This is a genomic window from Pseudomonas sp. O39, assembly GCF_045447295.1.
Taxonomy (GTDB): Bacteria; Pseudomonadota; Gammaproteobacteria; order Pseudomonadales; family Pseudomonadaceae; genus Aquipseudomonas; species Aquipseudomonas antarctica_A.
The window spans coordinates 1-57,671 of record NZ_JBJGXV010000023.1 but is presented as its reverse complement, the minus strand read 5'-3'; the positions used below and the strand labels follow the sequence as shown (position 1 = coordinate 57,671).

Below are 57,671 nucleotides of genomic sequence, written 5' to 3'. Positions count from 1 at the left end.
GAGTGGCTAATTGACGGCGATAACCTTGAACAACAGTTTTTAGACACCATTACTAGGTTATCCGCGGGTCAGCATACGCAGACCCTCGATGAACTCATCAAAAGAGCGAGGCAGCCGGGATTGTCGGCTGAAGAGCAAATTCAGATAGCAAAACAGATGCGTGACCTCTTAAAACAGAATGTTTCCGCATCAAACCCGACCTCAGCTGGCGTGTGAGGTCATAGCTCGGGTATAATCCTCGGCTTGTTTTTTGCCCGCCAAGACCTTCAGTGGATAGGGTGTTATGTCCGGAAAAGCGCAACAGCAGTCTCGTATCAAAGAGTTGATCGTTCTCGGTCGTGAGCAGGGTTACCTGACTTACGCGGAGGTCAACGACCACCTGCCTGAGGATATTTCAGATCCAGAGCAGGTGGAAGACATCATCCGCATGATTAACGACATGGGGATCAACGTATTCGAAGCTGCGCCAGATAAGGATTCCCTTATGCTGGCGGACGCCGATACCGACGAGGCTGCCGCTGAAGAAGCGGCTGCCGCGCTGGCCGCTGTGGAGACCGATATCGGTCGTACCACCGACCCTGTGCGCATGTATATGCGTGAAATGGGTACCGTCGAGCTGTTGACACGTGAAGGCGAAATTGAAATCGCCAAGCGTATCGAAGAGGGTATCCGTGAAGTGATGGGCGCAATTGCGCACTTCCCAGGCACGGTTGACCACATTCTCTCCGAGTACACCCGCGTCACCACCGAAGGTGGTCGCCTGTCCGACGTTCTGAGCGGTTATATCGACCCGGACGACGGTATTGCGCCGCCTGCCGCCGAAGTACCGCCGCCCGTCGACCCGAAGGCCCCTAAAGCCGACGACGACACCGAAGAAGACGATGCTGAAGCCAGCAGCGACGACGAAGATGAAGTCGAAAGCGGCCCGGACCCGATCATCGCTGCCCAGCGTTTCGGTGCGGTTTCCGATCAAATGGAAATCACCCGCAAGGCCCTGAAAAAGCACGGTCGTGGCAACAAGCTGGCAATTGCCGAGCTGGTGGCCCTGGCTGAGCTGTTCATGCCAATCAAGCTGGTGCCGAAGCAATTCGAAGGCCTGGTTGAGCGTGTTCGCAGTGCCCTTGAGCGTCTGCGTGCCCAAGAGCGCGCAATCATGCAGCTCTGTGTACGTGATGCACGCATGCCGCGTGCCGACTTCCTGCGCCAGTTCCCGGGCAACGAAGTTGATGAAAGCTGGACCGATGCACTGGCCAAAGGCAAGGCGAAATACGCTGAAGCCATTGGTCGCCTGCAGCCGGACATCATCCGTTGCCAGCAGAAATTGACCGCGCTTCAAACCGAAACCGGTTTGACGATTGCTGAGATCAAGGACATCAACCGTCGCATGTCGATCGGCGAGGCCAAGGCCCGCCGCGCGAAGAAAGAGATGGTTGAAGCGAACTTGCGTCTGGTGATCTCCATCGCCAAGAAGTACACCAACCGTGGCCTGCAATTCCTTGATCTGATCCAGGAAGGCAACATCGGCTTGATGAAGGCTGTGGACAAGTTCGAATACCGTCGCGGCTACAAGTTCTCGACTTATGCCACCTGGTGGATCCGTCAGGCGATCACTCGCTCGATCGCCGACCAGGCCCGCACCATCCGTATTCCGGTGCACATGATCGAGACCATCAACAAGCTCAACCGTATTTCCCGGCAGATGTTGCAGGAAATGGGTCGCGAACCGACGCCGGAAGAGCTGGGCGAACGCATGGAAATGCCTGAGGATAAAATCCGTAAGGTATTGAAGATCGCTAAAGAGCCGATCTCCATGGAAACGCCGATTGGTGATGACGAAGACTCCCACCTGGGTGACTTCATCGAAGACTCGACCATGCAGTCGCCAATCGATGTGGCTACCGTTGAGAGCCTTAAAGAAGCGACTCGCGACGTACTGTCTGGCCTCACTGCCCGTGAAGCCAAGGTACTGCGCATGCGTTTCGGCATCGACATGAATACCGACCACACCCTTGAGGAAGTCGGTAAGCAGTTTGACGTGACCCGTGAGCGGATCCGTCAGATCGAAGCCAAGGCGCTGCGCAAGTTGCGCCACCCGACGCGAAGCGAGCATCTACGCTCCTTCCTCGACGAGTGATACCAGAACCCCCGGCCCAGGCCGGGGGTTTTGCTTTCTACAGACTACTTTCTATAGATTTACTGCCCCGCAATACCCCTCTCCCGCAATGCCCGTCTACACTCGAACCATTCCCCGTGCCATAACGAGACCGTTATGCCCAGACTGCCGACCGTGATACTGCTGTCGCTGCTGACCTGGACCGCAACGGCTGGCGCGTTGACTCTTACTGATGAAGAGCGTGGCTGGCTGTCGGACCATCAGGAGCTGCGCCTGGGGGTGGATGCTTCCTGGCCACCCTTCGAATACCGTGACGAAAATGGCCGTTACCAAGGCCTGGCTGCTGACTATGTTCGCTTGATCCAGGACCGCCTGGGCGTGCGGATCAAACTGGTCGAGCCCGTAAACTGGACCGCCGTGCTTGAGCAGGCAAAAAATAACCAGCTCGACCTGCTGCCCGGCATCATGTCCACGCCGGAGCGCCAGAACTACCTGGCCTTCACACGCCCCTATCTGGATTTTCCCATCGTCATCCTCGCCCATGAGGGCGGCGCGCAACCGCGCAACCTCAAGGACCTGTATGGCCTGAAGATCGCGGTCGTGGAGAACTACGCGCCTCACGAATTGCTGCGCACCCACCATCCCGACCTCAACCTGGTGGCGATGCCCAATGTCAGCTCGGCCCTGCAAGCACTGGCCACTGACGAAGTGGATGCCGTGATTGGCGACCTGGCATCCAGCGTCTGGAGCCTGCGCCAGCTCAAACTGGATGGTTTGTACGTCAGCGGCGAGACGCCCTACCGCTATCAGTTGGCGATGGGTGTGCCGCGCGATCAGAAAATGCTGGTAGGCATTCTGGACAAAGTCCTCGCCGACCTCAGCTCAGACGAAACCGACGCGATCCAGCAGCACTGGGTCGGCAGCGTTACCGATCACCGCACCTTTTGGGTCGACTTGCTGAAATATGGCCTACCGGCGGTGCTGTTGTTGAGTACCGTGCTGGCCATCGTGATTCGGATCAATCGTCGACTCAGCTCGGAGATTGCCCGGCGGGTCGCCCTTGAGCAGGAACTGCGCAGCAGCGAGTATCACTATCGCGGCCTGGTAGAGAGCCTGTCGGCCATCGCCTGGGAAGCCAGCATCAGCGATTTCACCTACAGCTACGTATCACCCCATGCCGAAGAACTGCTGGGCTACCCCCGCGCCCATTGGCTGATTCCAGGCTTTTGGCGCAACATCATCCACCCCGCCGACCTGACGCGCGCTGAAGCCTATTGCTACCGGGAAACGCGCGCAAACCGCGACCACAGCATCGATTATCGGGTGATGACCGCCGACGGCCGCTGCTTGTGGGTGCGCGACATTGTCAGCCTCATCGAGCACGGGCACGAGCCGGTGCTACGCGGCTTGATGATCGATATCAGCGAAGCCAAGCGCACCGAAGAAGCCTTGCAGCTGTCCGAGCAAAAATTTGCCTCGGTGTTCCAGCAATGCCCGGACATCCTGGTGATTGCGCGGATGTCCGATGGCTGCCTGCTTGAAGTGAACAAAGCGTTCGAGGATCAGATTGGCCTTAGCGCCGAAGAAGTGGTCGGTAAAACCGCCACCGAACTGAATATCTGGGGCATCCAGGGCGTCGGCCCCGACCTGCTGCAACGGGTCCAAAGCAGCAGCGTGCGCAACCTGGAAATGCCTTTTCTGCGCAGCAATGGCCAAGCGTTTACCGGGCTGATCTCCGCGGAGCCGTTCCAGCTCGACACCACCGAGGCCCTGGTCGTGGTGGTGCGTGATATCACCCAGCTCAAGGAAACCCAACAACAGCTGCAAACCTCCGAAGAGAAATTCGCCAAAGCCTTCCACGCCTCACCGGATGGCTTGCTGCTGAGCCGCCAAAGCGATGGGTTACTGATTGAAGTGAACGAGGGTTTCAGCCGACTGACCGGGTTTACCAGCGCAACCTCACTTGACCAGTCAACCCTGGACCTGGGCATTTGGGTCGACCTCAACGAACGCAAACAACTGCTGGAACTGATGCAGCGCGACGGTTTTGTCCGCGATTTCGTCTGCCATATACGGCGCAGTGATGGGCAAATTCGCCTTTGCGAAGTGTCCAGCCGCCCGCTGCCCATTGCTGATGAAGATTGCATGCTGACCATCGCGCGGGACATCACCGAACGCCAATTCATGCAGGAAAAACTGCAACAGGCCGCCACCGTGTTCGAGAGCACGGCCGAAGGTGTATTGATCACCGACACCCGGCAGAACATCAGCGCCGTCAACCGCGCCTTCAGCGAAATCACAGGCTACAGCGAAGCCGAAGCCCTCGGCAGTACGCCGCGCCTGCTCGCCTCCGGCCTGCATGACAGCGCATTCTATGCGGCAATGTGGCACCAGTTGACCGCTTTGGGTCACTGGCAGGGCGAGATTTCCAACCGCCGCAAGAACGGCGAGCTGTACCCCAGTTGGCTGACCATCAGTGCCGTGCGTAACCGCGAGCAAGTGGTCACACACTTCGTCGCTGTGTTTGCCGACATCTCCAGCCTCAAGCATGCCCAGGCCCGCCTCGACTACCAGGCCCATCATGATCCGCTGACCGGACTGCCCAATCGCACCCTGTTTGAAAGCCGTTTGCAGGCGGCACTTAACGGCCAGCAGGAAAGCGGTCACCAGGGCGCCGTGTTGTTCCTCGACCTGGACCGCTTCAAACACATCAACGACAGCCTCGGCCACCCCGTTGGCGACCTGTTGCTCAAAGACATCGCGGTGCGCCTCAAGGAGCAACTGCGCGACGTCGATACCGTGGCGCGCCTGGGCGGCGACGAATTCATCATCCTGCTGCCCGGCCTGCAACAAGCCAGCGACGCCGAGCACCTGGCCAACAAGCTGCTCGCCTGCTTCACTCCACCGTTCCAGGCCGGCGAGCACGAGTTCTTTATCAGCGCCAGCATCGGCACCAGCCTGTACCCGCAGGACGGCACTGACGTCGCCACCCTGGTCAAAAACGCCGACGCCGCGATGTACCGCTCCAAGGCCAAGGGCCGCAACCGCGTTGAAAGCTACACCCGCGACCTCACCACTCAAGCCAAAGAGCGCGTGGCTCTGGAGCATGAACTGCGCCGCGCCATCGAGCGTGAAGAGCTGTTTTTGTACTACCAACCGAAGCTGAGCCTGGACACTCAGGAACTGATCGGCGCCGAAGCACTGATCCGCTGGCACCACCCGACCTTCGGCGACGTGCCACCCGAACACTTCATCGCCCTCGCCGAAGAGAACGGCACGATCCTGCAGATTGGCGATTGGGTACTGGAACAAGCCTGCCGGCAACTGCACGCCTGGCAAACCGCCTATGAGGGTTTCGGCCCACTGTCGGTCAACCTTGCTGGCGCGCAACTGCGTCATCCCGGCCTGTTAGCGCGCATCGAACAACTCTTGCGCGACTACCGCCTGGAGCCCGGCTGCCTGCAACTGGAAATCACCGAAAACTTCATCATGAGCCAGGCCGAAGAAGCGCTGGAGGTGCTGCACCAGCTCAAACAACTGGGCGTGCAACTGGCAATCGATGACTTCGGCACCGGCTATTCATCCCTCAGCTACCTCAAGCGCCTGCCGCTGGATTTCCTCAAGATCGACCAGTCTTTCGTACGCGGCCTGCCCGACGACCCCCACGACGCCGCCATCGTGCGCGCCATCATCGCCCTGGGCCACAGCATGCAATTCACCATCATCGCCGAAGGCGTGGAAAACCCCGCGCAACAGGCCTTCCTCGCGGCCGAAGGCTGTGAACAGATGCAAGGCTACATCGTCAGCCTACCGCTGCCGCCCGAGCTTTTTGCCGAAGCTTTTCTTCATATGAGGGTTTCAGACTTTTCGGATGGCACAGCGGGGAAACCGTCGTTATAATCCGCGACCTACTGAGGGCCTATAGCTCAGTTGGTTAGAGCAGGGGACTCATAATCCCTTGGTCGTAGGTTCGAGTCCTACTGGGCCCACCAAACAAGAAAGCCGCGCATTGCGCGGCTCTCGTGTATCTGGCGTAGAGGTTTTTGTCAGCTGTTCGCCTACCACCTCCACACCCACGCAAACCTGTAACATGGCGCCCCATTGCCGCCCGCACTGGAGCTCCCCTTGCCCGCCCTGGATGAAATCGATCGCCAACTGATCGCCGCCTTGCAGATTAACGCCCGCGAAAGCGTGGCCATGCTTGCACGGCAGTTGGGTATTGCGCGCACCACGGTGACGTCGCGCCTGGCACGCCTGGAGAAAACCCAGGTGATTACCGGGTATGGCGTGCGCCTCGGGCAGCGTGTGATCGATGGTGGTTTGCAGGCTTATGTCGGGATCACCGTACAAGCGCGTTCGGGCAAGGAAGTGTTGCGCCGGCTGAGCGCCATGGCACAGGTGCAGCAGCTGTGTGCGGTGAGTGGCGAATTCGATTACGTGGCCTGGCTGCGCACCGACTCGCCGGAGCAGCTGGATCAGTTGCTGGACCAGATTGGCAGCGTCGATGGCGTGGAGAAAACCACCACTTCGATCATCCTCAGTAACAAATTGGATCGTGGCCAACCAATCTGACTTACAACTTCGTCAGTTTGACTAAAAACAATCCAATCCGACGACACTTTGCGTCTTATTAACGAACGCAACGCTCCCTAAACTGGCTGCCATCTTTTCCTATACTCAACGGGCCGAATCCCGTCGAGTCGCCAGTAAGGTCAGCCATGAGCATTCCGTCCAGCACCATCAGCAAAACCAATCGCCACCCCGCCGACGGTAAAAAACCCATCACCATTTTTGGCCCGGACTTTCCGTTTGCCTTTGATGACTGGATTGAGCACCCGGCCGGTCTGGGTAGCATCCCGGCGGCCAACCATGGCGCCGAAGTGGCGATTGTCGGTGCCGGGATCGCGGGCCTCGTGGCCGCCTACGAGCTGATGAAGCTGGGCCTCAAGCCCGTGGTGTATGAAGCCTCGAAAATGGGCGGTCGCCTGCGGTCCCAGGCATTTGAAGGGGCCGAAGGCATCATCGCCGAGTTGGGTGGCATGCGTTTTCCGGTGTCGTCCACCGCGTTCTACCACTATGTAGACAAGCTGGGCCTGGAAACCAAACCCTTCCCCAACCCGCTGACGCCGGCCTCCGGCAGCACCGTGATCGACCTCGAAGGCCAGACTCACTACGCGCAAAAAATCTCCGACTTGCCGGTACTGTTCCAGGAAGTTGCGGATGCCTGGGCGGATGCGCTGGAAGCCGGTTCGCAGTTCGGTGATATCCAGCAGGCCATCCGCGACCGCGACGTGCCACGCCTCAAAGCGCTGTGGAATAAGCTGGTGCCGCTGTGGGACGACCGCACCTTCTATGACTTCGTCGCCACCTCCAAGGCCTTCGCCAAGCTGTCGTTCCATCACCGCGAAGTGTTCGGCCAGGTCGGTTTCGGCACCGGCGGCTGGGACTCGGACTTCCCCAACTCGATGCTCGAGATCTTCCGCGTGGTGATGACCAACTGCGACGACCATCAACACCTGGTGGTCGGCGGTGTGGCGCAAGTGCCCATGGGCATCTGGCGCCATGTGCCGGAGCGTTGTGCGCACTGGCCGGCCGGCACCAGCCTCAGTTCGTTGCATCGCGGCGCGCCACGGGCGGGTGTGAAACGCATTGCCCACGCCGCTGATGGCCGTTTCGCAGTCACCGACAACTACGGCGACACCCGCGAATACGCCGCCGTACTGACCACCTGCCAAAGCTGGCTGCTGACCACCCAGATCGAATGCGACGAAACCCTGTTCTCGCAAAAAATGTGGATGGCCCTGGACCGCACGCGCTACATGCAGTCGTCGAAAACCTTCGTGATGGTCGACCGCCCGTTCTGGAAAGACAAAGACCCGGAAACCGGCCGCGACCTGATGAGCATGACCCTCACCGATCGCCTGACCCGTGGCACTTACCTGTTCGACAACGGCGACGGCAAGCCTGGGGTTATCTGCCTGTCGTACTCGTGGATGAGCGACGCGCTGAAAATGCTGCCGCAGCCCATCGACAAGCGCGTGAAGCTGGCCCTCGACGCGCTGAAGAAGATTTACCCGAAAGTCGACATCAAGGCGCGCATCATCGGCGACCCGATCACCGTATCGTGGGAAGCCGACCCGCATTTCCTCGGGGCGTTCAAAGGTGCATTGCCCGGCCACTATCGCTATAACCAGCGGATGTATGCGCACTTCATGCAAAAGGACATGCCCGCCGAACAACGCGGGATTTTTATCGCCGGTGACGACGTGTCCTGGACGCCCGCCTGGGTGGAAGGCGCGGTGCAGACTTCGCTGAACGCGGTGTGGGGCATCATGACTCACTTCGGTGGCAGCACTCACTCGGAGAACCCGGGGCCGGGTGACGTATTTGATGAAATCGGACCGATCGCCCTGGCCGATTAAGGAGTTGAACATGCGCGTCGCCCTGTACCAATGCCCACCGCTGCCGTTGGATGTCGACGGTAACCTCAAGCGCCTGCACCAACTCGCGCATGAAGCGTCGGGTGCCGATGTGCTGGTGCTGCCGGAGATGTTCCTCAGCGGCTACAACATCGGTGCCGAAGCGGTTGGCGCGCTGGCCGAAGCCCAGGACGGGCCGTCAGCACAGACGATTGCCGACCTGGCGAAAAGCGCCGGGCTGGCGATCCTCTATGGCTACCCGGAGCGGGCCGAGGACGGGCAGATCTACAACGCCGTGCAGTTGATCGACGCCCACGGTCAGCGCCTGTGCAACTACCGCAAGACCCACCTGTTTGGCGACCTGGATCACTCGATGTTCAGCGCCGGGGAGGATGATTTCCCGCTGGTGGAATTGAACGGTTGGACGCTCGGTTTTCTGATCTGCTATGACCTGGAATTCCCGGAAAACACCCGTCGCCTGGCCCTCGCCGGGGCCGAACTGATCCTGGTGCCCACCGCCAACATGGTGCCGTTCGACTTCGTCGCCGACGTAACCGTGCGAGCGCGGGCCTTTGAAAACCAGTGTTATGTGGCCTATGCCAACTATTGCGGGCACGAGGACGAGATTCAATACTGCGGGCAAAGCAGCATTGCCGCGCCGAATGGTCAGCGAATCGCCCAGGCTGGCCTGGATGAAGCCTTGATCGTCGGGCATCTGGATCGCCAAGCGATCACTGACGCACGTACTGCCAACCACTACCTCCAGGATCGACGCCCCGAGCTATACGGCGCGCTGCACAAGCCCTGACCCAGCCGGTTTGTTGGCGGTTTGTTAACATGGGCACATCCTACGTTTCGGAAGTGCCCATGCCTGCGCCGGCCCACCCCCATCACCTGCACCTGACCCTGGCCAACGGCCTGCACGTTTCCTTGCGCCATGCGCCGCGTTTGAAGCGTTGCGCCGCGGTGTTACGCGTGGCCGCTGGCAGCCATGACGTGCCATTGGCCTGGCCGGGGCTGGCGCATTTTCTTGAGCATTTGTTGTTTCTCGGCACCCAACGGTTTCCGACAAACGAAGGGTTGATGGCCTACGTGCAGCGTCATGGCGGGCAGGTCAACGCCAGCACCCGCGAGCGCACCACGGACTTCTTCTTTGAGTTGCCGGTGGCGCCCTTTGCGGATGGCTTGGAGCGGCTGGCCGAGATGCTGGCCCATCCGCGCCTGGCGCTTGAAGACCAACTGCGTGAACGCGAAGTGCTGCAAGCGGAGTTTGTTGCCTGGTCTCAGGACGCCCAGGCGCAACAGCAAGTCGCGCTGCTGGAAGGTTTGGCAGCCGATCATCCTCTGCGAGGCTTTCATGCGGGCAATCGCGATAGCCTGCCGGTGGAGCGTGAGGCATTTCAACAGGCACTGCGAGAATTCCACTCCGGGTTCTATCGGACCGGGCAGATGACCTTGAGCCTCGCCGGCCCGCAGCCGCTGGAGGAACTGCACGCGTTGGCCCAACAGTTCAGCGAAACATTGGTTTCAGGGCCAGCGCGCCCACAGGCACCGCCGCCAGCGCTGATGCGAGGCCAGGCACGGCGTTTTCAACACACCGCCAACCACCACCTGCACCACGTCATTACCTGTGACGCCCCCCGTGAAGCACTGGATTTTCTCTGCACGTGGCTCAACGCCTCGGCACCGGGTGGGCTGCTGGCGGAACTGAAAGCACAAAAACTGGCCAGCGCTGTGCAGGCTTCCGTGCTCTATCACTTCGCCGGCCAGGCAGTGCTGGATATCGACTTTACCCTCGGCAATCAAGACAGTTCGGCTACCCGAATCGAAGCGCTGCTGCACGACTGGCTGAGCTTTTTCATACACAGCGACTGGTCTTCGTTACGCGAAGAATTCGCCCTGCGTGCGGCTCGCCAACAACAGGTCCAGGGCGCCCTTGCATTGGCTCGGCACGACAGCGCAGGCCTGTCGGACAACGACTGCGTAGCCCTGAAGGCGATGCTTGATGCTCTGCACCTGCCGCCCTCTGAACACACCTGGCAATTGCCACCCCACAACCCGTTCCTGCGCCCGCCCGTCAAAGAAGAACGCGCCGGGCTGATTCGCGGCCAGACCAGCGCACACCGTGGTTTGCGCACCTTTGCCCAGGACCGCTCCCGAGGCCGCCGAGAAGTGTCGGCGCTGGCATTCAGCCAGGCCTTGGCAGATGACACCGATGAAGGCGCGCTCTACCTGCAGTTGCGGTTTGATTGCGCCGTACCCGTCGGGCTGGAAAGCACATTGCAGCCGTTGCGTGAGCATGCCCATCAGGCTGGAATCGAGTTGTCTTTCGAAACCACTGGTAATGACTGGCAGGTGAAAATGGTCGGCCTTCACGAGCCCATGCCGGCAGTGGTTGAAGAACTGGCGCGTCGCCTTGGCTCAGCGGATGAACACCTGCCGCCACCCGCCCCAGCGCCGCTGATCGCTATTCGCGCATTGCTCAAGGCGTTGCCTGCTTGCTGCACCGGTGATCATTCGCGAGCATGCGAGACGCCCGCCCCATGGACTAACGCCCGGTGGCAAGGGCTGGGTTTCGGTTTACCCGCCGCGTGTGAAGCTGCGATCAAAATCGCGGCAGCGCGGTTGCCCGGGCAGCCGGCAAGCCTTGAGTACACGTCACCCACCCTCGACGGCCAGAAGCGATGGCACGAGGTAAACACCGACGCCAGCGAGGCCGCGTTGTTGCTGTTTTGCCCAACGCCGACGCGTGCCCTGGCAGACGAAGCGGCATGGCGACTGCTTGGGCATCTGCTGCAGGCTCCGTTTTACCAGCGCCTGCGCGTCGAACTGCAAATCGGCTACGCGGTATTCAGCGGTATCCGACAGGTCAACGGGCAAACCGGGCTGCTGTTTGGCGTGCAATCCCCCGGCGTTTCCCTGAGCGGGATCGTTGATCACCTGAAAACCTTCCTGGAACAGGTGTCGGCATTGGTCGACAGCCGCGGCGACTTTGACAACCAACGCTTGGCGCAGCAATTCACTGCCGATGAGTTGCCTGTCGCCCAAGCCGCCGAGCTGCTTTGGCATGCCCACCTGGCGGGCCACACGTCGGATTATCTGGGGCAACTTCAACACCTGATCCAAACCCTGACGCGCGAGGATTTGCAGCACGCCGTCCAGCAACTCAACGACGCTACAGGAGGCTGGCGCTGTGTGGCCAACGGGCCGCGTGTCACGGACGCCTGGCAACCGGCAGGCTGATCATTGCCAACCCTGCAACAGGCTTTTTCCGCCAAGACAGCGCTAACTTGAAAAGAATTGCGTAACATTAATGGGCAATATCTGAACATCTCCGATTGGAGGTGGACTATATGTATTACTCAGTAGTGAACGTCCCATCCCTTGGTAGGAGTATGAATATGACTTGGTCCAAACCTGCTTACACTGATCTGCGTATCGGTTTTGAAGTCACCATGTACTTCGCCAGCCGCTGATTGGCTGGGTAAGACAACGCCTCGGCTCGCCCGGGGCGTTTTTGTTTTGAGTTTTGCTTGATGGAGCGACCATGTTTGTCCAGATTCTAGGTTCCGCCGCCGGCGGTGGCTTCCCGCAGTGGAACTGCAACTGCGTGAACTGCGCAGGCTTTCGCGATGGCAGCCTGCGGGCCCAGGCGCGTACTCAGTCGTCCATCGCGATCTCTGACGATGGCGTTAACTGGGTGCTGTGCAATGCGTCGCCGGATATCCGCGCGCAACTGCAAGGCTTTGCACCGATGCAACCCGGCCGCGCCCTGCGCGATACCGGCATCAGCGCAATCATCTTGATGGACAGCCAGATCGACCACACCACCGGCCTGTTGAGCCTGCGCGAAGGCTGCCCGCACCAGGTGTGGTGCACCGACATGGTCCATGAAGACCTGAGCACCGGCTTCCCGCTGTTCACCATGCTCACGCACTGGAACGGCGGCCTGGCCTGGAACCGCATCGAACTGGACGCCAGCTTCACCATCCCGGCGTGCCCTAACCTGCGTTTCACCCCGCTGCCACTGCGCAGCGCCGCACCACCCTACTCGCCGCACCGCTTCGACCCGCACCCCGGCGATAACATCGGCCTGATCGTTGAAGACCTGCGCACCGGCGGCAAACTGTTCTACGCCCCGGGCCTGGGCAAGGTCGACGCGCCATTGCTGGAGATCATGGCGGGCAGCGATTGCCTGCTGGTGGACGGCACGATGTGGGATGACGATGAAATGCAGCGCCGTGGCGTTGGCACCCGCACCGGTCGCGAGATGGGCCACCTGGCGCAAAACGGCCCCGGCGGCATGCTGGAAGTGCTGGAGCAGTTGCCCAAGCAACGCAAAGTGCTGATTCACATCAACAACACTAACCCGATCCTCGATGAAGACTCCCCCGAAAGGGCCGAGCTGGTACGGCGTAATGTTGAAGTGGCTTACGACGGCATGAGCCTCGAATTGTAGGAGCAACCGAAATGACTGACACACCACTGACGCCCGCCGAGTTCGAGCACGCCTTACGGGCCAAGGGCGCCTTCTACCATATCCATCACCCGTACCACGTGGCGATGTATGAAGGCCGCGCCACCCGCGAGCAGATCCAGGGCTGGGTCGCCAACCGTTTTTACTATCAGGTGAACATCCCCTTGAAGGATGCCGCCATCCTGGCCAACTGCCCGGACCGCGAAATCCGCCGCGAGTGGATCCAGCGCCTGCTCGACCACGACGGCGCCCCTGGTGAAGATGGCGGCATCGAAGCCTGGCTGCGTTTGGGTCAGGCGGTCGGCCTCGACCCGGACCAGCTGCGCTCCCAGGAGCTGGTACTGCCCGGCGTGCGGTTTGCCGTGGACGCTTACGTTAACTTCGCCCGCCGCGCCAGCTGGCAAGAAGCCGCCAGCAGCTCACTGACCGAACTGTTCGCGCCGCAGATCCACCAGTCGCGCCTCGACAGCTGGCCGCAGCACTACCCGTGGATCGACCCTGCCGGTTATGAGTATTTCCGCACCCGCCTGGGCCAGGCCCGGCGCGACGTGGAGCACGGTTTGGCGATCACGCTGCAGCACTACACCACCCGCGAAGGCCAGGAGCGCATGCTGGAAATTCTCCAGTTCAAACTGGACATACTGTGGAGCATGCTGGATGCCATGAGCATGGCCTATGAACTGAACCGCCCGCCCTATCACAGCGTGACCGAGCAGCGGGTCTGGCATAAAGGGATCACCCTATGAGCTTTGATCGCAGCAAAACACCGACCTGGCGCCAGGGCTACCGCTACCAGTACGAGCCAGCGCAAAAAGGCCACGTGTTGCTCTACCCCGAAGGCATGATCAAGCTCAACGACAGCGCCGCGTTGATCGGTGGTTTGATCGACGGCGAGCGCGACGTAGCAGCGATCATCGCCGAGCTGGACAAACAATTCCCTGGCGTGCCTGAGCTCGGTAAAGACATCGAGGATTTCATGGAGGTCGCCCGTGCTGAGCACTGGATCACCCTTGCCTGAAAAACCACCGATTGGCCTGCCGCTGTGGCTGCTCGCCGAGCTGACTTACCGCTGCCCGCTGCAGTGCCCGTATTGCTCCAATCCACTGGATTTTGCCGAGCAAGGCAAGGAGCTGAGCACTGAGCAATGGATCAAGGTATTTCGCGAAGCCCGGGAGATGGGCGCTGCGCAATTGGGCTTCTCCGGCGGTGAACCGCTGGTGCGCCAGGACCTTGCCGAGCTGATCGCCGAGGCGCGTAAGCTGGGCTTCTACACCAACCTGATCACCTCCGGCATTGGCCTCACTGAGCAGAAGATCAGTGACTTCAAGAAAGCCGGCCTGGACCATATCCAGATCAGCTTCCAGGCCAGCGATGAACAGGTGAACAACTTGCTGGCAGGCTCGAAAAAAGCCTTCGCGCAAAAACTCGAAATGGCCCGCGCAGTGAAAGCGCATGGCTATCCGATGGTGCTGAACTTCGTCACCCATCGGCACAATATCGATAAAATCGACCGCATCATCGAGCTGTGCATCGCACTGGAAGCAGACTTCGTCGAGCTCGCCACCTGCCAGTTCTATGGCTGGGCGCAACTCAATCGTGTGGGGTTGCTGCCGACTAGAGAACAGCTGGTGCGCGCCGAACGTATCACCAACGAGTACCGCGCCAAGCTGGAGGCCGAAGGCCACCCGTGCAAGCTGATTTTCGTCACACCGGATTATTACGAGGAACGCCCGAAAGCCTGCATGAATGGCTGGGGCAGCATTTTCCTGACGGTAACGCCGGACGGCACTGCCCTGCCCTGCCACGGTGCCCGACAGATGCCGGTGCAATTTCCCAATGTGCGTGACCACAGCATGCAGCACATCTGGTACGACTCGTTTGGCTTCAACCGCTTTCGCGGCTACGACTGGATGCCCGAGCCTTGCCGTTCATGCGATGAAAAAGAAAAGGACTTTGGCGGCTGCCGTTGCCAGGCGTTCATGCTCACGGGCGACGCGAGCAATGCCGACCCGGTGTGCAGCAAGTCCGAGCAGCACGGCATCATCCTGCAAGCGCGGGAAGAGGCCGAACATGCCACCCAGACCATTGAGCAACTGGCCTTTCGCAATGAGCGCAACTCACGGCTCATCGCAAAAGGCTGACGGCTTTAGCGTTTGGCGATGATGTACACGGCGTGAATGATGCCCGGGAAATAACCGCACAGGGTCAGCAGGATGTTCAGCCAGAATGCGCCGGCGAAACCCACTTGCAGGAACACACCCAGTGGCGGCAGCAGAATGGCGATGATGATACGAATGATGTCCATGGGTCAGCTCCAAAAAGTCGGCTCGTGTGAGCCGTGTAGCTAATCGACCTTGGCCGTTCGTGAGGGTTCAGTGGAATCTGGCACTGGGCCATCCTGAAGTGAGCAGGCAAAAAAACGCCCCCAGCCAAAAGAATCAGGCTGGAGGCGCCGCGTATGCCGCGAGACGGTTCTGGAAAATGGGGTTAAACGGCGATGCCCTTGCGGCATTGCAGTTGCGCGGTGCGCACGCGCGCGAAGGCGCGGGCCAGGCGCAGGAGCATTTCGTCGATGTTGCTTTTGCTGACCGTGAGGGCCGGAGTAAAGCGCAGGCAGTCAGGTTGCGGGGCATTAAGGATCAGGCCTTCGTGCAAAGCGGCTTTTACCACGGCATCAGCGCAATCATCCGATAACGTCAGGCCCCACATCAGGCCATGGCCGCGTAATTGGCCGTGGTCGTATCGATAGGCCAACCGGGCGAGGCCTTCGCCGAGGTAAAGGCCGGATTCACGGACGTGTTGGAGAAAGCCGTTCGCCAATACCGTATCGAGTACCGCCACCCCGGCCGCGGCCATCAACGCATTGCCGTGATGGGTGCCTGCCAACTCGCCCGCTTCGAAGCAACACGCCTTGCCACGCGCCAGCAGTGCTGCCAACGGCACGCCGCCGCCCAGGCCTTTGCCCAGGGTCACGATGTCGGCGCGCACGCCGTACTGTTGTTCGGCAAGCAAGGTGCCGCAACGCCCAATACCGGTTTGCACCTCGTCGAGGATCAGCAGGATTCCCAGCTCGCGGCACAGGCGTTCAACACCCTTGAGGTAGTGTTCGGTGGCAGGGATTACACCGGCTTCGCTCTGGATCGGCTCCAGCATGATGGCGACAGTCTGCGCATCCACCGCCGCATGCAGGGCGGGCAAGTCGTTAAAGGGCACATGGCTGAAGCCCGGCAACAGCGGTTCAAAACGGCTTGCGCCAGCGCCGGCCGAGGCCGCCATCGCCGCAAAACTGCGGCCATGGCAACCCGTGCTGGCGCTGATGATGCGATAAGCGCCGCCGCGATGCAGTTGCCCCCATTTGCGCGCCAGCTTGATCGCGGCTTCGCAGGCTTCCGCACCACTGTTGAGCAGGTAACCCTGATCGCTGCCGGTGTGCTGGCACAGCCGGTCGACGAGGTTCAATTGGGCGCGGTTGTGCAGGCCGCTACCTGGGTTGATCAGCGCTTGAGACTGATCGGCCAGGGCGTTGATCAATACCTGTGGGCTGTGGCCGAGGCTGTTGGCGGCGCTGCCCTGGCTGAAATCCAGATAGGCTCGGTCTTCGCTGTCCCAGAGCCAGGAGCCCTGGCCGCGCACGAAGACCTGCGCAGGCCTGGCCACCGTCGGCATCAGGGATTCACTGGGCAATTCATGCGGCGCGTCCAGGATCAAATCGTCCAGGCTCGGCGCAGGGCGACGAAACAGATTCACAGCTCACCCTCCATGGCAACCCGACCTTGGTCGGCGTCCCGTGCAGACACTGCCTGAAGGTTTTTTGCCTTGCCTATGTAAACGCTATCAAGATAAACGTTATTCATTGCCCGATCCGGCCCTGTAAGCCCTGCGAATAGGCGCTAGACTAGGCGTCTCAGGGGCCAGCGGCCATTTCGATTTTCCAGCTTTTTCGATAAGTAAGTCTTATGGATTTCAAGCAACTGCGTTATTTCGTCGCGGTGTATGAGGAAGGCCACGTGGGCCGTGCCGCGGAGCGACTTTCGATCTCTCAGCCGGCGCTGTCGCAACAGATTCGCCAACTGGAGCAGAACCTGGATGTGAGCCTGTTCGAGCGCAGCAGCAAGCGCCTGTTACCCACGCTGGCTGCGCATACGTTGTACAACCACGCGTTGCCTTTGATTGATGGCATGCAGCAGGCCGTCGAAGCCCTGCGCAACTTCAAGGGCCAGGCGATGCGCACCTTGGCCATTGGCGTACTGCAAACCGTGCACACCAGCCTGGTCCCGCAAATGCTGGAGCGCGTGCGCAAGGCCCAGCCGCATTTGGTGGTACAGATTTACGAATTGACCGGGCTGGAGATCGAACGCCGGTTGCTTAACGGCTCGCTGGACATCGGCATCAGCTACTTGCCGCCGCGCCAGCCAGGGCTGCATGGCGTGCTGTTGTATGAAGATGAGTTGAAGGTGGTCATCCCCGAAGACCATCCTCTGCGGGCATTCAAAAAAGTCTCGCTGAAACAGGCGGCCGAGTTGCCGATGTTGCTGCTGGGGGAAGAGTTTCAGGTGCGACAGATCTGGCAAGGCCAGCTGTCCAACCTCGGGCGGCGACCGCAGGTGCAAGCGGAATTGAATACCATGGTGGGGATTCTCGACAGCCTGCCCCATACCAAACTTGCCACCGTATTGCCGGGGCGCTCCCAGGATGAACACAACAGCAAAGCACTGCTGTGGAAACCCTTGAGTGAACCGAGGGTGCCGCTCAAAGTGGGGTTGGTGTGCCGCGACGTACAGCGCCAGCAAGCGACCGTGGCGTTGTTGCGCACGTTGCTGGAGGACGTGATGAATGCCCCTCAGGCGTCGGCCTGACTTTTTCGCGGGCAAAAGAAAACCCCGCCGAAGCGGGGCTTTGCAGACTGTTTCCCTGACATCCATTTCACTCCGCCGTCCTGGCAGAATCCTACGTGTCCGTGTTGTTGCTTTGCGCTTCCTGCGCGACGTCCATGTGAAGTAGATTATCCGTGGATCCAATTTGGCGATAGAGGACGAATAGCAGCACGTCATGTAAGAGAATGCTTACACGCCCTCCAAGCCCTTAAAACAGTGCTTCATCCAGCAAAAACAGTGATTCACTGCCGGCTTTTACCGACGCACTCAGCGAATGAATACGTGGCAGCAGGCGGGCGAAGTAGAAGCGTGCGGTGCCCAGCTTGCTGGCGTAGAAGTCTTCTTCAGACTCCTTGCCCCACGCCGCCTTGGCCATGCGCGCCCACATGTAGGCGTAAGCCATGTAGCCAAAGGCGTGCAAGTACTCCACCGAAGCCGCGCCGATTTCATTCGGGTTGGCCTTGGCGCGGTCCAGCACCCAGGCAGTCAATTCATCCAGGTTATCCACTGCCGCGCTGAGCGGACGGGTGAATTCGCCCAACTCGGGGCCAGCCGTGGTGATGAACTGACGGATTTCGTCGGCGAACAGGGTATAAAACGCACCGCCACTGCCGACAATCTTGCGGCCCATCAAGTCCAGCGCCTGGATGCCGTTGGTGCCTTCGTAGATCTGGGTGATGCGTACGTCCCGCACCAGTTGCTCCTGGCCCCACTCGCGAATGTAGCCGTGGCCACCAAACACTTGCTGGCCGAGCACGGTCGTTTCCAGGCCCAAGTCGCTGAGGAAGGCCTTGGCGACTGGCGTCAGCAACGCCACCAGGTTGTCGGCGCGCTCGCGGGCGGCGGCATCTTCGCTGAACTTGGCGATGTCCAACTGTGTGGCCACATAGGTGGAGAACGCACGACCGCCTTCGTTCGAAGCCTTCATGGTCAGCAGCATACGGCGCACGTCCGGGTGCACGATGATCGGATCAGCCACCTTATCCTTGGCCTTGGCGCCGGTCGGCGAACGGCTTTGCAGGCGGTCGCGCGCATATTCAATCGCGTTCTGGTAGGAACGTTCGCCGGACGCCAAGCCTTGGATACCCACCCCCAAACGCTCGTAGTTCATCATGGTGAACATCGCCGCCAACCCACGGTTGGGCTCACCCACCAGGTAACCCACCGCTTCGTCGAAGTTCATCACGCAGGTGGCGGACGCCTGAATACCCATTTTGTGTTCGATGGAGCCGCAGGTTACCGGGTTCCGCGCGCCCAGGCTGCCGTCGGCATTGACCATGAACTTCGGCACCAGGAACAGCGAGATACCCTTGGGGCCCGCCGGCGCATCCGGCAGCTTGGCCAACACCAGGTGGATAATATTTTCGGTAAGGTCGTGTTCGCCGCCGGTGATAAAGATCTTGGTGCCGCTGATCTTGTAGGAACCGTCCGTCTGAGGCTCAGCTTTGGTGCGGATCATCCCCAGGTCAGTCCCGGCATGCGCTTCCGTCAGGCACATGGAACCGGCCCACTCACCCGAGTACATCTTCGGCAGGTAGGTCGCCTTGAGCGCTTCGCTGGCGTGAGTGTTGATCGACACGCAGGCACCGGACGTCAGCATCGGGTACAGGCCAAACGCCAGGCTCGACGAGTTGATCATCTCTTCAACCTGGGCCGAGACGGCTTTGGGCATGCCCATACCGCCAAACACCGGATCACCGCCTACACCCACCCAGCCGCCTTCGGCGTAGGTTTTGTAAGCCGCAGGGAAACCCTCCGGCGTGCTGACCACGGTGTCGGCCCAGCGGCAGCCTTGCTCATCGCCGTTGCGGCTTAGCGGAGCGATGGATTTAGCGGTGACCTTGCCAGCTTCCTCAAGGATCGCCTCAACGGTTTCGGCATCCACGGTGTCTGCCAATGCCGGCAATTGGGCCCAAGTATTAGCGACCTCAAACACTTCGTTGAGGACGAAGCGCATATCACGCAGCGGCGCTTTGTAATCAGCCATGGCAAACCTCGTGAGAACATGAAAAGTGATTCGATAGGATCGGTTTTACAGACTCCGAGTGTACCCGAACAACTTTTCAGACACATAGGGTCCACTTGTGACTGATTGGTATTTTTTAGTCACGACAAGCCAAACGCCTCCGCCGGCAGACTCATCAAGCACTCACTGCCCGCCTCCACAGCAGCTCGGTGCGTTGCCGTGCGCGGCAGCAAGCGCTTGAAGTAGAAGTCGCACTTCGCCAGCTTGGCTTTGGCAAACTCGGTGTCGTCGAGTGCCTGGGCGGTGATCGCCATACGCAACCACAGGTAACCGAGGATGATGTAACCGCTGTACATCAAGTAATCCATCGCCGCCGCGCCCACTTCATCCGGATTTTTCATCGCCGCCATCCCCACCTTGACGGTCAACTCACCCCACTGCTGATTTAGTTGATTGAGCTGCTCCACATGGGCCTTGAGCTGCGGATGCTCGGCATTCGCCGCACAGAACTTATGCACGATCTTGGTAAACCCGCGCAGCAACTTGCCCTGGCTACCCAGCACCTTGCGCCCCAGCAGGTCGAGGGCCTGGATGCCGTTGGTGCCTTCATAGATCGACGCAATCCGGCAATCGCGCACCAACTGCTCCATGCCCCATTCGCGAATGTAGCCATGGCCGCCGAATACCTGCATGCCGTGGTTGGTCACTTCCAGCCCGGTTTCGGTCATAAAGGCTTTGCAGATCGGCGTGAGGAACGCCAGCAGGTCTTCAGCTTCCTGACGTTGCGTGGCGTCACTGCTCAGGTGCGCGGTGTCGAGAAGTTGCGCGGTGAAATACGTCAGCGCGCGGTTGCCCTCATTGAAGGCTTTCATGGTCAGCAACATGCGGCGCACATCGGCGTGCACGATGATCGGGTCGGCGGCTTTGTCCGGGGCTTTGGCGCCGGTCAGTGAACGCATTTGCAGGCGATCGTTGGCGTACTTGATCGCGCCCTGGAAGCTTGTCTCGCCATTACACAGGCCCTGCATGCCAGTGCCCAGGCGTGCGTGGTTCATCATGGTGAACATGCAGTTGAGGCCTTTGTTCGCCTCGCCGATCAGAAAGCCTTTGGCACCGTCGAAGTTCAGCACACACGTCGCCGAAGCCTTGATGCCCATCTTGTGCTCGATTGAGCCGCAGTGCACCGCGTTGCGCTCCCCCGAATCCGCGTGGAACTTGGGCACGATAAACAAGGAGATGCCCTTGGTGCCTGCCGGCGCATCCGGCAATTTGGCCAGTACCAGGTGGATGATGTTGGCGCTCAGGTCATGCTCACCGGCCGAGATGAAGATCTTGCTGCCGGTGACGGCGTAACTGCCGTCCGCCTGGGGCACGGCGCGGGTCTTGATCAGCCCCAGGTCGGTGCCGCAGTGGGCTTCGGTCAGGCACATGGTGCCGGTCCATTCACCGGCGGTGAGTTTGTTCAGGAAGGTGGCTTTCTGTTCCTCGGTGCCGTGGGCGTGGATCGCCGACATCGCACCGTGCGTGAGCCCCGGGTACATGCCCCAGGAGGTGTTGCTGGAGCCGATCATTTCGCTCAGCACCAGGCCCAACGAATGCGGCAAGCCCTGGCCGCCGTAGGCCGGGTCCGCCGCCACGCCGTGCCAGCCGCCTTCCACGTACTGGGCGAAGGCTTGCTTGAAGCCCTTGGGCGTGGTGACCACGCCATTATCGAAATGGCAGCCCTCTTCATCACCACTGCGATTGAGCGGGGCGAGCACGTTCTCGCAGAACTTGGCGCCTTCCTCGAGGATCGCACTGACCATGTCCGGGCTGGCGTCGGTAGCGCCCAAGGCAGCGTAATGGCCGTGGAAATCAAACACGTTGTCGATCAGAAAGCGCATGTCGCGCAGGGGAGCTTTGTACTCAGGCATGGCGATGTCTCCGGCAGCAGATGGTTTCAACCTACTGCCGGCCACGACCGCAAACAATCACTGTAGAACCGCTGAATACACCACCATCACTCAACCGGCAGCGTTTTCCATGCGCACCGCGCCACGACGGGTTTGCCCGGCCGCGACCACACAGTTGCGCCCGGCGCCCTTGGCGGCGTACAGCGCCTGGTCGGCGGACTTGAGCACTTCCTCAGGGCTGCGCTGTTCAGCCTGGCGTTCGGCCACACCGATGCTGACCGTCACCGACACACTCGACGCACCGCTGCCTGCACGGCGCTGGCGGCCCTGCAGGTCGTCATGGGGACGGTCCGGGTTGCGCAGCTTGATGTCGTAGTTGGCGATGATCTCGCGGATCTCCTCCAGGTGCGGCATGCATTCATCCAGGGTCTTGCCTGCAAAGACCACGGCAAACTCTTCACCGCCATACCGATAGGCCCGCCCGCCACCATTGACCTTGGACAGCTTGCTGGCCACCAGGCGCAAGACCTGGTCGCCGACGTCATGACCGTGAGTGTCGTTGAACCGTTTGAAGTGATCGACGTCACTCATCGCCAACACATAATTGCGCCCCAGCCGCTGCATACGCTCGTTGAGCGCCCGGCGGCCCGGCAAGCCGGTGAGCTCATCACGAAAGGCCATTTGATAGGCCTCATGCGCCACACCGGCCGCGATCATCAGCATCACCTGGCTGCACATGATGTTCAGGGTAAACGGCAGGATGAAGGTTTGCGGCAACATCCAGAACAACCCCAGCAAACCGACCAACTGCGCGGCGTGCAAAGGCCGCGGCTGGTACCAGTACTGCGCCGCCAGGGTGACAAAACCAATCAGGAACATGGGGTACGACAATTGGATCAGGCTCATCCAACTGCCGTGCAACGCCGGCCAACGAATCTCCGCCAGCCAGTTCAGCAGGGGCTGGGGGAAACTTTGCTCAAGCGCCAGTGCCACGCTGCCGATGGCAAGCAGCACAGCGCAGCGGGCAACGAAGTCGCGGAACAGGTGGGTTTTCTCCTGCCACACCGCGTAGATGCTGAACAGCAGCGGCAGCAACAGGCAACACAGATGAAAGACCACCGCCGCGTCTTCACGGACACGGCCGTTGTCGCGGTAGTAATCGGTCTGGGCGTCCAACAGGAAGTAAACGACATACACCGTGATCATCAGGAACAGCTCACGCTGGCGCCGATACACCGCGCAGTACGAACCGCCGAGCAACAGCACAAGGGTAGGCAACACGTTGAACAGCGAGGTGAAGAAGACGTTGAGATCTTTGACGTACGCAGCCGAGAGCCCGGCCAGTAACAGCAGTAATGAAGGAAGGAAATGACTGAAACGTACAGCGGACACGCGCAACAAGGGTAAAGCTCCGACCCGCTCAAAAAAAGATGGCACAGTGCCTTCACTGCACACAGTTAAGCACATTCACTGTGACCTGCATCACATTGCCATCACTGTAACGGCAGCCAACTGCAATCCCTGAGTGCGGCGCTGTGTTTTTTATCAGCCAATAAAAAACCGCCGCTCCCAAGGGAGCGGCGGCTTTCAAAAGATCCGGAAAGGCTTAGTAAGCCAGGCCGAAGTCTTCTTCTTTCATGTCCATCAGGTTGCTGGCGCCCGACAGCATGGTTGCAACGTGGGTGCGGGTACGCGGCAGAATGCGCTGGAAGTAGAAGCGCGCCGTCTGCAGCTTGGCGGTGTAGAACGCCTCTTCAGTGGTGCCGGCAGCCAGTTTCTCGGCAGCCAGGCGCGCCATGTCGGCCCAGAAGTAAGCCAGGCACGCGTAGCCGGAGTACATCAGGTAATCCACCGAAGCGGCGCCGACTTCTTCACGGTCTTTCATCGCGGCCATGCCGACCTTCATGGTCAACTCGCCCCACTCCTTGTTCAGTGCAGCCAGCGGTGTAACGAACTCTTTGACGGCTTCAACGCCTTCGTTGGCCTGGCAGAACTTGTGCACGATCTTGGTGAAGCCCTTGAGCGCTTCGCCTTGAGTCATCAGCACTTTACGGCCGAGCAGGTCCAGCGCCTGAATGCCGGTGGTGCCTTCGTACAGCATCGAAATGCGGCTGTCGCGAACGTTCTGCTCCATGCCCCACTCGGCGATAAAGCCGTGGCCGCCGTAGATCTGAACGCCGTGGTTGGCGGATTCAAAACCGACTTCGGTCATGAATGCCTTGGCGATCGGCGTCATGAATGCCAGCAGGCCGTCGGCCTGTTTCTTGGCTTCGTCGTCGGTGCCGTACTTGACGATGTCCACTTGCTTGGCGGTGAAGTACACCATCGCACGGTTGCCTTCGGCGAAGGCTTTCATGGTCAGCAGCATACGGCGCACGTCAGGGTGCACGATGATCGGGTCAGCGGCTTTGTCCGGCGCTTTCGGGCCAGTCAGGGAGCGCATTTGCAGACGATCGCGAGCGTATTTCAGGCCGCCCTGGAAGCCGATTTCAGCGTGGGCCAGGCCTTGCAGCGCAGTGCCCAGGCGAGCGGTGTTCATAAAGGTGAACATGCAGTTCAGGCCTTTGTTCGCCGGGCCGATCAGGAAACCGGTGGCCGCGTCAAAGTTCATCACGCACGTGGCGTTACCGTGGATGCCCATTTTGTGCTCCAGGGAGCCACAGGTCACCGCGTTGCGCGCACCGATCGAGCCATCTGCGTTCGGCAGGAATTTAGGCACGATAAACAGCGAGATGCCTTTGGTGCCGGCCGGTGCGTCCGGCAGGCGAGCCAGCACGATGTGGACGATGTTGTCGGCCATGTCGTGCTCACCGGCCGAGATGAAGATCTTGGTGCCGGAGACTTTGTAGGAACCGTCCGCCTGAGGCTCGGCCTTGGTGCGCAGCATGCCCAGGTCGGTACCGCAGTGGGGTTCGGTCAGGCACATGGTGCCGGTCCACTCACCCGAGACCAGTTTGGTCAGGTAAGCGTCCTGCTGTTCCGGGGTGCCGTGCTCGGAGATGGTGTTCATTGCACCGTGGGACAGGCCTGGGTACATGCCCCACGACCAGTTGGCTTCACCGACCATTTCGCTGACGGCCAGGCCCAGGGATTCCGGCAAGCCTTGGCCGCCGTGCTCCACGTCGTGGGCCAGGCTTGGCCAGCCGCCTTCGACGAATTGCTTGTAGGCTTCTTTGAAACCAGCAGGGGTCTTAACGCCTGACTCGCTCCAGGTGCACCCTTCGATGTCACCAACGCGGTTCAACGGTGCCAGCACTTGCTCACAAAACTTGGCGCCTTCCTCGAGAATGGCGTCAACCATGTCCGGGGTAGCGTCCTGGCAAGCCGGCAGGCTCTGATAGTGCGCTTCATAGCCGAGCAGTTCGTCACGAACGAAGCGAATATCACGCAAGGGGGCCTTGTAGTCAGGCATAGCGATAAACCTCTGCTGATGTATCTGGGATGAACAACCGCGTGGATTTGTTATGGCGGTCAAACAGGTGTTTGAAACATACGTTTACGACCTGGGGTTGTCAAGCATCGTCCAGGCGCCATTTGTCATGACCCGGATCAACGGCGCGCACAGCAAGGCCTGCGGCGGTACGCCACATCAAAAAGGACTGTAGAAATTCCAGAGAGCTAAACAGGACAACGGTGGGAGCTGGCTTGCCTGCGATACAGGCGCCGCGCTGTATCAGGCAAACCGAGTAGCTGCCATTGCAGGCAAGCCGGCTCCCACAGAAAGCGAGAGCCCGCGTATGAGGGCGTTAAGCGTAGGTGTCGATCAAGGTGCCGAGCATTTCATTCGAAGCCTTGGCAACTTTGGCGCCCAGCTCCACTTGAAACTTGCCCTGGGCCATTTCGACCATATTGCTCGCCGAGTTGGACGGCTGGGCGCGATCGTTGGCTTGCAAACGGTCGCTTTGGGCGTCGGAGGGCTGGGTCGTCGCGGCGCTGGCAATATTGCCGGCGGCCTGGTCGACGCGGTTCTGCCCGGCCTGAATAGTGCTCAGCCCCGAATAAAACGCGCTGCTTCCAGAGATTTCCATGGCGTAAGCCTGCCTTTAGAGAATCGTGAACCTGAATTGAAGCAGACATCCTGGCAAAACGCCCGTCAAAAACACTAATGGCATAATGCCTTAGCGATAGCCAAAATCAGTCAAGCAGGTCCAATTCCAGGTACTCAGCCACGGCTTCGGCGCTGGCCTGCTTGAGTTTCGGCACGCGGCCCAGGCATGGCGCGGGCAACCGTTCAGCCAGGGTAGCGAGGTTCTCTTCCAGACGAGAGGTCTTGGGGTCGATGATATTCGCCACCCAGCCAGCCAACGGCAAACCGTCCCGCGCGATGGCTTCAGCGGTCAGCAAGGCATGGCTGATACAGCCCAGGCGCACGCCCACCACCAGGATCACCGGTAACTTGAGCGCCATGGCCAGGTCCGACAGGTTGTCCTGATCGGCCAGCGGCACGCGCCAGCCGCCCGCACCTTCAATCAGGGTGAAATCTGCCTGCCGCGCCAGTATTTGCTGCATCGGTTTCAAGAGCGATTGCACCGTCAAGGCAACGCCCGCTTCGCGCGCCGCCAGGTGAGGCGCGATAGCCGGCTCGAACGCCACCGGGTTGACTTCGGCATAGCTCAGCGGCAACGAACACTCAGCCAGCAGCGCCAAAGCGTCGGCATTGCGCAGACCTTTGGGCGTCACCTGACAGCCAGAGGCCACCGGTTTTCCGGCAGCGGTACTTTTTCCCGCGAGCCGTGCGGCATGCAGCAGGCCGGCGGCGATGGTGGTCTTGCCGACATCAGTGTCGGTGCCCGTGATGAAGTAAGCGGCGCTCATAGAGGTTTCTCCAGTACGGCATACACCACTTGATACGTGGCGGGCAGGCCCTGGGCCTGACGGAACTGCTCGTAAGCGTCCACCAGTGCAACAATCCGCGCGCGCCCCGTCAAGCCTCCCGGACGACCCGGGTTGAGGTTATGCGCGCCCAACGCTTTGAGTTCGTGGGTGAGGCTGCGCACATCCGGGTAGTGCAATACATGGGGCCGGCGCTCCAGGCTCACCACCCGCAAGCCGCTGGCGGCGCACAACTGTTGATAAGCCTCGAAGGTGCGGAAGCGGTTGACGTGCACCCACCCATCCGCCGCACGCCAGCTTTCGCGCAACTCATCCAGGGTGCCCACGCACAGGCTCGCGAATGCCAGCACGCCACCAGGGTGCAGCACGCGGCGGGCCTCGCTGAGCACAGCGTCGAAATTCGCACACCATTGCACCGCCAGGCTGGAGAAGATCAACCCGCAACTGTCCGCCTGCAAAGGCAGGCGTTCGGCGTCCCCGGCGATGAAATGCTCGGCACCGCCCAATGGCCGCGCGTGGTTGAGCATGCCCTCGGCAATATCCAGCGCGACACCCTGGCTGCCAGGCAATCGTTCGCCCAACACGCGGCTGAAAAACCCTGTGCCACAGCCCAGGTCCAGCCAGCGTTGCGGCGCGCTGCCCGCCGGCAAGCGAGCCAGCAGTTCAGTCCCCACCGCGCGCTGCAACTCGGCCACGCTGTCATAGCTGGCCGCCGCACGGGAAAACGACGCCGCCACCTGGCGCTTGTCCGGCAAGGCACCCGGCAGTGAGGGGTGGGATAAATCAGTCATCAACGCACTCATGCAAAAAAGCCTGGATGGCCCCCGCTACACCGTGAGGGTCCTCCAGAAGAAAAGCGTGACCGGCCTGTTCAATCAGGCCGATTTCAACATCAGGCAGCAGGGCCAGCAGATCGCTGGCGGCTTCGGCGGGCACCAGGCCATCCAGGCCGCCAAACAGGTGCAGTTGCGGGCCGCGATAGGCCTGCAAGGCCGCACGGGTATCCAGTTGGGCGAGCAGTTCCAGGCCCGGCATCAGCACATTGGAAGGCGTATTCGGTGCCCCGCTGACCAACAAGCGCGATAGCCCGCGGGGGTCTTCGGCACCCTTGGCGCACAGCAGGCCGAAGCGTTTGAGGGTGACCTGGGAATCGGCGTGGCAACCGGCGAGGAACGCATCGAAGGTTTCGGCGGGCATCGCGTTGGACCAGCTTTCATGAGCGACAAAACTCGGGTTGCTCGCCAACGTCAGCAGGCCGCAGCAACGCTCGCCACGCCGCGCCGCCAACTCGGAGGCGAGCATGCCGCCCAGGGACCAGCCGCCCAGCCAGGCGTTGTCCGGCAGCGTGGCGTCGAGTTCGTCGAGCCATTCATCCAGATCACTCGAAGCCAGCGTCGGCAATGGCTCAATGTGCACGTGCAGGTGTTCGTCGAGGCCGCGCAAGGCGACGGCCAAAGGCTCCAGCGGTGAAACGCCGAGGCCCCAGCCAGGCAGCAATATCAGCCGATCACGCATGGTCGGGCTCCGTGATGCTTAACAAACGGAAACACTCTTCCAATCCGCTTAACAATAGCTGCACCTGCGCCTCGCTGTGGGCCGCCGTCAATGTCACGCGCAGTCGGGCACTGCCGGCTGGCACGGTAGGCGGGCGAATAGCAGTCACCATCAGGCCGCGCTCGCGCAACATCTGTGACAGACGCATGGCCTTGGCGCTGTCGCCGATCATGATCGGCTGGATCGGCGTAAAGCTGTCCATCAATGCCAGGCCGATCTGCTCGGCGCCCCGGCGGAACTGGCGGATCAGGTTATTGAGGTGCTCGCGTCGCCACTGTTCGGTGCGCAGCAGCTCGAGGCTCTTCAAGGTTGCACAGGCCAATGCCGGCGGTTGGCTGGTGGTGTAGATATACGGCCGGGCGAACTGGATCAGGCTCTCGATCAGTTCTTCGCTGCCCGCCACAAACGCCCCGGCGGTGCCAAACGCTTTGCCCAGGGTGCCGACCAGTACCGGCACGTCCTCCTGGCTCAGGCCGAAATGCTCGACGATCCCGCCACCCTTTGCGCCCAACGGGCCAAAACCATGGGCATCGTCCACCATCAACCAGGCGCCTTTGGCCTTGGTTTCACGGGCCAACGCTGGCAGGTCAGCCAGGTCGCCGTCCATGCTGAATACCCCATCGGTGACCACCAGCGTATTGCCGGTCGCCTTCTCCAGCCGTTTGGCCAGGCTGTCGGCGTCGTTATGCAGATAGCGGTTGAATCGCGCCCCGGACAACAACCCTGCATCCAGCAGCGACGCGTGGTTGAGCCGGTCCTCGAGCACCGTATCGCCCTGCCCCACCAACGCGGTGACCGCACCGAGGTTGGCCATATAGCCAGTGGTAAACAGCAGTGCACGCGGGCGACCGGTCAGGTCGGCGAGGGCTTCTTCCAGTTCGTGGTGCGGCGTGGCATGGCCCACCACCAAGTGCGAAGCGCCACCGCCCACGCCCCAACGGGACGCACCGGCGCGCCAGGCTTCGATCACTTGCGGGTGATTGGCCAGGCCCAGGTAATCGTTATTGCAGAACGCCAACAGCGGTTGGCCGTCCACCACCACTTGCGGGCCTTGGGGGCTGTCCAGCAAGGGACGTTGACGGTACAGGTGTTCGGCACGGCGGGCAGCGAGACGCGCGGCGAGATCAAAAGACATGCAGGCCTCGGTAGATCAGGTGGAACTCGGTCAAAAATGTGGGAGCGGGCTTGCTCGCGAAGGCGGTGTATCAGTCACTGCATCTATCAACTGACCGATCGCCTTCGCGAGCAAGCCCGCTCCCACATTTGGAGTGCATTTCAATCAAACAACAGCGTTATAAAACTGCTCGCTGCTCTTTTGCTCAACCAACGCCTGCTCAATCGCCGCCTGATGCACTTCATCCGCGTGCTCTTCACGCGCTTCCGGCAGGATGCCCAGGCGCGCGAACAGTTGCATGTCCTTGTCTGCCTGCGGGTTGGCGGTGGTCAGCAACTTGTCGCCGTAGAAGATCGAATTGGCACCGGCGAAAAACGCCAGGGCCTGCATCTGCTCGTTCATCGCCTCACGACCGGCCGACAGGCGTACATGGGATTGCGGCATCAGGATGCGCGCCACCGCCAGCATGCGGATGAAGTCGAACGGGTCGATGTCTTCGGCGTTTTCCAGCGGCGTACCGGCCACCTTCACCAGCATATTGATCGGCACCGACTCCGGATGCTCCGGCAGGTTGGCCAACTGGATCAGCAGGTTGGCGCGGTCGTCGAGGGACTCGCCCATGCCGAGGATGCCGCCCGAGCAGATTTTCATCCCGGAATCGCGCACATAAGCCAGGGTTTGCAGGCGCTCGCCGTAGGTGCGGGTGGTGATGATGCTGCCGTAGAACTCGGGCGAGGTGTCGAGGTTGTGGTTGTAGTAGTCGAGGCCGGCCTGGGCCAGGGCTTCAGTCTGGTCCTGGTCGAGACGACCGAGGGTCATGCAGGTTTCCAGGCCCATGGCCTTCACGCCTTTGACCATTTCAAGCACGTACGGCATGTCTTTGGCCGACGGGTGTTTCCAGGCGGCGCCCATGCAGAAGCGGGTCGAACCGATGGCCTTGGCGCGAGCGGCCTCTTCGAGGACCTTCTGCACCTCCATCAGCTTTTCTTTTTCCAGGCCGGTGTTGTAGTGGCCCGACTGCGGACAATATTTGCAATCTTCCGGGCAGGCGCCGGTTTTGATCGACAGCAAGGTCGACACCTGCACCCGGTTGGCGTCGAAATGCGCGCGGTGCACGGTCTGCGCCTGGAACAACAGGTCATTGAAGGGCTGTACAAACAGCGCTTTGACTTCGGCTAAGGACCAATCGTGACGCAGGGTGGCAGTGGTGCTGGCGCTCATGGGCGATTCCTTGATTATGCTTGGGCTTTCGCTGTGGGAAGGGCAATACCCACAGGCACGACACGGATGCTCGGCATATTTAAGGAAGATTCATGCACTGTCAACCCGAACACAAACACAAGGTTTACATCTGGTTAAAAAACAACCAGCACTGTTTAATCTGCGATGAAGCTACAGAATCCAGCGATTGCGTGTGCAACGTCTGCGAAATCGAACTGCCGTGGCTAATGGAGCACTGCGAAGTGTGTGCGCTGCCGCTGCCGATGGATGGATTGGTGTGCGGCCAATGTCAGAAGCAACCACCGGCCTTTAAACGGGTGATTGCGCCCTGGACCTACAGTTTCCCGGTCGACACACTCATCAGCCGCTTCAAACACCAGTCACGCTGGCCGCTCGGCCATCTGCTCGCGCGTTTACTGGGGCACCACCTGCAACACCGCTTCGACAACGCCGAACTCGCCCGGCCCGACTGCCTGCTGGCGGTGCCCATGGCGCGCAAACGCCTGCGCCAACGGGGTTTTAACCAGGCGTTGATGCTGGCCCGCTGGCTCAGCGAAGACCTCGACCTCCCCCACGATGAACAGATGTTGTTACGCCCCCATGAAACCGTCGCGCAACAAGCCCTGGACGCCAGGACCCGTAAACGCAACCTGCTCACGGCGTTTTCACTGGCACCTGACGCCCACGTGCAAGGCCGCCACCTGGCGCTGGTGGACGACGTACTCACCACCGGCGCTACGGCCCACAGCGTGGCCCGGCTGTTGATGGAAGCCGGTGCGCGCCAGGTCGACATCTACTGCCTGGCACGCACGCCAAAACCCGGCACATGACTTGACTCCCGTGCGCCACGCCTGCAACGTCCGCTGACCTTATCCAAGCGTGCGCACATGTCTCTGCCGACCTCCCTCAGCCAACACATCATCCGCCGTCCCCAGCGTATCGCCCTGCTGGCGCACATCGCCGAGCAGGGTTCGATCACCCGCGCGGCGAAAAGCGCCGGTTTGAGCTACAAGGCCGCCTGGGACGCCATCGATGAACTGAATAACCTGGCGCAAAAACCACTGGTCGAACGCAGCGTCGGCGGCAAGGGCGGCGGCGGCGCCAAGCTGACGGCCGAAGGTGAGCGCGTATTGCGCCTCTACCAGCGCCTGCAAGTGCTGCAGGCGCAGGTGCTCGATTCGGACGAAGATGCCAGCGACTTCAACCTGCTGGGCCGCTTGATGCTGCGCACCAGCGCGCGCAACCAACTGCACGGCCAGGTCAGCAGCATTGAGAGCCACGGCCGCAATGACGTGATCCGCCTGCAACTGTCCGGCGGCCTGAGCCTGAAGGCGCAGATCACCCACGACAGCACGCAGCGGCTGGAACTTGAGATCGGCACAGAAGTGGTGGCCTTGATCAAGGCCGGTTGGCTGGAATTGCTCGCCACCGAGCAAACTGCAACACCTGGACACAATTGCATGAGCGGTGTCATCGAGACGGTTTTCGCCGCCGATGACGGCCCCAGCGAGGTGCGTATCGCCCTGCCCAATGGCCAGGTTTTGTGCGCCCTGGCGCAGCCGGCCGCGCTCAGGGGATTGAGCGCCGCCGAAGGCCAACCGATCCAGGTGCAGTTCTCGCCCAGCAACGTGTTGCTCGGCACGCCGGTTTAACGGGCGGGCGTGCTGCGCTCGCCTTCAAACTGCAACAATTTCGTCACGACCGCTCCTTAAGGTGTCTGCAAAAACCGCAGGGAGCCTGAAATGAGCCTATTAGAAGAAAACCAAGCCACTGACCTCGAACAGATGGTCGGCCTCACCCGCCGTCGTTTTATCGGCGCCGGCGCCCTGTGCGGTGCCGCGATGTTCCTGGGTGGCAACCTGCTGACCCGCAGCGCATTGGCCGTGAATGCCGCGACCGCCAGCCCGTTGTTGGGCTTTACCAGCATCGCCGCCGCCACCAGCGACGCCATCACCTTGCCGCCCGGCTACACCGCCTCGGTGTTGATCAGTTGGGGCCAGCCGCTGCACAAGAATGGCCCGGCCTTTGACCCGTCCGGCAACGGCAGCGCCAAGGCCCAGGAGCAGCAATTCGGTGACAACAACGACGGCATGAGCCTGTTCGCCTTCCCTGGCGACGACAACCGCGCACTCATGGCGATCAACAACGAATACACCAACTACCGTTACCTCTTCGCCCACGGCGGTGCGCCGCAGTCTGCCGAAGACGTGCGCAAGGCCCAGGCCAGCGAAGGTGTGTCGGTCATCGAGGTGCGGCGCAAGGGCGACAGTTGGCAGTTCGTCCAGGACTCGCGCTACAACCGACGTATCCACGGCAACTCGCCCATTCGCCTGAGCGGCCCGGCCGCAGGGCATGAATGGCTGAAAACCAGCGCTGACAAAACCGGCAAAAACGTGCTCGGCACCTTCCAGAACTGCGCCAACGGCAAGACGCCGTGGGGCACTTATCTGACGTGTGAAGAGAACTTCACCGACTGCTTCGGCAGCAGCAACCCTCAACAAACCTTTGACGCGGGGCAAAAGCGCTACGGCGTGGTGGCCACCAGCAAAGAGATCAATTGGCACCCGCACGACCCGCGTTTTGACATGGCCAAGAACCCCAATGAACTCAACCGGCATGGTTGGGTGGTGGAGATTGACCCGTTCGACCCGAAGTCCACGCCGGTCAAGCGCACCGCCCTTGGTCGCTTCAAGCACGAGAACGCCGCGCTGGCAGAAACCCGCGACGGGCGTGCCGTGGTGTACATGGGCGACGACGAACGCGGTGAGTTCATCTACAAATTTGTCAGCCGCGATCCGATCAATCATCACAACCCGAAAGCCAACAAGGACCTGCTCGACCACGGCACGTTATACGTGGCCATTTTCGACGCTGGCGACGGCAATGCCGATCATCCCAAGGGCAAAGGCGAATGGGTCGAGCTGACTCACGGCAAAAACGGCATCGACGCCAGCAGCGGTTTCGCCAGCCAGGCCGAAGTGCTGATCCATGCACGCCTGGCCGCCAGTGTGGTGAAAGCCACCCGCATGGACCGCCCGGAATGGATCGTGGTCAGCCCCACCGATGGCCAGGTCTACTGCACGCTCACCAACAACGCCAAGCGCGGCGAAGACGGCCAGCCCGTGGGCGGGCCCAACCCGCGCGAGAAAAATGTCTACGGCCAGATCCTGCGCTGGAAAGCCGATTCCGATAACCACGGCGCCCCGACCTTTACCTGGGACCTGTTTGTGGTGGCCGGTAACCCGGGTGTGCATGCCGGCACACCCAAAGGCGGCTCTGCCAACATCAACCCGCAAAACATGTTCAACAGCCCCGATGGCCTGGGTTTCGACAAGGCCGGGCGCCTGTGGATTCTGACCGACGGCGACTACAGCAACGCGGGCGACTTCGCCGGCATGGGCAATAACCAGATGCTGTGTGCCGACCCGACGACCGGCGAAATTCGCCGTTTCATGGTCGGGCCGGTGGCGTGTGAGGTCACGGGGATCAGCTTTTCGCCGGATCAGAAGACGCTGTTCGTGGGGATTCAGCACCCTGGGGAAACCGGTGGTTCGACCTGGCCACAGCATCTGCCCAACGGTAAACCGCGCTCGTCAGTGATGGCGATTCGGCGGGATGACGGTGGGGTTGTCGGCGCCTGACAGGGCCTCATCGCGGGCAAGCCCGCTCTCACAATTGATCGAGTTTCACCTTTGGAATGCGGTTGAATGTGGGAGCGGGCTTGCTCGCGAAGGCGTCCGCACAGCCACCCCCGATCTCCCGCAATTGATCAAGTTTTACCTTTGGAATGCGGTCGAACGTGGGAGCGGGCTTGCTCGCGAAGGCGTCCGCACAGCCACCCCCTATCTCCCGCAATTGATCAAGTTTTACCTTTGGAATGCGGTCGAACGTGGGAGCGGGCTTGCCCGCGAAGGCGTCCGCACAGCCACCCCTATCTCGCGCAATTGATCAAGTTTTACCTTTGGAATTCGGTCGAACGTGGGAGCGGGCTTGCCCGCGAAGGCGTCCGCACAGCTACCACCTATCTATGCGCGGGTGCGTTACCATACCGAGCCGGACGCGGCGCCCTGCTGCGCGCAGGAGTTCGCATGGCCCATCCGTTTGAAACACTCACCCCCGACCTGGTACTCGACGCTGTCGAAAGTATCGGCTTTCTCAGCGATGCTCGCGTTCTGGCGCTCAACAGCTACGAAAACCGTGTGTATCAGGTGGGCATCGAAGACTCCGAACCGCTGATCGCCAAGTTCTACCGGCCCCAGCGCTGGACCAATGAAGCGATCCTCGAAGAACACCGCTTCACCTTCGAACTGGCCGAGTGCGATGTGCCGGTGGTCGCCCCCATGATCCATAACGGAGAAAGCCTGTTCGAGCACGCCGGTTTTCGCTTCACCCTGTTTCCACGCCGTGGTGGCCGTGCGCCGGAGCCGGGTAATCTCGATCAGCTTTATCGCCTTGGGCAGTTGCTCGGCCGTTTGCATGCGGTGGGCTCCACCCGCCCGTTCGAACACCGTGAAGCCCTGGGCGTGAAGAACTTCGGCCACGATTCCCTCAACACGTTGCTGGAAGGCAATTTCATTCCCAAGAGCCTGCTGCCGGCGTACGAGTCCGTGGCCCGCGACCTGCTCAAGCGTGTGGAAGAGGTGTACAAGGCCACGCCGCACAAGAACATCCGCATGCACGGCGATTGCCACCCCGGCAACATGATGTGCCGCGATGAGATGTTCCATATCGTCGACCTCGATGACTGCCGCATGGGCCCGGCCGTCCAGGACCTGTGGATGATGCTCGCAGGGGACCGTCAGGAATGCCTGGGCCAGCTGTCGGAATTGATGGACGGCTATCAGGAGTTCCACGACTTCGACCCGCGCGAACTGGCACTCATCGAACCGCTGCGCGCCTTGCGCCTGATGCACTACAGCGCCTGGCTGGCACGGCGCTGGGATGACCCGGCGTTTCCTCACAGCTTCCCGTGGTTCGGCAGCGAGCGGTATTGGGGTGATCAGGTGCTGGCGTTGCGTGAGCAGCTGTCGGCCCTCAATGAAGAACCGCTGAAACTGTTCTGACCCTGACGCTGCTTCTTGTGGGAGCTGGCTTGCCGGCGATGCAAACAACTCGGTGCATCAGTAGCACCAAGGTGATGTCATCACCGGCAAGCCAGTTCCCACAGAAAAGCCAATCCCACCGGCGGACAAAAATCCTTACAATCGCGCTTTGATAGCTGCCTAAGCAAGGATTCTGCAATGCAAGCCGCCAACCCCCGCAAGGGGTACATCCTGGGCCTGAGTGCCTATGTCATCTGGGGTCTGTTCCCGCTCTATTTCAAGGCCATCGCCAGTGTTCCCGCCGCAGAGATCATCGTGCACCGTGTGTTGTGGTCCGCGCTGTTCGGCGGTTTGCTGTTAATGGTGTGGAAACACCCGGGCTGGTTCCGTGAACTGCGCGACAACCCCAGGCGCCTGGCCATTCTGGCACTCAGCGGCTCGCTGATTGCGGCTAACTGGCTGACCTATGTGTGGTCGGTGAACAGCGGGCGCATGCTGGAAGCGAGCCTCGGTTATTACATAAACCCGTTGGTGAATGTGCTGCTGGGCATGCTGATCCTCGGCGAACGCCTGCGGCGCTTGCAGTGGATGGCCGTCGGGCTGGCAGCGGTAGGTGTGGCGCAACAGGTGTGGCAAGTCGGCAGTTTGCCGTGGGTGTCGCTGGTGCTGGCGCTGACCTTTGGCTTTTACGGCTTGATCCGCAAGCAGGCGCCGGTCAAGGCGCTGCCGGGGCTGGTGGTGGAAACCTGGATGCTGGTGCCGATTGCCGTGGCCTGGTTGCTGTTCAACCCGTCGGCCCACAGTGCACAGCTTGAATTTTGGAGCACCTCCGAAGCCTGGTGGCTGGTGGCCGCAGGCCCGGTGACGCTGATCCCGCTGGTGTGTTTCAACGCCGCCGCACGGCATTTGCCCTACACCGCGCTGGGTTTTTTGCAGTACGTCGCCCCGACGCTGGTGCTGCTCGAAGCGGTGCTGTTGTTCGGTGAACACCTGGCACCGAGCACGCTGATTGCCTTTGCCTTCATCTGGGCCGGCCTGGTGGTCTACAGCCTGGATGCCTGGCTGACCGTGCGCAAACGCTGATCAAATAACGTACAAACCTCTGCAAGCCACAGCGCACTTGGCTTGCAGACATCCACCCCAAGGTTATCCACAATCTGATCCCCGTCATTTGTGCACAAGCCGTTGAAACTGCTCGTTTTTTGCTCAGCCGACGAAGAACCCCGGCGCACGTGGCCTGGCGCCGGGTCTCTACAGCTTATCCACAGGCCCATGCAAGATTTCCATGCATAACCCTGTGGGCCGTTATTCCTCGCTGCGCAGTTCCACCATCAAGTCATCCGCCAAGGTTTCCAGAGATTCCTGCAGCGTCTCCAGGGACATCGTCGAGGGCACCCGCAACAGGGCCTCGGCGTTGAATAGCGGATCACCACTCATGGGGGCCGGACGCACATCGGTGCTCAAGCGCTCCAGGTTGACGCCCTGCTTGCTCAACAGCGCGGTAATCTCGCGCACAATCCCCGACCGATCATTGCCCACCAGCGTCATCAGGATCGGCTTGGAGTCCGACGCCTGCCCGGTACTGCCCTCGCCCACCAGCACACGAATGCCATGTGTGGATAAATCCTCCAGCGCATTCACCAGGTCCTGACGACTTTGCGTGGGAACGCTTACCCGCAGGATCCCGGCAAATTGCCCAGCCATGTGGGCCATTCGGCTTTCCAGCCAGTTGCCACCGTGAGCGGCGATGTTCTGCGCGATGCGTTCAACCAAGCCGGGTTTGTCGGCGGCGATAATAGTGAGTACAAGATGGTCCATGGCGAAGCCCTCTGAATTCAACTTACAAGGTGGACGCAGGCGCCCTCGAAAACAAATCGTGTACCATTTTTATATTTATCTGGAACAATCCAATAGTTTTTTGAGAACATCCCGTTATCCGCTGTGACCGCATGACCAAAATGGGTCGCTAAACGACGTATTTAGTCTAATTTTCACAACCGCAAGTCATCATGTAGTATGCCCAATCGCGCACTACATAACGTTAGGTCGATGTCTGCCAAGGCACCCAAGTACCGCGTCAACCCTCTCGCCCAGCCGCCTGCACGGCATGTACTGGGAATGGGTTCGTGGTTTAAATGGCCAGAGGCTTCATTGGTAAATTGAAAAGCTGAAAAGCGCATTAGCTCCGCAGAGTGAGGCAAGCAATGACTGAACACGTTCAAGTCGGTGGCCTGCAGGTCGCCAAAGTCCTGTTCGACTTCGTGAATAACGAAGCCATTCCCGGTACCGGCATCACTGCCGACCAGTTCTGGGCCGGCGCCGACAAGGTCATCCACGACCTGGCACCGAAGAACAAAGCCCTACTCGCCAAACGCGACGATTTCCAAGCGCGGATCGATACCTGGCACCAGACCCACGCCGGCCAGGCCCACGACCCGGTGGCCTACAAAGCCTTCCTGCAAGACATCGGATACCTGCTGCCAGAAGCCGCAGACTTCCAGGCCTCGACCCAAAACGTCGATGACGAAATCGCCCGCATGGCCGGCCCACAGCTGGTTGTGCCGGTGATGAACGCCCGTTTCGCCCTCAACGCTTCAAATGCGCGCTGGGGCTCGCTGTATGACGCGCTGTATGGCACCGACGCCATCAGCGAAGCCGACGGCGCCGAAAAGGGCAAGGGCTACAACAAAGTGCGCGGCGACAAGGTGATTGCCTTCGCCCGTGCCTTCCTCGACGAAGCCGCGCCGCTCGCTGCCGGCAGCCACGTCGACTCCACCGCTTACAAAATCGTTGATGGCAAGCTGGTCGTCGGCCTCAAGGGCGGCAGCAACAGCGGCCTGCGCGACGATGCCCAGTTGATCGGTTTCCAGGGCCCGGCGACCGAGCCGACTGCGATCCTGCTGAAGCAAAATGGCCTGCACTTCGAAATCCAGATCGACGCCAGCACCCCGGTCGGCCAGACCGACGCCGCCGGCGTCAAAGACGTGCTGATGGAAGCTGCGCTGACCACCATCATGGACTGCGAAGACTCCGTCGCCGCTGTTGATGCCGATGACAAAGTGGTGATCTACCGCAACTGGCTCGGCCTGATGAAAGGCGACCTGGCCGAAGAAGTGGCCAAGGGCGGCAAGACTTTCACCCGCACCATGAACGCCGACCGTGTCTACACCGGCGTGGATGGCCAGGACGTGACCTTGCACGGCCGCTCGCTGCTGTTCGTGCGCAACGTTGGCCACTTGATGACCATCGACGCGATCCTCGACAAAGACGGCAACGAAGTACCGGAAGGCATCCTCGACGGCCTGCTCACCAGCCTGGCGGCCATCCACAGCCTCAACGGCAACAGCAGCCGCAAGAACAGCCGCACCGGTTCGGTGTACATCGTGAAGCCGAAGATGCATGGCCCCGAAGAAGCGGCGTTCACCAACGAGCTGTTCGGCCGCATCGAAGACGTGCTGAACCTGCCGCGCAACACGCTAAAGGTCGGGATCATGGACGAGGAGCGCCGCACCACGGTCAACCTCAAGGCCTGCATCAAGGCGGCCAGCGAGCGTGTGGTGTTTATCAACACCGGCTTCCTCGACCGCACCGGCGACGAGATCCACACTTCCATGGAAGCCGGCGCGATGGTGCGCAAGGCCGCCATGAAGGCGGAAAAATGGATCGGTGCCTACGAGAACTGGAACGTCGATATCGGCCTGAGCACCGGCCTGCAAGGGCGTGCGCAGATCGGTAAAGGCATGTGGGCAATGCCCGACTTGATGGCGGCGATGCTCGAACAGAAAATCGCTCACCCGCTCGCCGGCGCCAACACGGCCTGGGTGCCATCGCCAACGGCGGCTGCACTGCACGCGCTGCACTATCACAAGGTGGACGTGTTCGCGCGCCAGGCCGAACTGGCCAAGCGCGAGCGCGCGTCGCTGGACGATATCCTGACCATTCCTCTGGCCAGCAATACCGATTGGTCCGACGAAGAAATCCGTAATGAGTTGGACAACAACGCCCAGGGCATCCTTGGCTATGTGGTGCGTTGGATCGATCAGGGCGTGGGCTGTTCGAAAGTGCCGGACATCAACGACGTCGGCCTGATGGAAGACCGCGCTACGCTGCGTATCTCCAGCCAGCACATCGCCAACTGGCTGCGCCACGGCGTTGTCAACGAAGCCCAAGTGATGGAAAGCCTCAAGCGCATGGCGCCGGTGGTAGACCGTCAGAATGCCGGTGACGCGCTGTATCGCCCACTGGCCCCGGACTTCGACAGCAACATCGCCTTCCAGGCGGCGGTGGAACTGGTGATTGAAGGGACCAAGCAACCCAATGGTTATACCGAGCCGGTGTTGCACCGCAGGCGTCGTGAGTTCAAGGCCAAGAACGGCTTGTAAATGAAAAGGCCCTGATCGCGAGATCAGGGCCTTTTCATTGGGTAGTGTGGTGGTCGCACTGGCGCTTTCGCGAGCAAGCCCGCTCCCACACTCGACCGCATTTCTACAGGAAGCATGCGGCCAAATGTGGGAGCGGGCTTGCTCGCGAAGAGGCCTGCACGGTCAACAGATAATCAAGACGCCATGCCTAACTCGCGCTTCACCATCTTCGCCAACTTGGCGCTGTCGATGGGCTTGAGCATGAAGTCCACCACACTCATGTGCATGGCCTCGATGACGTCGCGCGCTTCCGCGTCCCCCGACATGATGATAATCGGCAGCGCCGCTCGGCCAGAGCTGCGCACTTGCTGGATCAGTTCCAGACCGTTGCTTGGCGCCATGCGCAGGTCAGTGATCAGTAAACCAATGGAGCTGCTGGACTCCAAGAGATCCCAGGCCGTCTCGCCACTGTCAGCGGTCATGCAGCGAATGCCGTCCAGGCCCAGGATCTCCGCCAGCAATTCACGCGCGTCCTTGTCATCATCGACAATCAACACCCGTTGTGGCGGTAAATCAGGCTCCAGCATCACGGCGCTCAGCGCCTCGCGCTCGGCATCACTCAAAATATCGTGGTCGGACATACGTTTCTCAGCAGTTCTATTCAATCTCGCAGCACACTCGTCAGACATCTGCGGAAGGGCGAACAATGTGCACTTCGTCGGAAAGTTTGCCTAGTGGGCTTTTTACCGGGTTTTAACACTAGCCATGTAAGGTATTTCCCTAGTCGTGAATCGTTTTACCGCGCACTAGACTTACGTCCAATGGGCACCCGGAGCACGGGGGCTGACCATAAAGGACGATAACGACAAGAAACTGCGGTCACTGTTATGAGTAAAGCTGATGCTTTCACGCAGGCGGGAAAAACCGCCGTGTTGCAGAACATCCACGGCACCCTGCAATTCCTGCAACGCTTCCCCCCGTTCAACCAGATGGAAAACGCCCACCTGGCGTTTCTGGTGGAACAGTGCCAACTGCGTTTCTATGGCCCCGGCGAGAGCATCCTCAAGCCGTCGGGCGGGCCGGTGGAACATTTTTATATCGTCAAGCAAGGCCGAGTCGTCGGCGAACGCCCACTGTTAAATCAGGAAGTGGCCGAAACCACCTTCGAAATCACCACCGGTGAGTGCTTCCCTCTGGCCGCGCTGCTGGGCGAACGAGCGACACGCACCGAGCACAAGGCCGCCGAAGATACGTTCTGCCTGCGACTGAACAAGCCGGCGTTTATCAAGCTGTTCGCCCTCTCCAGTGCGTTTCGCGACTTTGCCTTGCGCGGTGTCAGCAGCTTGCTGGACCAGGTCAACCAGCAGGTGCAGCAAAAAGCCGTAGAGACCCTCGGCACCCAGTACTCGCTGAATACCCGTCTCGGCGAACTGGCCATGCGCCATCCGGTCACCTGCAGCCCGAACACGCCGCTGCGTGAGGCGGTGACGCTGATGCACGAGCAACAAGTGGGCAGCATCGTGATCGTCGACGAGCATAAGGCGCCCCTGGGGATTTTCACCCTGCGCGACCTGCGCCAGGTGGTCGCTGACGGCACCAGTGATTTCAATCAGGCCATCGAAGGTCATATGACCCAGGCGCCGTTCTTCCTGAGCCCGGACCACAGCGCCTTCGACGCCGCCATCGCCATGACCGAGCGGCATATCGCCCATGTGTGCCTGGTGAAAGATCAGCGCCTGTGTGGCGTGGTGTCCGAACGCGACTTGTTTTCCCTGCAACGGGTTGACCTGGTGCACCTGGCCCGCACCATCCGCAACGCGCCCCGGGTCGAAAACCTGGTGGCACTTCGCGGCGAGATCGGCCAACTGGTCGAACGCATGCTCGCCCATGGCGCGTCGTCCACCCAGATCACGCACATCATTACGTTGCTCAACGATCACACCGTGTGCCGGGTAATCGAGCTGACGTTGGCCGAGAGAGGCGACCCCGGCGTGCCCTTCAGTTGGCTGTGTTTCGGCAGCGAAGGCCGTCGCGAGCAGACCCTGTTTACCGACCAGGACAACGGCATTCTGTTCGACGCCAGGGACGCCGCCGAAGCCGCCGCGATTCGTGGCCGCTTGTTGCCCCTGGCGCAGCAGATCAACCAAAGCCTGGCGTTGTGCGGCTTCAGCTTGTGCAAGGGCAATATCATGGCCGGCAACCCCGAACTGTGCCTGTCGCGGGCCGAATGGGCGCGGCGCTTCGGTGCGTTTATTCGCGAGGCGACGCCGGAAAACCTGCTGGGCTCGAGCATCTATTTTGACTTGCGCGTGGTGTGGGGCGACGAACAGGGCTGCGAGCAATTGCGTCAGGGCATTCTGGATCAAGTCGCGGATAACCGGCTGTTCCAACGCATGCTGGCCGAGAACGCCTTGCGCCAACGCCCACCCGTAGGGCGTTTCCGCGATTTTGTACTGACGCGCAAAGGCGGCGAAAAGGCCACACTCGATCTTAAGGTGCAGGGCCTCACGCCCTTTGTGGATGGCGCTCGCCTATTGGCCCTGGCCAATGGCGTCCACGCCATCAATACCCTGGAGCGCCTGCGCCAATTGGTGGACAAAGAGGTCATTGAGCCACTGGACGGCGCCGCGTACGAAGAGGCCTATCACTTTATCCAGCAAACCCGCATGCAGCAGCACCAGTTGCAGACCCGCGAGAACCAGCCCTATTCCAACCGTGTCGACCCCGACAGCCTCAACCACCTGGACCGGCGCATCTTGCGTGAAGCCCTGCGTCAGGCCCAGCGCCTGCAAAGCAGCCTGACCTTTCGGTACCAGCTGTGAGCCTGTTCAGTTGGCTACGTAAGAAAAAGCCCGGGCTGGACGCCCCCCAACAGCTGCGCCTGGCGCAACTGCCCAAACCCGCAGTACTGGGGAACGGTTCCCTGCGCAGCCAGCGGTGGGTGGTGGTTGACCTGGAAACCAGCGGCCTGAACCTCAACCGGGATCAGGTGCTGTCCATCGGCGCGGTGGTCATCGAGGACGGCGCGGTGGATTTCTCGCAAATGTTCGAGCGCACCCTGCAACGTGCCGAAACAAAACTGAGCCCCAGCGTGTTGATCCATGGCCTCGGCCCCAGTGCCATCGCCGCTGGCAGCGACCCGGTCGAAGCGCTGCTGGATTTTATGGCGTTTGTCGGCGACAGCCCAATGCTGGCGTTTCACGCACCGTTCGATCAACACATGCTGTGCCGCGCACTCAAGGACAGCCTGGGCTATCGGCTGAGCCATCCGTTTCTCGATGTTGCGGACATCGCCCCACTGCTGTGCCCCGAAGCGAATATCCGCGAAGCCGGCCTCGACGACTGGATCACCCACTTCAAGCTGCACGTGGGCGAACGCCATCACGCCAGCGCCGATGCACTGGCCACGGCTGAGCTGATGCTCATCCTGTTTAACCGCGCGCAGCAGCACGCCATCAACAGCCCTCAAGCGCTGCAAGAGCGCTTGAGCCAATGGAAACGCCGCAAACAAGCGCCAGCGTTTTAGTGGCACCGCCCGACAGACGCCAATTGCGCCCACTCCCTGCCTCTGACACAATCGCGAATAATTCTCGTTAGTTTAAACCTCTTGTTTATTCGGTGATGCCTTGTCGTCGGTCCAGACCCCACACAGTGAGCTTGTTGGCGCGTTATACCGCGACCATCGTGGCTGGCTGTTGGCGTGGCTGCGCCGCAACGTGGCCTGCCCGAGCCGCGCCGAAGACCTGAGCCAGGACACGTTCATGCGCCTGCTGGGCCGTGATGAGTTGCGCGAACCGCGCGAGCCACGGGCGTTTCTGGTGTCGATCGCCAAAGGCCTGCTGTTCGACTACTTCCGCCGCGCAGCACTGGAACAGGCTTACCTCAACGAACTGATGCTGCTCCCGGAAAGCGAACAGCCGTCGCCCGAAGAACAGCAATTGATCCTCGAAGACCTCAAGGCCATCGACCAACTGCTCGCCAAGCTGTCGAGCAAGGCCCGCGCCGCCTTCCTCTATAACCGCCTCGACGGCATGAGCCACGCAGAAATCGCCCGGCGTCTCGACGTGTCGGTGCCCCGCGTGCGTCAGTACCTGGCCCAGGGCATTCGCCAGTGCTACGTCGCGCTGTATGGCGAGCCGTCGTGCCCGTGATCAGTTCCAAACCGGTCTCGGCCCGCGTGCTGGACGCTGCAATTGCCTGGCAACTGTCACTCGACTCGGGCGACGGCAACCTGGTTACGCAGGAAGAGTTCGCCAAATGGCTGGCCAGCGATGAAGAGCATGCGCGCGCCTGGCGCCAGTTGGGCATGCTCGACCAGCGTTTCAGCAGAGCGTCGGGCCCGGCGCGAGCGGCATTGGTGCAGTCACGCGAGAGCCTGCGCCAGCGCGTGCGCAAACTTGGGCGCGGCCTGGCAAGTATCGCGCTGGTGTGCGGCCTGGTGTTGTTTGCCGGTGAGCGCTACGTGCCGATCCACTATTGGCTGGCAGACCAGCGCACCGCCACCGGCGAGCAGCGCACGCTGAAACTCGCGGATGGCACTCTGATCAACCTCAATACCCACAGCGCAATCGACGTGCGCTTCGATGAAAAACGCCGGCTGATCGTGTTGCAGGAAGGCGAGATGCTGGTCGAAACCGGCCACAACGATGCGCGCCCCTTCTATGTACAAACCCGCGACGGCAGCCTGCGGGCGCTGGGCACGCGGTTTATCGTCAAGCGCGAAGACGCCGCCACGCGCCTGAGCGTGCTGCAGTCTGCGGTGGCCGCCCAGCCACAGGCACTGCATCAAGAACAGATTTTCAGCGAAGGCCAGCAAGTGCTGATGCGCAGCGACAGTCTCGGCCCTGTGCTGGCCGTCACGCCCGCCACCGATGCCTGGACACGCGGCATGCTGGTGGTCGACAACGCCCGCCTGGGCGACGTGGTCGAGGAGCTCAGCCGCTATCGTCCCGGCTACCTGGGTGTGGATAAGCGCGTGGCCGACCTGCGCATCACCGGCAGTTTCCCTCTGCATGACACTACGCTGGCGCTGAACGCCCTGCTGCCGACCTTGCCGGTGCAGATCGAGCAGCGCACGCCGTGGTGGGTGACCGTTATCGCCAAGCCTTAGGTTATGCGGTGCATGGGCTGTAGCTTTCGCGAGCAAGCCTGCTCCCACATTCGGCCGCGTTTTTCCAAGTAGAACGCAGTCGAATGTGGGAGCGGGCTTGCCCGCGAAGAGGCCCTGAAAAACGCCTCAAATACTCGACTCAAAAAATATCTTCGCTCAGCCCTATCACTTTTCCAATCTCGCTCGGCACATAGGCAATTGAGAAATATTTCCATTCAGGAGCCACCCCATGTCCCGCACGCTAGACACCCTGTTGCGCCCCAGCCTGTTAGCCGTGGCCATTGCCCTCAGCACGCCGCTGACTAGCACGTCGCTGATCGCCGCTGAACAGGCCTCGAACGTGCGCGCCTACAACCTGCCGGCCGCGCCGCTGGCCAGCACCCTGAACCAGATCGCCAGCCAGGCGGGCCTGGCGCTGACCCTTAACCCGGCGCTGGCGTCGGGCAAAACCTCGGCACCGGTGAAGGGCCAGTACGATGCGCAAGGCGCGCTGCGTGAGGCCTTGCGTGGGACAGGGTTGCAGTTGGAACAGAGCAGCGCCGGGACGTTTACCCTGGTGGCGATTCCGGAAGGCGTCGTGGCGCTGCCGGAGACCAGCATCATTGGGCAAGGCGACACTGAAAGTGCCTGGGGCCCGGTGACAGGCTATCTGGCAACGCGCACCGCCGCCGGCACCAAGACCGACACGGCACTGGTCGAAGCACCGCGCTCGATCTCCATTGCCACCCGCGAACAGATGCAGGACCGCAACGTCCAGAACCTCGATGACGCCGTCAAATATATGCCCGGTATCGTATCGTCCAGCTACGGCAGCGACACCCGCTACGACTGGATGCGCGTGCGCGGTTTCGAACCCACGCAATTCCTCGACGGCCTGCCACTGCCACGCGGTGTGTACGCCAACCCGAAAGCAGAAACCTGGAACCTGGACCGCCTCGCCCTGCTGCGTGGCCCTGCCTCGTCGATCTACGGCCAGACGCCACCGGGCGGTCTGCTGGATATGGTCAGCCGCCGTCCCAGCGCTGAATCGAGCAACGCCATCCAGGTGCAGTACGGCAGTGACAACTACCGCCAGATCAACTTCGCCAGTACCGGCAAGATCGATGATGAAGGGCAGTTCCTGTATGGCGTCAGCGGCGTAGTACGGGACGCGGGCACCCAGGTCGATCACATCGACAACAAACGCTACAACATCGCGCCCAGCCTGACCTGGAACATCGACACCGACACCAAGCTGACACTGCTCTCGCAGTTCACCCGTGACGATACCGGCACCACCAGCCAGTTCATGCCGATACAGGGCACCAAGATCAAATCACCACTGGGCGAGGTTTCCCACCACAAGAACCTGGGCGATCCGGATTACGAGTTCTACGACCGTACTTACTACGCATTGGGGTATGCGTTCGAACACCGTTTCAACGATACCTGGCAGTTCAAGCAGAACCTGCGTTACACCAAATCGGAGCTGGATTTCCAGCAGTTGACCGTGGGCTCCTATGCGTTTTCCCCGGCGGATGCGGCGGGTAATATCAGCCGGTCTACCACCAACGTTGACGAAAGCATTGGCCAGTTCGCGGTGGACAACAATTTCCAAGCCGACTTCGCCACCGGCGATATCAGCCATACATTACTGCTGGGCCTGGATCACCAGCGTACCGACACCTCCTACCGCGCCATATACGGCACGGCATCGAGTATCAACATCTTCAACCCGATCAACACTCAGCCGACTGTACGCCCGACGGATGTCCGACCGTTTTACGACTACAACCAGAAAACCGTACAAACCGGTCTCTACGTGCAGGACCAGATGGCCCTGGACAAGTGGCGCCTGACCTTGGGTGGGCGTGAAGACTGGGTGCATCAGGGCACCACCTATTTCAACGACAACGATGCGACCAACACCGACCGCATCAAACACTTCAGTGGCAACGCGGCACTGAGCTATGTGTTCGACTCGGGCTTCGTACCGTACTTGTCCTACGCTGAGTCCTTCCAACCAGCGAGCAACGCAGATACAACCGCGCTCAAGACGTTTAAACCGACTGAAGGCAAACAATGGGAAATGGGGGTTAAGTATCAGCCGCCAGGTTCCAATACGCTGCTGAGTGCGGCGGTCTACGACCTCACCCAAAAAAATGTGCAAGTGGCTACCCTTGGCGCAGGGGGCCAGCAAATCAACAGCCAGACCGGCGAAGTGAAGGTCAAGGGCCTGGAGCTGGAAGCCGTGTCTGACGTGACCGAGAACCTCAAGGTCATCGCCGCCTACACCTTGGCAAAATCCGAGGTGCAAAAAGGCATTTACAAAGGCAACCGCCTGACATTGATGCCAAACCAGCAAGCCTCGCTGTGGACTGACTACACCTGGCACAGCGGCGTACTTGACGGTTTCGGTATCGGCTTTGGTGCCCGCTACACCGGCAACACCTATGGGGACCAGGCCAACACCTGGTTGGGTAAGGCCGATGCCTACACCGTATTCGATGGTTCGGTGCACTACGACTTGGGCCGTCTGGATAACAGCCTCAAAGGCGCATCGGTTAAGTTGAACGCCACCAACCTGTTCAACAAAGACTACCTTTCCACCTGCGATGGTAACTACTGCTACTTCGGCGACCAACGCAGCGTAGTCGCCAGCGCCACCTACCAGTGGTAATCAGCTGAGTTAATGATCAGGCCGTCCTCGGGGGCGGCTTTGGTGTGTCTGAAGGCAAGAAAATGAAAAGCAAAACCATCCGCCGCTGGTCCTTCATCCACACCTGGACCAGCCTGATCTGCACAGTCTTCCTGCTGCTGCTCGCCCTCACCGGCCTGCCGCTGGTGTTTCACCACGAGATCGACCACCTGCTGGGCAACGAGCCTGAACTTGCGCAGATGCCCGCCGACACTCCGCACCTGAACCTTGAGCAGTTGGTGGCCAAGGCCCAGGCTCATCGACCGGGTGAAGCCATGCAATACCTGGCGTGGGACGAGGACGACAAGAACGGCGTGATTGCGATCATGGCCGCCAAGGCCGGCACCGAACCCAACTCGTCTCACACCTTCATGCTCGATGCGCGCACTGGCGACGCCGTGGAAACCCCGGCGGCCAACGGCGGGCTGACGCTGTTCCTGCTGCGCCTGCATGTGGATATGTTTGCCGGCCTGCCGGGCAAGTTGCTGCTGGCGTTCATGGGCATTCTGTTTGTGCTGGCGATTGTCTCGGGCACGGTGCTGTACCTGCCGTTTATGCGCCGCTTGAAGTTCGCCACCGTACGCCAGGACAAATCCACCCGCCTGCGCTGGCTCGACCTGCATAACCTTATCGGCGTGGTCACGCTGACCTGGGCGCTGGTGGTGGGCGTGACCGGCGTGATCAGCGCCTGCGCCGACCTGATCATCGCCGCCTGGCGCCAGGACAGCCTCAGCGCGATGATCGAGCCCTACAAAAACGCGCCGCCGCTGACACAACGCGCACCGGCCACCGAGCTGCTGAGCATTGCGGCCAAGGCCGCGCCCAGCATGCAGCCGGACTTTATCGCCTTCCCCGGTACGCGTTTTTCCAGCGAGCACCACTATGCGGTGTTCATGAAAGGCAGCATCCATCTGACCTCGCACTTGCTCACGCCGGTGCTGATCGACGCGAGCACCCTGGCCGTCACCGCCATCGCCGAACGGCCGTGGTACATGGACGCCATGGGCATGTCCCAGCCGTTGCACTTTGGTGACTATGGCGGCCTGCCGATGAAGATCCTGTGGGCAGTGCTGGATGTGCTGACCATCATCGTGCTGGGCAGCGGCATTTACCTATGGATCGTGCGGCGCAAGGCGGCCAGGGCATGAAGCCGCGCCAGTCGAATTTCTGGAAGGTGTTTGGTATTCCGCTGGGGATTGGCGTGCTCAGCGCGGCCGGGTTGTTTGCGGCGTTGCTGGGCGATGGGCTGTGGGATTCGCTCAGTTGGGTAGGCTTGGGGATTCCCGCTGTCATGGGTGTTTGGGCGTTGTGTAAGCGGCGCGGCTAAGGGCGCTATCGCAGGCAAGCCAGCTCCCACCTTGGGCTGCGTTCACAATTCAAAATGTGGGAGCTGGCTTGCCTGCGATGAGGCCCTCAAAAACACCCCAAAACCCCCTCGCCAGCCACGGCGCAACCCTCTAGGCTAGCCACTGCCCATTCAGAGGAATGCCCATGTCCGTGCCCAGCATGACCTTGTTCCACAACCCCGCGTCACCGTTCGTTCGCAAAGTCCGCGTGCTGCTGGCCGAGACCGGTCAGCAGGACCGTGTGGCCCTGCAAGGTTGCATGCCGACACCGGTTCAGCCGGATGCGCAATTGGTGCAAGACAACCCCGTGGGCAAAATCCCGGCCCTGCGCCTGGCCGACGGCACGGTGCTGCACGACAGCCGGGTGATCCTCGATTACCTTGACTACCAGCACGTCGGCAACCCGCTGATACCCCGCGACGGCGCGGCGCGCTGGCGCCGCCTGACCCTGGCCTCGATGGCCGACGGCATCATGGATGCCGCCGTGCTGGTGCGTTACGAGACGGCCATGCGCCCGGCGGAAAAGCATTGGGACCAGTGGCTGGACGAACAGCGCAAAAAGATTCGTCGCACCCTCGCAGCACTTGAAGCCGATGCGATTGCCGAACTGGCCAGCCACTTCGACATCGCCTCCATCAGTGTGGCGTGCGCCCTGGGCTACCTCGACTTCCGCCACCCAGACCTGCAATGGCGTGACGCTAATCCCAAGCTTGCCGCCTGGTATGCCGAGGTCAGCCAGCGGCCTTCGATGCTGCAGACCCAGCCACCCGTGTGACATTCATCCCCATCCATTGTGGGAGCGGGCTTGCCCGCGATTGTGGCGTGTCATTCAGTACATCTGTTTGTGACCCACCGCTTTCGCGGGTAAGCCCGCTCCCACTTCGGAAGGTGACGGAGTTGAGGAATATGACGATTCTTGCGGCCAACTGCGCGCCCACCTGCTGATCCTCACGCAACCCGATCATTGCACGGCCTCCAGATCAAACTGCAGTGGCTCGCCCGCTTTGCGTTTGCCCACGCCATACCAGTCCAGTTTGCGTGTCAGCACCATCACCGTGCCGAGCAGGCCGAACAGCAACAGCGAGCCCATCAGCAGCGCGTAATCCTCGGCACTCAGCAACCCGTACAACAAGCCATACAACGCCGCCAACCCCGCCGAAAAACCCAGGCCGTGGGTGACGCTGCGCAGCACATGGCACACGTAAAAACCAATCAACAACACGCAAGCACTGGCGGATATCAAATACGCCAGCGCAAAACCCAGGTGCTCGGACAACGACAACAACAGCAGGTAGAAGAACGCCAGGGCAACACCCACCAACGCGTATTGAATCGGGTGCACGGCCAGGTTCTTGAGCACTTCGAACAGGAAGAAGCCGGCAAACGTCAGGGCGATAAACAGCAACGCGTATTTAATTGCTCGGTCGCTCTTGAGGTACTGGTCAACCGGGTCGATGAAGTTCACGCCGAAGCTGCGGTTGGTGAAGTCTTCACAGCCCTGCCGGTCCCGGCAGGTTTGCAGGGCTTGTTCGAGGTTGGTGGAAAAAAACGAAGTCTGCCAGTTGGCGGTGAAGCCTTTATCGGTGACGTCTCGTTGAGCCGGGAGGAAGTTGCCGATAAAGCTCGGGTGCGGCCAGTTGGAGGCGAGGGATACCTGGCTGGTCTTGCCCACCGGCACCACTTGCAGCTGTTCAGTGCCTTGCAGGCGCAGGTCGAAAGCAAAGTCCACCTCGGCCGGTTTTTTGCTGTCCTGCTCGGGCAGCGTTACGTGCACGCCTTCCCCTAGCCAGTCCACTTGAGTGCCCGGCGAAAACTCCAGACGCTGGCTGCCCAGCTCCAGCTTCAGCGCGTTTTCGATACCGCGAATATCGCTGATACCCACCGCCAGAAACGCCGGTTCAAAGCGGTAATCGGCAAAGTTCTCGGTGATACCCAACTGCGCAGGCAGCTCAAAACGCCCGCTGATACGGTTGTCGGCATGGAACAGCCGCGCTTGATAAATGCCCCGTGCGCGCAGCTCGGTCTGCACCTTGCCGTCGAGTTCAAAACGCTCCGGCAGGAAATACAGACGACCGCGCTCTTCACGGGTTTGCTCGTAGCGTTTGTTGAGCTTTTCATTGAGTTTCCACTCGCGCACGGTCTTGCGATACGGCACCACCATCACCGGCCCGGTGACGCGCTGGCTGTAGCTGGAGCTGCGGGCGATGTCCATCAATACGCCATCGCGCAGTTGCTGACGGTCGCTGATGATGCCGTTGATCATCAGCAACGGAATCAGCAACAACAGAATCAACAGCGCAATTGCGCCAAGTTTGAAAAGCAGGCTGCGGTTCATGGGGCTCTCCCTGTTTTGATAGGCAGAGCGTGAGCCGCGCATATGGGCGATTTATGTGGGCAATGTGGAGACTGTGTGGAGATGCAGCACCACTTGTACGCCGCCTTGCACGTTGCCGATCTGCAAAGCGCCGCCGTGCAGCTTCATCACTTCTTCGACAAAGTTCAGGCCCAGGCCGGTGCTTTTACGCCCGCTGGCCGGGCGTGGCAGCGAGTAGAAACGTTCGCTCAGGCGTGGCAGGGCGTAGTCGGGAATCGGTGCCGCCTGGTTGAACAGGCTGACGTGTACGTCGTTGTGCTGGGTGTGCGCGTTGAACTTCAACGCGCCGCCGGGCGGCGTGAAGTCCAGCGCGTTTTCCAGCAGATTGCCCAAGGCCTGGCGCAACAGGAAAGGCTCGCCAAACACCTTCACATCCCCAGCAATGGTCTGCTCCACCTGCAAGCCGGCGCCCTCAATACGTGCGCATTGGGCCTTGAGTACGTCATCAACCAGGGCGGCCAACGGCACACTGGTTTGCTCTTCCAAGCCCTGGCGCTGCTCCACTTGCGCCAGGTTCAGCAGGCGTTCGATCAACTGTTGCAGGCGCGCGCTCTCGCTGTCGATATTGCCGACGAAACGCTGCTGCTGCTCGCGGGTCATGTCGCCCTGCAACAGTTCCGCTGCGCCGCGAATCGCCGCCAGCGGGCTTTTCAGTTCGTGGGTCAGGGTGTGCACGTAATGCTCGACGTAGGCCTTGCCCTCCAACTGCGTGCGCATGTGCTCCACGGCGGTGGACAACTGCTTGAGTTCGCCGCCACGGTAATGCGGCAGCTCGGCACGCCGACCTTCGCTCACCGCCTGCGCGTAAGCCGTCAGCCGGTGCAACGCAACGCTCAGCCACCACGACAACAGGGCGCCCAGCAGCAGGCCCATGACCACGAGCCCGGCGCCGTACCACAGCAGGCGGCGCTCGGTGCGGTCGACATAGGGCTGCAACGAACTGTTGGGCTTGGCCACGGTGACCACGCCGATGATTTGCCCGTTATCGCGGATCGGCGCACCAACGTGCATCACCGACGAGGCGGGGTCATCCGGTTCGCTGCGCGTGGAGCGCGCGCCGTACTCGCCGCGCAGGGTCAGGTACACGTCGTTCCACCTGGAATAATCCTGGCCCACCGCTTCGCCCTTGGAGTCGAGCAGCACGATGCCCTTGGCGTCGGTCACGTAGATACGGTGGTTAACCTGGTTTTTCGGCAGGCCCCAAATGGTCGCGCCGGGCTGGCGATTGCCATAGGCCTTGAGCAGTTCGGCCCAATGGCTTTGGCCGAGGGTGTGGTTTTTCACGTCATCGCGCAGAATCTCGGCCAGCAGATTGGCGGTGTCCACCAGGGTTTCTTCGGTGGACTGGCGTACGCCCGGGCGGATTTCCTTCATCACCGTGTTGAGCACGAAGTAGCCGGTCAGGCCGATAAACAGCGCATACACCAGGAAAATCCGCAGCCCCAGGCGCATCAGCTGTGGCTCGGGCTGTAGCTGTAGCCCAGGCCGCGATGGGTCTGGATTGGCTCCGCATCGGCCGCGATACCACGCAGTTTGCTGCGCAGGCTCTTGATGTGGCTGTCGATATTGCGCTCGTAGCCGGCATCCGCCGCCACGCCTACCGCGTCGAGTAATTGCTCGCGGCTGAACACGCGTTCGGGTTGCTCGAGCAGGCTTTGCAGCAACCGGAATTCATGCCGGGTCAGGCTCAATGGCTGCCCGCGATAACTGATTTGCATGCGTTCCAGGTCCACCTGGAACACGGCGGGCGCCACACCTGGGCCGACGCGCTTGAGGATCGCCCGCACCCGCGCCGCCACTTCCCGTGGGCTGAACGGCTTGACCACATAATCGTCGGCGCCGATCTCCAGGCCCACCACACGGTCGATCTCGGCATCCCGGGCACTGAGGAACATCACCGGCACTTCGCTGAAACGGCGCAATTGCTTGCAGGTTTCAAAGCCGGTGATATCCGGCAAGCCGATGTCGAGGATGATCAGGTCGGCCGGTTTCTGGCGCTGATGGGCCAGCGCCTCCTGGCCGAGGCTCAGCCAGGTGGTGGTGAAGCCCTCGCCTTGCAGGGCGAAAACCAACGTGTCGGCTATCGCCGCTTCGTCTTCGACAATCAGGATATGCGGCATGGGTTCAATCAGCAGTCCGGTTTATCAGCGGTATAACGACGGGCCGGGTTTACCGCCGCGCCGAATTCACGCAGGGCCTTGGCGCCGATCAGCAGCGGGTAGTTGAAGCTGCTGCGGTCAGTAAGGTTGACCTCGACGGTGCGCTTGACGTTACCCAGGCACATTTCCAGGTCAATCACCGGGCGCTTGGCCACCGTGGCTTCGTCCTTGTCCTCGTCTTCGTCGGCGCGGCTCTTGATCTTGCTGATGCGCGATACTTTATGTTCGTAGACCTTGTCGCTCGCATCCTTGCCGCCGAGTCGGAAGCGCACCCAGTCGTCGCCGTCACGCTGGAAGGTTTCGATGTTACGGGCCGACAGCGAGGCGGTCAGCGCGCCGGTGTCCATCTTGGCCTTGAAGGTTTCACCGATCTCCGGCAACTGGATGTATTCGTAGCGACCGTAGAGGGTCGGTTCGGCGGCCATGACAGGCAGGGCAGCCATAACGGGAAGAACCAGGGCGAACGCAGCAAGGAGCAATTTCACGAAGTGATTTCCTCGAAAGAAGTAGGCGGATTCTAGACCGCAAAAGTCGGACTAAGTTAGTTCTCAACCATACCGGGCGCAGTGTGAAACATTCGTGCGGCGATTTGCGATTTGGCCTCTCGACTCAGCTTGCTTATCATGGCCCGCCCACGTCGATTCCAAGAGTTACTTATGCGCCGCCTGCTCACCGGCTGTTTCGTCACACTGCTGTTATTGCTCAACACCCTGGTGCTGTTCGGCCCCTTGATGGTGTTTGCCCTGATCAAGTTGGTGGCCCGCGGGCGCTGTCGCGACTACGCGTCATGGGCGGTGATGTGGATCGCCGAGACCTGGGCCGAAATCGACAAGCTTATATTCTCCCGGTGCACGCCCACTCAATGGGACATTCGCGGCGGCGGCGACCTGCGACGCGATACCTCTTACCTGGTGATCAGCAACCATCAGTCGTGGGTCGACATTCCAGCCCTGATCCAGGCGCTTAACCGCCGAACGCCGTTCTTCAAATTCTTCCTGAAAAAAGAGCTGATCTGGGTGCCCTTCCTTGGCCTGGCCTGGTGGGCACTGGATTACCCGTTCATGAAGCGCTACACCAAGGCGTTCCTGGCCAAGCACCCGGAACTGGCGGGCCAGGACCTGAAAATCACCCAACAGGCCTGCGAGCTGTTCAAGCGCCAGTCGGTGACGGTGGTCAATTACCTGGAAGGCACGCGGTTCAGCGAGGCCAAGCGCAAACAGCAGGATTCGCCGTTCTCGCGGTTGCTCAAGCCCAAGGCGGGCGGCGTGGCGTTTGTGCTGGCGGCGCTGGGTGAACAGCTGGACGCGGTACTCGACGTGACCGTGGTCTATCCATCTCAAGAGCAGCAGCAAAAGATTCCGGGGTTCTGGGATTTGATCAGCGGCGCGGTGCCGAAAGTGATCATTGATATCCGCACCCATGCGCTGGACCCGGCGTTGTGGCAAGGGGACTACGAGAACGATCCGGCGTTTCGCCAGACCGTCCAGAACTGGGTGAACCAGCTCTGGAGGGAAAAAGACCGGAGAATTGAGACGTTACTCAAATAAAGCCGTCTTATCGAATCAAATTGAGTTCTAACTAACGGGGAACACATTCTCCCCAAATGTTGAGTACAGGGTCATGAGACCCTTGGGGTTCTTGTGCCTTCGAGGTATTGGCCATTCCATTCTGGGCATTAGAGTGCCGCTGGTGCCCCATCAAACCTGTACCTAGGGGCTCCCGCGGGATGGCAGGGGGGTTGATCCAATACGAGACGCCAACTGGCAAATGTGAAGTTTTCATCGTGTCACCACTTAAATTCCAATTAATGAAACCTTCCAAGCCCGTGATTAGCGAAGCTTGAAAGGTCTCAATCTGTGGCGCATCCGTTACGGCGGTTCCCTACAATTCAATACGCCTCATTACGTATGCTTTTTCATCTTTAGCATCAATAAAGTCATCGCCCCGTGTATGAAATACACATTCAAACGTATTTAGCTGCCAGTGCCCCAGGCCGAGGCCAGCTTGCCCAGCACCGACTGGTTGGCGCCCTGGCCACCCAGGTATTGCAGGATCACCGGCGCAAACTTGCCGATCATGCTGTTATCCATGCCCAGCGCGCTGAACGCGGTGTTCAGGTCGCTGGTGTCCTTCACGTTACCCAGCACGCCGTCCAGGCCGCTGGTTTTGCTGCCGCCACTCTGGCCGAGCATCCCGCTCAAGGCGCCGAGGCTGCCCAGCGAGTTGCTCCCCGACAGTTGATCCAGGCCCGGCACGCTCTTGCCCAGTTGCGAATAGTCGGTGCCGCTCAGCTTGTTTTTGGCCAGGCCCAGCATGGCGCCAGTGCCGCCAACGGCTTGTTCCGGGGTAACGTTCAGTTGCGAGGTCAGGGCCTGCAACAGGCCAGCGGTCTGGGAGCTCGGCGCTGCGGCAGCCGCCTTATTGTTGCCCTGGGCACCGGATACGGCATTGGCCACGTCACCGAGGCTGAAACCTGCGGCAAACACCGGGCTGGCGGCCACGGTCATCAGGCAGGACAGGGCAAAACCGCGTGAAATCTTCATCAAGACAACCTCTGAATGTAGGAGCTAAAAGCAGGCGTTTGACTGACACTCCCGAAGGAATGTTCCCACTTACAGATTAGTTCAGAAAAAGCCGCATCCAAATGTCCCTGCTCCGCGTATATCCATCATGCACCGCCCGGAGTTGGATGGAATGAATGCTCAAGCTGGACTACCCTCTGCCTACCGTGCGCAGTCCCGTCGCCTTCGTCCGAGAGCCTGGAGAAGCCCTATTTCGATCAATGATGCTGACCCGTTGCGGCCGTTGCTGGCCCAATGCGCCCTGGGCAACCGCCAGGCGTTCGAAACCCTCTACCGCAGCGTCTCGCCACGGCTGCACGGTGTGGCGTTGCGGTTCATGGGGCGCTCGGACCTGGCCGAAGAGGTGTTGCAGGAAGCTTTCGTGCGCATCTGGTACAACGCTTCGCGCTACGAGGCGCACCTGGCGGCGCCGATGACCTGGATGGTCAATATCACCCGCAACCTGGCGATCGACCAATTGCGCAAACACCGCGAACAACCCTTGGCCGACGGCCAGCAGGACGCCATGCTCGACGATAGCCCCAGCGCCCACGAGCAACTCGACAGCGAACGCGAAGCCAGCGCACTGAACCGTTGCCTGGACACCCTCGACGGCATGCAGCGTCAATCAATTACCGTGGCTTACTTTCAGGGCCTGTCGTGCTCGGAGTTGGCCGACCACTTGGCCGCGCCCCTGGGCTCGGTCAAATCCTGGATTCGCCGCGGCATGGAGCGCCTGCGCAGGTGCCTTGAATCATGAACTACCAAACCACTGCCCTGCGCCGCGCCCTGGCTGCCGATTACGCTATCGGCCTAATGCCTGCTACCGCCCGTCGGCGCTTCGACGCCCTGTTATTGGAAGACGCCGCGCTGCGCGTCGAACTGGGCCATTGGCAGGATGCACTTGCCAGCCTGACCGGCTCTTTGCCTGAGCGGCCGGTGCCGGACCATGTGTGGGCAGGCATCAAGGCGCGGATCGAGCCGCAAGTGCTGCACGTGCCGGCGAAGAAACCGTTCTGGATGAACTTTCGCCTGCTGGCGGCTGCATGCGCGGTCGTCGTCTCCGTGTTGGTCGGCGTGCTTTATCAGCGTGATATCGGCGCCGAGTACAACGCCACGCTGGTCGCGGCTAACCAGCAACCGGCGTTGCAGATCCAGGCGTTTGGCGATCACCTGCAAGTAGAGCCACTGTCGCTGGCGGCGGTAGAGCCAACGCGAGCGCTGGAGTTGTGGGCCATTGCACCCGGCGGCAAACCGATCTCTCTGGGGCTGGTGCCTACCTCGGGTAAAGGCCGAATCCAGTTGAGCCAGGCACAACAAGCGTTGTTGAGCGCACCGCTGACCCTCGCCGTCAGCCTGGAACCACAAGGCGGCTCGCCCACCGGCCAGCCAACCGGACCAGTGCTGTACCAAGGCGCACTGGCCTCCCGCTGACCCCTCTCAACACCTGTGGGAGCGGGCTTGCTCGCGAAGGCGGTGTATCAGTTGATGAATGAGTTGACTGACCCACCGCCTTCGCAGGCAAGCCAGCTCCCACATTTTGATCTTCATCGGCCAGGCGATTTGCTCCAGGCGTTT

Annotated in this window: 50 protein-coding genes and 1 tRNA gene (1 of these 51 running past the window's edge); 32 read left to right on the top strand and 19 right to left on the bottom strand. The window is 60.8% G+C overall.

The window, feature by feature from the left end; all coding sequences use genetic code 11:
- From dnaG to pqqE, 13 genes are all read left to right on the top strand, one after another.
- A protein-coding gene (gene dnaG / locus ACI77D_RS23735; protein ID WP_262666384.1) for a DNA primase crosses the window boundary here: on the top strand, window positions 1-216 show its 3' portion. It extends 1,755 nt beyond the left edge of the window; 216 of the gene's 1,971 nt are visible here — the last part of the coding sequence; its start codon lies beyond the left edge, outside the window; the stop codon is at window positions 214-216.
- Window positions 217-283: 67 nt separating this feature from the next.
- Window positions 284-2,134, top strand: a complete 1,851-nt coding sequence (rpoD, locus tag ACI77D_RS23730; RefSeq protein ID WP_064454398.1) for an RNA polymerase sigma factor RpoD — start codon at window positions 284-286, stop codon at window positions 2,132-2,134.
- Window positions 2,135-2,269: 135 nt separating this feature from the next.
- Entirely contained in the window at window positions 2,270-6,013 is a 3,744-nt protein-coding gene (locus tag ACI77D_RS23725; protein ID WP_407017604.1) for an EAL domain-containing protein, read from the top strand.
- A 15-nt stretch (window positions 6,014-6,028) separates the two neighbouring features.
- Window positions 6,029-6,105 (top strand) — tRNA-Ile (locus tag ACI77D_RS23720).
- 133 nt (window positions 6,106-6,238) lie between these two features.
- Entirely contained in the window at window positions 6,239-6,685 is a 447-nt protein-coding gene (locus ACI77D_RS23715) for an Lrp/AsnC family transcriptional regulator (protein WP_064454405.1), read from the top strand.
- Window positions 6,686-6,852: 167 nt separating this feature from the next.
- On the top strand, window positions 6,853-8,535 hold the full coding sequence (locus ACI77D_RS23710; protein WP_407017616.1) for a flavin monoamine oxidase family protein: 1,683 nt from the start codon (window positions 6,853-6,855) through the stop codon (window positions 8,533-8,535).
- 10 nt (window positions 8,536-8,545) lie between these two features.
- Window positions 8,546-9,340 carry a carbon-nitrogen hydrolase family protein gene (locus tag ACI77D_RS23705; RefSeq protein ID WP_407017603.1) on the top strand — a complete coding sequence of 265 codons (795 nt, stop codon included), beginning with the start codon at window positions 8,546-8,548 and terminating at the stop codon, window positions 9,338-9,340.
- 59 nt (window positions 9,341-9,399) lie between these two features.
- Window positions 9,400-11,775: a pyrroloquinoline quinone biosynthesis protein PqqF gene (pqqF, locus tag ACI77D_RS23700; RefSeq protein ID WP_407017615.1), complete on the top strand. Its 2,376-nt coding sequence runs from the start codon at window positions 9,400-9,402 to the stop codon at window positions 11,773-11,775.
- Window positions 11,776-11,933: 158 nt separating this feature from the next.
- Window positions 11,934-12,008, top strand: a complete 75-nt coding sequence (gene pqqA / locus ACI77D_RS23695) for a pyrroloquinoline quinone precursor peptide PqqA (protein WP_003194766.1) — start codon at window positions 11,934-11,936, stop codon at window positions 12,006-12,008.
- A 71-nt stretch (window positions 12,009-12,079) separates the two neighbouring features.
- Window positions 12,080-12,991: a pyrroloquinoline quinone biosynthesis protein PqqB gene (gene pqqB, locus ACI77D_RS23690; RefSeq protein ID WP_064454408.1), complete on the top strand. Its 912-nt coding sequence runs from the start codon at window positions 12,080-12,082 to the stop codon at window positions 12,989-12,991.
- 11 nt (window positions 12,992-13,002) lie between these two features.
- The gene (gene pqqC / locus ACI77D_RS23685; protein WP_053258334.1) at window positions 13,003-13,755 is read left to right on the top strand and encodes a pyrroloquinoline-quinone synthase PqqC; all 753 of its coding nucleotides are present in this window, start codon (window positions 13,003-13,005) and stop codon (window positions 13,753-13,755) included.
- On the top strand, window positions 13,752-14,027 hold the full coding sequence (pqqD, locus tag ACI77D_RS23680) for a pyrroloquinoline quinone biosynthesis peptide chaperone PqqD (protein ID WP_038843051.1): 276 nt from the start codon (window positions 13,752-13,754) through the stop codon (window positions 14,025-14,027). The genes pqqC and pqqD overlap by 4 nt, the downstream gene beginning before the upstream one ends.
- Window positions 14,020-15,150 carry a pyrroloquinoline quinone biosynthesis protein PqqE gene (gene pqqE, locus ACI77D_RS23675; protein WP_153837586.1) on the top strand — a complete coding sequence of 377 codons (1,131 nt, stop codon included), beginning with the start codon at window positions 14,020-14,022 and terminating at the stop codon, window positions 15,148-15,150. Before pqqD ends, pqqE begins: the two co-directional genes overlap by 8 nt.
- Window positions 15,151-15,155: 5 nt before the next feature.
- Here pqqE and ACI77D_RS23670 read toward each other — a convergent pair whose 3' ends face one another.
- Together ACI77D_RS23670 and ACI77D_RS23665 are read right to left on the bottom strand one after the other, a co-directional pair.
- Window positions 15,156-15,314 (bottom strand): YqaE/Pmp3 family membrane protein, encoded by a 159-nt coding sequence (locus tag ACI77D_RS23670; RefSeq protein ID WP_010207008.1) that lies wholly within the window; start codon window positions 15,312-15,314, stop codon window positions 15,156-15,158.
- Window positions 15,315-15,496: 182 nt separating this feature from the next.
- Window positions 15,497-16,756, bottom strand: coding sequence for an aspartate aminotransferase family protein (locus ACI77D_RS23665; RefSeq protein ID WP_221295773.1), 1,260 nt, complete (start codon window positions 16,754-16,756; stop codon window positions 15,497-15,499).
- Between the two features lie 209 nt (window positions 16,757-16,965).
- Between ACI77D_RS23665 and ACI77D_RS23660 the strand changes: the two genes are divergently transcribed.
- Window positions 16,966-17,865, top strand: a complete 900-nt coding sequence (locus ACI77D_RS23660; protein WP_064454412.1) for a LysR family transcriptional regulator — start codon at window positions 16,966-16,968, stop codon at window positions 17,863-17,865.
- 226 nt (window positions 17,866-18,091) lie between these two features.
- Here the strand turns inward: ACI77D_RS23660 and ACI77D_RS23655 are convergent, their stop codons facing one another.
- The 4 genes from ACI77D_RS23655 to ACI77D_RS23640 all read right to left on the bottom strand — a co-directional run bounded on the left by ACI77D_RS23655 (window position 18,092) and on the right by ACI77D_RS23640 (window position 25,153).
- On the bottom strand, window positions 18,092-19,870 hold the full coding sequence (locus tag ACI77D_RS23655) for an acyl-CoA dehydrogenase C-terminal domain-containing protein (protein ID WP_262666402.1): 1,779 nt from the start codon (window positions 19,868-19,870) through the stop codon (window positions 18,092-18,094).
- A 119-nt stretch (window positions 19,871-19,989) separates the two neighbouring features.
- Window positions 19,990-21,762, bottom strand: coding sequence for an acyl-CoA dehydrogenase C-terminal domain-containing protein (locus ACI77D_RS23650; RefSeq protein WP_407017602.1), 1,773 nt, complete (start codon window positions 21,760-21,762; stop codon window positions 19,990-19,992).
- A 90-nt stretch (window positions 21,763-21,852) separates the two neighbouring features.
- Window positions 21,853-23,142 carry a diguanylate cyclase gene (locus ACI77D_RS23645; protein WP_064454415.1) on the bottom strand — a complete coding sequence of 430 codons (1,290 nt, stop codon included), beginning with the start codon at window positions 23,140-23,142 and terminating at the stop codon, window positions 21,853-21,855.
- A gap of 205 nt (window positions 23,143-23,347) precedes the next feature.
- Window positions 23,348-25,153, bottom strand: a complete 1,806-nt coding sequence (locus ACI77D_RS23640; protein ID WP_221295775.1) for a phenylacyl-CoA dehydrogenase — start codon at window positions 25,151-25,153, stop codon at window positions 23,348-23,350.
- Window positions 25,154-25,205: 52 nt separating this feature from the next.
- Here ACI77D_RS23640 and ACI77D_RS23635 point away from each other — a divergent pair, with 52 nt between their 5' ends.
- Window positions 25,206-25,346 (top strand): hypothetical protein, encoded by a 141-nt coding sequence (locus ACI77D_RS23635; protein WP_156526311.1) that lies wholly within the window; start codon window positions 25,206-25,208, stop codon window positions 25,344-25,346.
- Window positions 25,347-25,487: 141 nt separating this feature from the next.
- On the opposite strand, the gene ACI77D_RS23630 is transcribed toward ACI77D_RS23635, so the two are convergent.
- From ACI77D_RS23630 to bioB, 6 genes are all read right to left on the bottom strand, one after another.
- Window positions 25,488-25,769 (bottom strand): hypothetical protein, encoded by a 282-nt coding sequence (locus ACI77D_RS23630; RefSeq protein ID WP_053258342.1) that lies wholly within the window; start codon window positions 25,767-25,769, stop codon window positions 25,488-25,490.
- A 106-nt stretch (window positions 25,770-25,875) separates the two neighbouring features.
- Window positions 25,876-26,556, bottom strand: a complete 681-nt coding sequence (gene bioD, locus ACI77D_RS23625; RefSeq protein ID WP_064454417.1) for a dethiobiotin synthase — start codon at window positions 26,554-26,556, stop codon at window positions 25,876-25,878.
- Entirely contained in the window at window positions 26,553-27,365 is an 813-nt protein-coding gene (bioC, locus tag ACI77D_RS23620; protein WP_128589035.1) for a malonyl-ACP O-methyltransferase BioC, read from the bottom strand. Before bioC ends, bioD begins: the two co-directional genes overlap by 4 nt.
- Complete coding sequence (locus ACI77D_RS23615) at window positions 27,358-28,089, bottom strand: alpha/beta fold hydrolase (RefSeq protein WP_407017601.1); 732 nt, start codon at window positions 28,087-28,089, stop codon at window positions 27,358-27,360. The genes bioC and ACI77D_RS23615 overlap by 8 nt, the downstream gene beginning before the upstream one ends.
- A complete protein-coding gene (gene bioF, locus ACI77D_RS23610; protein ID WP_221295776.1) occupies window positions 28,082-29,263 on the bottom strand; it encodes an 8-amino-7-oxononanoate synthase in 1,182 nt (393 codons plus the stop codon). The genes ACI77D_RS23615 and bioF overlap by 8 nt, the downstream gene beginning before the upstream one ends.
- A 144-nt stretch (window positions 29,264-29,407) precedes the next feature.
- Window positions 29,408-30,463, bottom strand: coding sequence for a biotin synthase BioB (bioB, locus tag ACI77D_RS23605; RefSeq protein WP_064454421.1), 1,056 nt, complete (start codon window positions 30,461-30,463; stop codon window positions 29,408-29,410).
- Window positions 30,464-30,555: 92 nt separating this feature from the next.
- On the opposite strand from bioB, the gene ACI77D_RS23600 reads away from it, so the two are divergent.
- From ACI77D_RS23600 to rarD, 5 genes are all read left to right on the top strand, one after another.
- Entirely contained in the window at window positions 30,556-31,293 is a 738-nt protein-coding gene (locus tag ACI77D_RS23600) for a ComF family protein (RefSeq protein ID WP_221295777.1), read from the top strand.
- Window positions 31,294-31,350: 57 nt separating this feature from the next.
- Window positions 31,351-32,115, top strand: coding sequence for a TOBE domain-containing protein (locus tag ACI77D_RS23595; RefSeq protein ID WP_064454423.1), 765 nt, complete (start codon window positions 31,351-31,353; stop codon window positions 32,113-32,115).
- A gap of 90 nt (window positions 32,116-32,205) precedes the next feature.
- The gene (locus ACI77D_RS23590; protein ID WP_407017600.1) at window positions 32,206-34,104 is read left to right on the top strand and encodes a PhoX family protein; all 1,899 of its coding nucleotides are present in this window, start codon (window positions 32,206-32,208) and stop codon (window positions 34,102-34,104) included.
- A gap of 447 nt (window positions 34,105-34,551) precedes the next feature.
- Window positions 34,552-35,526, top strand: a complete 975-nt coding sequence (locus ACI77D_RS23585; RefSeq protein WP_015886213.1) for a serine/threonine protein kinase — start codon at window positions 34,552-34,554, stop codon at window positions 35,524-35,526.
- 177 nt (window positions 35,527-35,703) lie between these two features.
- A complete protein-coding gene (rarD, locus tag ACI77D_RS23580; RefSeq protein WP_064454425.1) occupies window positions 35,704-36,588 on the top strand; it encodes an EamA family transporter RarD in 885 nt (294 codons plus the stop codon).
- A 222-nt stretch (window positions 36,589-36,810) separates the two neighbouring features.
- Here the strand turns inward: rarD and ACI77D_RS23575 are convergent, their stop codons facing one another.
- A complete protein-coding gene (locus ACI77D_RS23575) occupies window positions 36,811-37,323 on the bottom strand; it encodes a glycine cleavage system protein R (protein ID WP_221295780.1) in 513 nt (170 codons plus the stop codon).
- Window positions 37,324-37,709: 386 nt separating this feature from the next.
- Between ACI77D_RS23575 and ACI77D_RS23570 the strand changes: the two genes are divergently transcribed.
- A complete protein-coding gene (locus ACI77D_RS23570) occupies window positions 37,710-39,887 on the top strand; it encodes a malate synthase G (RefSeq protein WP_221295781.1) in 2,178 nt (725 codons plus the stop codon).
- 173 nt (window positions 39,888-40,060) lie between these two features.
- Here the strand turns inward: ACI77D_RS23570 and ACI77D_RS23565 are convergent, their stop codons facing one another.
- Window positions 40,061-40,507 (bottom strand): response regulator, encoded by a 447-nt coding sequence (locus tag ACI77D_RS23565; RefSeq protein ID WP_064454428.1) that lies wholly within the window; start codon window positions 40,505-40,507, stop codon window positions 40,061-40,063.
- Between the two features lie 246 nt (window positions 40,508-40,753).
- Here ACI77D_RS23565 and ACI77D_RS23560 point away from each other — a divergent pair, with 246 nt between their 5' ends.
- The 8 genes from ACI77D_RS23560 (at window position 40,754) to ACI77D_RS23525 (ending at window position 49,774) form a co-directional block, all read left to right on the top strand.
- The gene (locus ACI77D_RS23560; RefSeq protein WP_407017599.1) at window positions 40,754-42,688 is read left to right on the top strand and encodes a putative nucleotidyltransferase substrate binding domain-containing protein; all 1,935 of its coding nucleotides are present in this window, start codon (window positions 40,754-40,756) and stop codon (window positions 42,686-42,688) included.
- Entirely contained in the window at window positions 42,685-43,392 is a 708-nt protein-coding gene (locus tag ACI77D_RS23555; protein ID WP_064454430.1) for a PolC-type DNA polymerase III, read from the top strand. The genes ACI77D_RS23560 and ACI77D_RS23555 overlap by 4 nt, the downstream gene beginning before the upstream one ends.
- Before the next feature lie 100 nt (window positions 43,393-43,492).
- Entirely contained in the window at window positions 43,493-44,017 is a 525-nt protein-coding gene (locus tag ACI77D_RS23550) for an RNA polymerase sigma factor (protein ID WP_221295783.1), read from the top strand.
- Window positions 44,008-44,976, top strand: a complete 969-nt coding sequence (locus ACI77D_RS23545; protein WP_064454432.1) for a FecR domain-containing protein — start codon at window positions 44,008-44,010, stop codon at window positions 44,974-44,976. Before ACI77D_RS23550 ends, ACI77D_RS23545 begins: the two co-directional genes overlap by 10 nt.
- A 229-nt stretch (window positions 44,977-45,205) precedes the next feature.
- On the top strand, window positions 45,206-47,635 hold the full coding sequence (locus tag ACI77D_RS23540; RefSeq protein ID WP_407017598.1) for a TonB-dependent siderophore receptor: 2,430 nt from the start codon (window positions 45,206-45,208) through the stop codon (window positions 47,633-47,635).
- A 62-nt stretch (window positions 47,636-47,697) separates the two neighbouring features.
- Window positions 47,698-48,801: a PepSY-associated TM helix domain-containing protein gene (locus ACI77D_RS23535; RefSeq protein ID WP_407017597.1), complete on the top strand. Its 1,104-nt coding sequence runs from the start codon at window positions 47,698-47,700 to the stop codon at window positions 48,799-48,801.
- Window positions 48,798-48,980 carry a hypothetical protein gene (locus tag ACI77D_RS23530; protein ID WP_064454434.1) on the top strand — a complete coding sequence of 61 codons (183 nt, stop codon included), beginning with the start codon at window positions 48,798-48,800 and terminating at the stop codon, window positions 48,978-48,980. The genes ACI77D_RS23535 and ACI77D_RS23530 overlap by 4 nt, the downstream gene beginning before the upstream one ends.
- A gap of 164 nt (window positions 48,981-49,144) precedes the next feature.
- On the top strand, window positions 49,145-49,774 hold the full coding sequence (locus ACI77D_RS23525) for a glutathione S-transferase (RefSeq protein ID WP_064454435.1): 630 nt from the start codon (window positions 49,145-49,147) through the stop codon (window positions 49,772-49,774).
- A gap of 186 nt (window positions 49,775-49,960) precedes the next feature.
- On the opposite strand, the gene creD is transcribed toward ACI77D_RS23525, so the two are convergent.
- From creD to ACI77D_RS23505, 4 genes are read right to left on the bottom strand one after another with little or no spacing between them, the layout of a single operon-like run.
- Window positions 49,961-51,334 (bottom strand): cell envelope integrity protein CreD, encoded by a 1,374-nt coding sequence (gene creD / locus ACI77D_RS23520; protein WP_407017596.1) that lies wholly within the window; start codon window positions 51,332-51,334, stop codon window positions 49,961-49,963.
- Window positions 51,335-51,385: 51 nt separating this feature from the next.
- Window positions 51,386-52,825 (bottom strand): two-component system sensor histidine kinase CreC, encoded by a 1,440-nt coding sequence (creC, locus tag ACI77D_RS23515; RefSeq protein WP_407017595.1) that lies wholly within the window; start codon window positions 52,823-52,825, stop codon window positions 51,386-51,388.
- A complete protein-coding gene (gene creB, locus ACI77D_RS23510) occupies window positions 52,825-53,493 on the bottom strand; it encodes a two-component system response regulator CreB (protein WP_407017594.1) in 669 nt (222 codons plus the stop codon). Before creB ends, creC begins: the two co-directional genes overlap by 1 nt.
- Window positions 53,494-53,501: 8 nt before the next feature.
- Window positions 53,502-54,017, bottom strand: coding sequence for an ATP-dependent zinc protease (locus ACI77D_RS23505; protein ID WP_064454439.1), 516 nt, complete (start codon window positions 54,015-54,017; stop codon window positions 53,502-53,504).
- A 171-nt stretch (window positions 54,018-54,188) separates the two neighbouring features.
- On the opposite strand from ACI77D_RS23505, the gene ACI77D_RS23500 reads away from it, so the two are divergent.
- A complete protein-coding gene (locus ACI77D_RS23500; RefSeq protein WP_407017593.1) occupies window positions 54,189-55,079 on the top strand; it encodes an acyltransferase in 891 nt (296 codons plus the stop codon).
- Between the two features lie 426 nt (window positions 55,080-55,505).
- Here the strand turns inward: ACI77D_RS23500 and ACI77D_RS23495 are convergent, their stop codons facing one another.
- Complete coding sequence (locus ACI77D_RS23495; protein WP_064454441.1) at window positions 55,506-56,075, bottom strand: DUF2780 domain-containing protein; 570 nt, start codon at window positions 56,073-56,075, stop codon at window positions 55,506-55,508.
- A 151-nt stretch (window positions 56,076-56,226) separates the two neighbouring features.
- Between ACI77D_RS23495 and ACI77D_RS23490 the strand changes: the two genes are divergently transcribed.
- Together ACI77D_RS23490 and ACI77D_RS23485 are read left to right on the top strand one after the other, a co-directional pair.
- Window positions 56,227-56,853 carry a sigma-70 family RNA polymerase sigma factor gene (locus tag ACI77D_RS23490; RefSeq protein WP_064454442.1) on the top strand — a complete coding sequence of 209 codons (627 nt, stop codon included), beginning with the start codon at window positions 56,227-56,229 and terminating at the stop codon, window positions 56,851-56,853.
- Window positions 56,850-57,527, top strand: coding sequence for an anti-sigma factor domain-containing protein (locus tag ACI77D_RS23485; RefSeq protein WP_407017592.1), 678 nt, complete (start codon window positions 56,850-56,852; stop codon window positions 57,525-57,527). The genes ACI77D_RS23490 and ACI77D_RS23485 overlap by 4 nt, the downstream gene beginning before the upstream one ends.
- Window positions 57,528-57,671 lie beyond the last annotated feature (144 nt).

Coding starts and splice junctions, on each gene's coding strand:
- rpoD (WP_064454398.1), top strand. CDS start 284: ATGTCCGGAAAAGCGCAACAGCAGTCTCGTATCAAAGAGTTGATCGTT.
- ACI77D_RS23725 (WP_407017604.1), top strand. CDS start 2,270: ATGCCCAGACTGCCGACCGTGATACTGCTGTCGCTGCTGACCTGGACC.
- ACI77D_RS23705 (WP_407017603.1), top strand. CDS start 8,546: ATGCGCGTCGCCCTGTACCAATGCCCACCGCTGCCGTTGGATGTCGAC.
- pqqF (WP_407017615.1), top strand. CDS start 9,400: ATGCCTGCGCCGGCCCACCCCCATCACCTGCACCTGACCCTGGCCAAC.
- pqqB (WP_064454408.1), top strand. CDS start 12,080: ATGTTTGTCCAGATTCTAGGTTCCGCCGCCGGCGGTGGCTTCCCGCAG.
- pqqC (WP_053258334.1), top strand. CDS start 13,003: ATGACTGACACACCACTGACGCCCGCCGAGTTCGAGCACGCCTTACGG.
- pqqD (WP_038843051.1), top strand. CDS start 13,752: ATGAGCTTTGATCGCAGCAAAACACCGACCTGGCGCCAGGGCTACCGC.
- ACI77D_RS23670 (WP_010207008.1), bottom strand. CDS start 15,314: ATGGACATCATTCGTATCATCATCGCCATTCTGCTGCCGCCACTGGGT.
- ACI77D_RS23660 (WP_064454412.1), top strand. CDS start 16,966: ATGGATTTCAAGCAACTGCGTTATTTCGTCGCGGTGTATGAGGAAGGC.
- ACI77D_RS23655 (WP_262666402.1), bottom strand. CDS start 19,870: ATGGCTGATTACAAAGCGCCGCTGCGTGATATGCGCTTCGTCCTCAAC.
- ACI77D_RS23650 (WP_407017602.1), bottom strand. CDS start 21,762: ATGCCTGAGTACAAAGCTCCCCTGCGCGACATGCGCTTTCTGATCGAC.
- ACI77D_RS23640 (WP_221295775.1), bottom strand. CDS start 25,153: ATGCCTGACTACAAGGCCCCCTTGCGTGATATTCGCTTCGTTCGTGAC.
- ACI77D_RS23635 (WP_156526311.1), top strand. CDS start 25,206: ATGGCGGTCAAACAGGTGTTTGAAACATACGTTTACGACCTGGGGTTG.
- ACI77D_RS23630 (WP_053258342.1), bottom strand. CDS start 25,769: ATGGAAATCTCTGGAAGCAGCGCGTTTTATTCGGGGCTGAGCACTATT.
- bioD (WP_064454417.1), bottom strand. CDS start 26,556: ATGAGCGCCGCTTACTTCATCACGGGCACCGACACTGATGTCGGCAAG.
- bioC (WP_128589035.1), bottom strand. CDS start 27,365: ATGACTGATTTATCCCACCCCTCACTGCCGGGTGCCTTGCCGGACAAG.
- ACI77D_RS23615 (WP_407017601.1), bottom strand. CDS start 28,089: ATGCGTGATCGGCTGATATTGCTGCCTGGCTGGGGCCTCGGCGTTTCA.
- bioF (WP_221295776.1), bottom strand. CDS start 29,263: ATGTCTTTTGATCTCGCCGCGCGTCTCGCTGCCCGCCGTGCCGAACAC.
- bioB (WP_064454421.1), bottom strand. CDS start 30,463: ATGAGCGCCAGCACCACTGCCACCCTGCGTCACGATTGGTCCTTAGCC.
- ACI77D_RS23600 (WP_221295777.1), top strand. CDS start 30,556: ATGCACTGTCAACCCGAACACAAACACAAGGTTTACATCTGGTTAAAA.
- ACI77D_RS23595 (WP_064454423.1), top strand. CDS start 31,351: ATGTCTCTGCCGACCTCCCTCAGCCAACACATCATCCGCCGTCCCCAG.
- ACI77D_RS23590 (WP_407017600.1), top strand. CDS start 32,206: ATGAGCCTATTAGAAGAAAACCAAGCCACTGACCTCGAACAGATGGTC.
- ACI77D_RS23585 (WP_015886213.1), top strand. CDS start 34,552: ATGGCCCATCCGTTTGAAACACTCACCCCCGACCTGGTACTCGACGCT.
- rarD (WP_064454425.1), top strand. CDS start 35,704: ATGCAAGCCGCCAACCCCCGCAAGGGGTACATCCTGGGCCTGAGTGCC.
- ACI77D_RS23575 (WP_221295780.1), bottom strand. CDS start 37,323: ATGGACCATCTTGTACTCACTATTATCGCCGCCGACAAACCCGGCTTG.
- ACI77D_RS23570 (WP_221295781.1), top strand. CDS start 37,710: ATGACTGAACACGTTCAAGTCGGTGGCCTGCAGGTCGCCAAAGTCCTG.
- ACI77D_RS23565 (WP_064454428.1), bottom strand. CDS start 40,507: ATGTCCGACCACGATATTTTGAGTGATGCCGAGCGCGAGGCGCTGAGC.
- ACI77D_RS23560 (WP_407017599.1), top strand. CDS start 40,754: ATGAGTAAAGCTGATGCTTTCACGCAGGCGGGAAAAACCGCCGTGTTG.
- ACI77D_RS23540 (WP_407017598.1), top strand. CDS start 45,206: ATGTCCCGCACGCTAGACACCCTGTTGCGCCCCAGCCTGTTAGCCGTG.
- ACI77D_RS23535 (WP_407017597.1), top strand. CDS start 47,698: ATGAAAAGCAAAACCATCCGCCGCTGGTCCTTCATCCACACCTGGACC.
- ACI77D_RS23530 (WP_064454434.1), top strand. CDS start 48,798: ATGAAGCCGCGCCAGTCGAATTTCTGGAAGGTGTTTGGTATTCCGCTG.
- ACI77D_RS23525 (WP_064454435.1), top strand. CDS start 49,145: ATGTCCGTGCCCAGCATGACCTTGTTCCACAACCCCGCGTCACCGTTC.
- creD (WP_407017596.1), bottom strand. CDS start 51,334: ATGAACCGCAGCCTGCTTTTCAAACTTGGCGCAATTGCGCTGTTGATT.
- creC (WP_407017595.1), bottom strand. CDS start 52,825: ATGCGCCTGGGGCTGCGGATTTTCCTGGTGTATGCGCTGTTTATCGGC.
- creB (WP_407017594.1), bottom strand. CDS start 53,493: ATGCCGCATATCCTGATTGTCGAAGACGAAGCGGCGATAGCCGACACG.
- ACI77D_RS23500 (WP_407017593.1), top strand. CDS start 54,189: ATGCGCCGCCTGCTCACCGGCTGTTTCGTCACACTGCTGTTATTGCTC.
- ACI77D_RS23495 (WP_064454441.1), bottom strand. CDS start 56,075: ATGAAGATTTCACGCGGTTTTGCCCTGTCCTGCCTGATGACCGTGGCC.
- ACI77D_RS23490 (WP_064454442.1), top strand. CDS start 56,227: ATGAATGCTCAAGCTGGACTACCCTCTGCCTACCGTGCGCAGTCCCGT.
- ACI77D_RS23485 (WP_407017592.1), top strand. CDS start 56,850: ATGAACTACCAAACCACTGCCCTGCGCCGCGCCCTGGCTGCCGATTAC.